General features: G+C 33.7%; 56 protein-coding genes and 1 riboswitch (2 of these 57 cut by a window edge). Of the genes, 44 read left to right on the top strand and 12 right to left on the bottom strand.

Translation table 11 applies throughout. The annotated features are described in order from the left end of the window. The 4 genes from pdxR to NCCP28_RS19020 form a co-directional block, all read left to right on the top strand. On the top strand, window positions 1–207 hold the final stretch of the coding sequence (gene pdxR / locus NCCP28_RS19035) for a MocR-like pyridoxine biosynthesis transcription factor PdxR (RefSeq protein ID WP_248562868.1). It extends 1,197 nt beyond the left edge of the window; the window shows 207 of its 1,404 coding nt (coding positions 1,198–1,404); its start codon lies beyond the left edge, outside the window; its stop codon occupies window positions 205–207. A 135-nt stretch (window positions 208–342) separates the two neighbouring features. After that, the gene (locus NCCP28_RS19030) at window positions 343–1,392 is read left to right on the top strand and encodes a SepM family pheromone-processing serine protease (RefSeq protein WP_248562802.1); all 1,050 of its coding nucleotides are present in this window, start codon (window positions 343–345) and stop codon (window positions 1,390–1,392) included. Between the two features lie 132 nt (window positions 1,393–1,524). Then, window positions 1,525–1,713, top strand: a complete 189-nt coding sequence (locus NCCP28_RS19025) for a hypothetical protein (protein WP_248562801.1) — start codon at window positions 1,525–1,527, stop codon at window positions 1,711–1,713. Window positions 1,714–2,117: 404 nt separating this feature from the next. After that, the gene (locus NCCP28_RS19020; RefSeq protein WP_248562800.1) at window positions 2,118–4,871 is read left to right on the top strand and encodes a tetratricopeptide repeat protein; all 2,754 of its coding nucleotides are present in this window, start codon (window positions 2,118–2,120) and stop codon (window positions 4,869–4,871) included. A 60-nt stretch (window positions 4,872–4,931) separates the two neighbouring features. Here the strand turns inward: NCCP28_RS19020 and NCCP28_RS19015 are convergent, their stop codons facing one another. After that, window positions 4,932–6,581: a glutamine--tRNA ligase/YqeY domain fusion protein gene (locus NCCP28_RS19015; RefSeq protein ID WP_248562799.1), complete on the bottom strand. Its 1,650-nt coding sequence runs from the start codon at window positions 6,579–6,581 to the stop codon at window positions 4,932–4,934. Between the two features lie 937 nt (window positions 6,582–7,518). Here NCCP28_RS19015 and NCCP28_RS19010 point away from each other — a divergent pair. From NCCP28_RS19010 to NCCP28_RS19000, 3 genes are read left to right on the top strand one after another with little or no spacing between them, the layout of a single operon-like run. After that, window positions 7,519–8,982: a circularly permuted type 2 ATP-grasp protein gene (locus NCCP28_RS19010; protein ID WP_248562798.1), complete on the top strand. Its 1,464-nt coding sequence runs from the start codon at window positions 7,519–7,521 to the stop codon at window positions 8,980–8,982. Further along, a complete protein-coding gene (locus tag NCCP28_RS19005; protein WP_248562797.1) occupies window positions 8,976–9,938 on the top strand; it encodes an alpha-E domain-containing protein in 963 nt (320 codons plus the stop codon). Before NCCP28_RS19010 ends, NCCP28_RS19005 begins: the two co-directional genes overlap by 7 nt. Beyond that, window positions 9,935–10,801: a transglutaminase family protein gene (locus NCCP28_RS19000; protein ID WP_248562796.1), complete on the top strand. Its 867-nt coding sequence runs from the start codon at window positions 9,935–9,937 to the stop codon at window positions 10,799–10,801. The genes NCCP28_RS19005 and NCCP28_RS19000 overlap by 4 nt, the downstream gene beginning before the upstream one ends. A gap of 163 nt (window positions 10,802–10,964) precedes the next feature. Here NCCP28_RS19000 and NCCP28_RS18995 read toward each other — a convergent pair whose 3' ends face one another. Both NCCP28_RS18995 and NCCP28_RS18990 read right to left on the bottom strand, forming a co-directional pair. Further along, window positions 10,965–11,288 carry an AzlD domain-containing protein gene (locus tag NCCP28_RS18995; RefSeq protein WP_248562795.1) on the bottom strand — a complete coding sequence of 108 codons (324 nt, stop codon included), beginning with the start codon at window positions 11,286–11,288 and terminating at the stop codon, window positions 10,965–10,967. Then, window positions 11,285–12,010 (bottom strand): AzlC family ABC transporter permease, encoded by a 726-nt coding sequence (locus NCCP28_RS18990; RefSeq protein ID WP_248562794.1) that lies wholly within the window; start codon window positions 12,008–12,010, stop codon window positions 11,285–11,287. The genes NCCP28_RS18995 and NCCP28_RS18990 overlap by 4 nt, the downstream gene beginning before the upstream one ends. Before the next feature lie 105 nt (window positions 12,011–12,115). Here NCCP28_RS18990 and NCCP28_RS18985 point away from each other — a divergent pair, with 105 nt between their 5' ends. From NCCP28_RS18985 to NCCP28_RS18870, 24 genes are all read left to right on the top strand, one after another. Then, entirely contained in the window at window positions 12,116–12,664 is a 549-nt protein-coding gene (locus NCCP28_RS18985; RefSeq protein WP_248562793.1) for a helix-turn-helix domain-containing protein, read from the top strand. A gap of 586 nt (window positions 12,665–13,250) precedes the next feature. Further along, complete coding sequence (locus NCCP28_RS18980; protein ID WP_248562867.1) at window positions 13,251–14,612, top strand: aspartate kinase; 1,362 nt, start codon at window positions 13,251–13,253, stop codon at window positions 14,610–14,612. Between the two features lie 17 nt (window positions 14,613–14,629). Beyond that, a complete protein-coding gene (locus NCCP28_RS18975) occupies window positions 14,630–15,487 on the top strand; it encodes an HAD family hydrolase (protein ID WP_248562792.1) in 858 nt (285 codons plus the stop codon). A 270-nt stretch (window positions 15,488–15,757) separates the two neighbouring features. After that, complete coding sequence (locus NCCP28_RS18970; RefSeq protein WP_248562791.1) at window positions 15,758–17,494, top strand: ABC transporter ATP-binding protein; 1,737 nt, start codon at window positions 15,758–15,760, stop codon at window positions 17,492–17,494. Next, complete coding sequence (locus NCCP28_RS18965; protein ID WP_248562790.1) at window positions 17,479–19,317, top strand: ABC transporter ATP-binding protein; 1,839 nt, start codon at window positions 17,479–17,481, stop codon at window positions 19,315–19,317. The genes NCCP28_RS18970 and NCCP28_RS18965 overlap by 16 nt, the downstream gene beginning before the upstream one ends. A 293-nt stretch (window positions 19,318–19,610) precedes the next feature. Beyond that, window positions 19,611–20,309 carry a GTP pyrophosphokinase gene (locus NCCP28_RS18960; RefSeq protein ID WP_375709428.1) on the top strand — a complete coding sequence of 233 codons (699 nt, stop codon included), beginning with the start codon at window positions 19,611–19,613 and terminating at the stop codon, window positions 20,307–20,309. A 333-nt stretch (window positions 20,310–20,642) separates the two neighbouring features. Continuing rightward, a complete protein-coding gene (locus tag NCCP28_RS18955; RefSeq protein WP_248562789.1) occupies window positions 20,643–21,803 on the top strand; it encodes a DEAD/DEAH box helicase in 1,161 nt (386 codons plus the stop codon). Window positions 21,804–21,957: 154 nt separating this feature from the next. Then, window positions 21,958–22,194 carry a hypothetical protein gene (locus NCCP28_RS18950; RefSeq protein WP_248562788.1) on the top strand — a complete coding sequence of 79 codons (237 nt, stop codon included), beginning with the start codon at window positions 21,958–21,960 and terminating at the stop codon, window positions 22,192–22,194. Window positions 22,195–22,404: 210 nt separating this feature from the next. Next, window positions 22,405–23,532 (top strand): GerAB/ArcD/ProY family transporter, encoded by a 1,128-nt coding sequence (locus tag NCCP28_RS18945; protein WP_248562865.1) that lies wholly within the window; start codon window positions 22,405–22,407, stop codon window positions 23,530–23,532. 42 nt (window positions 23,533–23,574) lie between these two features. Continuing rightward, window positions 23,575–24,693, top strand: coding sequence for a GerAB/ArcD/ProY family transporter (locus NCCP28_RS18940; protein WP_248562787.1), 1,119 nt, complete (start codon window positions 23,575–23,577; stop codon window positions 24,691–24,693). After that, window positions 24,690–26,276, top strand: coding sequence for a spore germination protein (locus tag NCCP28_RS18935; protein ID WP_248562786.1), 1,587 nt, complete (start codon window positions 24,690–24,692; stop codon window positions 26,274–26,276). Before NCCP28_RS18940 ends, NCCP28_RS18935 begins: the two co-directional genes overlap by 4 nt. 2 nt (window positions 26,277–26,278) lie before the next feature. Beyond that, window positions 26,279–27,478, top strand: a complete 1,200-nt coding sequence (locus NCCP28_RS18930) for a Ger(x)C family spore germination protein (protein WP_248562785.1) — start codon at window positions 26,279–26,281, stop codon at window positions 27,476–27,478. A 136-nt stretch (window positions 27,479–27,614) separates the two neighbouring features. Beyond that, window positions 27,615–27,724: riboswitch (TPP riboswitch) on the top strand. 206 nt (window positions 27,725–27,930) lie between these two features. Beyond that, window positions 27,931–28,536, top strand: a complete 606-nt coding sequence (locus tag NCCP28_RS18925; protein WP_248562784.1) for a thiamine phosphate synthase — start codon at window positions 27,931–27,933, stop codon at window positions 28,534–28,536. Then, entirely contained in the window at window positions 28,533–29,663 is a 1,131-nt protein-coding gene (thiO, locus tag NCCP28_RS18920; RefSeq protein ID WP_248562783.1) for a glycine oxidase ThiO, read from the top strand. The genes NCCP28_RS18925 and thiO overlap by 4 nt, the downstream gene beginning before the upstream one ends. Beyond that, window positions 29,660–29,863 carry a sulfur carrier protein ThiS gene (thiS, locus tag NCCP28_RS18915; RefSeq protein WP_248562782.1) on the top strand — a complete coding sequence of 68 codons (204 nt, stop codon included), beginning with the start codon at window positions 29,660–29,662 and terminating at the stop codon, window positions 29,861–29,863. The genes thiO and thiS overlap by 4 nt, the downstream gene beginning before the upstream one ends. Before the next feature lie 2 nt (window positions 29,864–29,865). Beyond that, window positions 29,866–30,639: a thiazole synthase gene (locus tag NCCP28_RS18910; protein ID WP_248562781.1), complete on the top strand. Its 774-nt coding sequence runs from the start codon at window positions 29,866–29,868 to the stop codon at window positions 30,637–30,639. Beyond that, window positions 30,636–31,643, top strand: coding sequence for a ThiF family adenylyltransferase (locus NCCP28_RS18905; RefSeq protein WP_248562780.1), 1,008 nt, complete (start codon window positions 30,636–30,638; stop codon window positions 31,641–31,643). The genes NCCP28_RS18910 and NCCP28_RS18905 overlap by 4 nt, the downstream gene beginning before the upstream one ends. 223 nt (window positions 31,644–31,866) lie before the next feature. Further along, window positions 31,867–32,211 carry a lmo0954 family membrane protein gene (locus tag NCCP28_RS18900; RefSeq protein WP_248562779.1) on the top strand — a complete coding sequence of 115 codons (345 nt, stop codon included), beginning with the start codon at window positions 31,867–31,869 and terminating at the stop codon, window positions 32,209–32,211. A 20-nt stretch (window positions 32,212–32,231) separates the two neighbouring features. Beyond that, complete coding sequence (locus NCCP28_RS18895; protein ID WP_248562778.1) at window positions 32,232–32,879, top strand: PspA/IM30 family protein; 648 nt, start codon at window positions 32,232–32,234, stop codon at window positions 32,877–32,879. 256 nt (window positions 32,880–33,135) lie between these two features. Continuing rightward, entirely contained in the window at window positions 33,136–33,870 is a 735-nt protein-coding gene (gene liaF / locus NCCP28_RS18890; RefSeq protein ID WP_248562777.1) for a cell wall-active antibiotics response protein LiaF, read from the top strand. After that, window positions 33,867–34,904 (top strand): sensor histidine kinase, encoded by a 1,038-nt coding sequence (locus NCCP28_RS18885; RefSeq protein WP_248562776.1) that lies wholly within the window; start codon window positions 33,867–33,869, stop codon window positions 34,902–34,904. Before liaF ends, NCCP28_RS18885 begins: the two co-directional genes overlap by 4 nt. A gap of 3 nt (window positions 34,905–34,907) precedes the next feature. Next, window positions 34,908–35,540, top strand: coding sequence for a response regulator transcription factor (locus NCCP28_RS18880; RefSeq protein ID WP_248562775.1), 633 nt, complete (start codon window positions 34,908–34,910; stop codon window positions 35,538–35,540). 215 nt (window positions 35,541–35,755) lie between these two features. Then, window positions 35,756–37,084, top strand: a complete 1,329-nt coding sequence (locus NCCP28_RS18875) for a polysaccharide biosynthesis protein (RefSeq protein ID WP_248562774.1) — start codon at window positions 35,756–35,758, stop codon at window positions 37,082–37,084. A gap of 242 nt (window positions 37,085–37,326) precedes the next feature. After that, the gene (locus tag NCCP28_RS18870; RefSeq protein ID WP_248562773.1) at window positions 37,327–37,884 is read left to right on the top strand and encodes an RNA polymerase sigma factor; all 558 of its coding nucleotides are present in this window, start codon (window positions 37,327–37,329) and stop codon (window positions 37,882–37,884) included. Window positions 37,885–37,989: 105 nt separating this feature from the next. On the opposite strand, the gene NCCP28_RS18865 is transcribed toward NCCP28_RS18870, so the two are convergent. After that, a complete protein-coding gene (locus NCCP28_RS18865) occupies window positions 37,990–38,238 on the bottom strand; it encodes a hypothetical protein (protein WP_248562772.1) in 249 nt (82 codons plus the stop codon). Window positions 38,239–38,614: 376 nt separating this feature from the next. Here NCCP28_RS18865 and NCCP28_RS18860 point away from each other — a divergent pair, with 376 nt between their 5' ends. Together NCCP28_RS18860 and NCCP28_RS18855 are read left to right on the top strand one after the other, a co-directional pair. Beyond that, entirely contained in the window at window positions 38,615–39,550 is a 936-nt protein-coding gene (locus NCCP28_RS18860) for a magnesium transporter CorA family protein (RefSeq protein ID WP_248562771.1), read from the top strand. 96 nt (window positions 39,551–39,646) lie between these two features. Next, window positions 39,647–40,156 carry an acyl-CoA thioesterase gene (locus NCCP28_RS18855; RefSeq protein ID WP_248562770.1) on the top strand — a complete coding sequence of 170 codons (510 nt, stop codon included), beginning with the start codon at window positions 39,647–39,649 and terminating at the stop codon, window positions 40,154–40,156. Between the two features lie 189 nt (window positions 40,157–40,345). Here NCCP28_RS18855 and NCCP28_RS18850 read toward each other — a convergent pair whose 3' ends face one another. Further along, window positions 40,346–41,269, bottom strand: a complete 924-nt coding sequence (locus NCCP28_RS18850; protein ID WP_248562769.1) for a DMT family transporter — start codon at window positions 41,267–41,269, stop codon at window positions 40,346–40,348. A 256-nt stretch (window positions 41,270–41,525) separates the two neighbouring features. Between NCCP28_RS18850 and NCCP28_RS18845 the strand changes: the two genes are divergently transcribed. Beyond that, on the top strand, window positions 41,526–42,932 hold the full coding sequence (locus NCCP28_RS18845; protein WP_248562768.1) for an aminotransferase-like domain-containing protein: 1,407 nt from the start codon (window positions 41,526–41,528) through the stop codon (window positions 42,930–42,932). A gap of 17 nt (window positions 42,933–42,949) precedes the next feature. After that, window positions 42,950–43,228 (top strand): hypothetical protein, encoded by a 279-nt coding sequence (locus NCCP28_RS18840; protein ID WP_248562767.1) that lies wholly within the window; start codon window positions 42,950–42,952, stop codon window positions 43,226–43,228. A gap of 34 nt (window positions 43,229–43,262) precedes the next feature. On the opposite strand, the gene NCCP28_RS18835 is transcribed toward NCCP28_RS18840, so the two are convergent. The 3 genes from NCCP28_RS18835 to NCCP28_RS18825 form a co-directional block, all read right to left on the bottom strand. Next, window positions 43,263–43,901, bottom strand: coding sequence for a Bax inhibitor-1/YccA family protein (locus NCCP28_RS18835; protein WP_248562766.1), 639 nt, complete (start codon window positions 43,899–43,901; stop codon window positions 43,263–43,265). Between the two features lie 76 nt (window positions 43,902–43,977). Beyond that, window positions 43,978–44,364, bottom strand: coding sequence for a large conductance mechanosensitive channel protein MscL (gene mscL, locus NCCP28_RS18830; protein WP_248562765.1), 387 nt, complete (start codon window positions 44,362–44,364; stop codon window positions 43,978–43,980). A gap of 105 nt (window positions 44,365–44,469) precedes the next feature. Further along, window positions 44,470–44,736, bottom strand: a complete 267-nt coding sequence (locus tag NCCP28_RS18825; protein WP_248562764.1) for an acylphosphatase — start codon at window positions 44,734–44,736, stop codon at window positions 44,470–44,472. Window positions 44,737–45,054: 318 nt separating this feature from the next. Here NCCP28_RS18825 and NCCP28_RS18820 point away from each other — a divergent pair, with 318 nt between their 5' ends. Then, on the top strand, window positions 45,055–46,155 hold the full coding sequence (locus NCCP28_RS18820) for a YjgB family protein (RefSeq protein WP_248562763.1): 1,101 nt from the start codon (window positions 45,055–45,057) through the stop codon (window positions 46,153–46,155). Window positions 46,156–46,355: 200 nt separating this feature from the next. On the opposite strand, the gene NCCP28_RS18815 is transcribed toward NCCP28_RS18820, so the two are convergent. Beyond that, window positions 46,356–47,588, bottom strand: a complete 1,233-nt coding sequence (locus tag NCCP28_RS18815) for an aminopeptidase (RefSeq protein WP_248562762.1) — start codon at window positions 47,586–47,588, stop codon at window positions 46,356–46,358. A 182-nt stretch (window positions 47,589–47,770) separates the two neighbouring features. Between NCCP28_RS18815 and pgmB the strand changes: the two genes are divergently transcribed. Then, complete coding sequence (gene pgmB / locus NCCP28_RS18810) at window positions 47,771–48,442, top strand: beta-phosphoglucomutase (RefSeq protein ID WP_248562761.1); 672 nt, start codon at window positions 47,771–47,773, stop codon at window positions 48,440–48,442. Window positions 48,443–48,561: 119 nt separating this feature from the next. Further along, entirely contained in the window at window positions 48,562–50,751 is a 2,190-nt protein-coding gene (locus NCCP28_RS18805; protein ID WP_248562760.1) for a DNA topoisomerase III, read from the top strand. Between the two features lie 165 nt (window positions 50,752–50,916). Here the strand turns inward: NCCP28_RS18805 and NCCP28_RS18800 are convergent, their stop codons facing one another. Continuing rightward, window positions 50,917–51,072, bottom strand: a complete 156-nt coding sequence (locus NCCP28_RS18800; protein WP_248562759.1) for a hypothetical protein — start codon at window positions 51,070–51,072, stop codon at window positions 50,917–50,919. A 116-nt stretch (window positions 51,073–51,188) separates the two neighbouring features. On the opposite strand from NCCP28_RS18800, the gene NCCP28_RS18795 reads away from it, so the two are divergent. The 3 genes from NCCP28_RS18795 (at window position 51,189) to motB (ending at window position 53,339) form a co-directional block, all read left to right on the top strand. Next, window positions 51,189–51,476 (top strand): DnaJ family domain-containing protein, encoded by a 288-nt coding sequence (locus NCCP28_RS18795; protein WP_309296642.1) that lies wholly within the window; start codon window positions 51,189–51,191, stop codon window positions 51,474–51,476. Between the two features lie 272 nt (window positions 51,477–51,748). Then, complete coding sequence (gene motA / locus NCCP28_RS18790; RefSeq protein ID WP_101177796.1) at window positions 51,749–52,549, top strand: flagellar motor stator protein MotA; 801 nt, start codon at window positions 51,749–51,751, stop codon at window positions 52,547–52,549. After that, window positions 52,542–53,339: a flagellar motor protein MotB gene (gene motB / locus NCCP28_RS18785; protein WP_248562758.1), complete on the top strand. Its 798-nt coding sequence runs from the start codon at window positions 52,542–52,544 to the stop codon at window positions 53,337–53,339. The genes motA and motB overlap by 8 nt, the downstream gene beginning before the upstream one ends. A gap of 244 nt (window positions 53,340–53,583) precedes the next feature. On the opposite strand, the gene NCCP28_RS18780 is transcribed toward motB, so the two are convergent. Next, window positions 53,584–53,919 (bottom strand): helix-turn-helix domain-containing protein, encoded by a 336-nt coding sequence (locus NCCP28_RS18780; RefSeq protein WP_248562757.1) that lies wholly within the window; start codon window positions 53,917–53,919, stop codon window positions 53,584–53,586. A 1,033-nt stretch (window positions 53,920–54,952) separates the two neighbouring features. On the opposite strand from NCCP28_RS18780, the gene NCCP28_RS18775 reads away from it, so the two are divergent. After that, on the top strand, window positions 54,953–55,102 hold the full coding sequence (locus NCCP28_RS18775) for an anti-repressor SinI family protein (protein WP_309296641.1): 150 nt from the start codon (window positions 54,953–54,955) through the stop codon (window positions 55,100–55,102). Window positions 55,103–55,340: 238 nt separating this feature from the next. Here the strand turns inward: NCCP28_RS18775 and NCCP28_RS18770 are convergent, their stop codons facing one another. Next, window positions 55,341–55,679 (bottom strand): helix-turn-helix domain-containing protein, encoded by a 339-nt coding sequence (locus NCCP28_RS18770; protein WP_248562756.1) that lies wholly within the window; start codon window positions 55,677–55,679, stop codon window positions 55,341–55,343. Window positions 55,680–56,233: 554 nt separating this feature from the next. On the opposite strand from NCCP28_RS18770, the gene NCCP28_RS18765 reads away from it, so the two are divergent. Both NCCP28_RS18765 and map read left to right on the top strand, forming a co-directional pair. Beyond that, on the top strand, window positions 56,234–56,749 hold the full coding sequence (locus tag NCCP28_RS18765) for a type 1 glutamine amidotransferase domain-containing protein (RefSeq protein ID WP_248562755.1): 516 nt from the start codon (window positions 56,234–56,236) through the stop codon (window positions 56,747–56,749). Window positions 56,750–57,104: 355 nt separating this feature from the next. Continuing rightward, window positions 57,105–57,671: the 5' portion of a type I methionyl aminopeptidase gene (gene map / locus NCCP28_RS18760; protein WP_248562754.1), read on the top strand. Its footprint extends 189 nt past the window's final position; only the first 567 of its 756 coding nucleotides appear in the window; its start codon is at window positions 57,105–57,107; its stop codon lies beyond the right edge, outside the window.

The raw sequence follows: 57,671 nt of genomic DNA, 5'->3' as shown, positions 1-57,671 counted from the left end.
GTCGAAATGGCAGGCATTGATTTTAAAAAAGAACTAGTACAAAAAATAAAAGAAAAGGGGGTATGTATATACCCTGTTGAGGAATATAGTATAAAAAAAGGAGAACATACACAAAAAATTATTATGGGATACGGAGGATTAACACCAGAACAAATTAAAAAAGGAGTTCTTTTATTACGAGATGCTTTAAAGGAATATAAAGGGTAGGATCTGCTTGAATGTTTTAATTGCACTCGTAAAGAGGAGAGTAAAAGTTGCATTAAAAACATGTTTTTAAGCTTATAAAAGAAAGTTATGATATAAATGTAGGCAGCAGAAATTGATTAAGGAGCAGGATTTAATATGAAAAATATGAGAAGTATGAGAAATAGTAGGAATGTGAAAAAAGTATATATAAGCATTATTGGGATATTGTTAATATTACTATTTATACCGACTCCTTATTATTTAAACCAGCCAGGTTCCATAGAGCCACTTGCTTCTAAAGTAACGGTAGAAGATGGACATAAAACAGAAAAAGGCAGTTTAAATTTGACGACAGTATATTCTATTAAGGCAAGCAATCCATACATATGGTTATACGGTTTAGTAGCTCCACATACAGAAATTAAAAAGGAAGAAGAAGTAAGAGGAACCCTATCAGATGAAGAATATAATAGTTTGCTTCTGCATATGATGGATTCCTCCAAACAAAGTGCGATTATTGCAAGTTTTCATGAAGCGAATAAAGAGGTCAAATTTCAATATAATGGAGTGTTTGTAGCCAATGTGCTTTCTATTTCAAAAGCAAAATCTGCTATTAAAGTTGGTGATATCATTCATAAAGTTGATGGGAAAACAGTCAATCAAGCAGAACAGATGATTTCCTACTTAAAAGAAAAAAAAGCTGGAGACAAAGTAGAATTGCAGTATACACATAATAAAAAAACAAAAACGGCAATAGTAGAAGTCATTATGCTCAATAAAAAAACAGGCCAAGTTGGCATTGGAATAAGTCCAGAAAATAATATGAGTATTAATCCTTCTTTGGAAGTAGATATCAATAGTGAAAATATTGGAGGGCCCTCTGCTGGATTAATGTTTTCTTTAGAGATTTATAATCAGATGGAAAAGGGAGATTTAACAAAGGGATATAAAGTGGCAGGTACAGGCACAATGGATGCAAAAGGAAATGTCGGACAAATTGGCGGCATTCGCCATAAAATTGTGGCTGCACATAAAGCGGGAGTAGATATTTTTTTCTATCCTGAAGATGTAACTAGCCAAGATACAAATGAAAAAGAAATCAAAGATGAAGTGAAAAAAGAAGGATATGAGATTAAGATAGTGCCTGTTCGAACTTTGCATGAAGCAATTGAATATTTAGAGAAACTTCCTGAAAAAAAATCGTAGAAAATTACGATTTTTTTTAATTAATGCTTCCAGATAAATCTGTTTTATTTTTAAGCAAATAGGGAATGGTATAACTATCAGCTAAAAGTACGAAGCGTTTTAATTTGTTGGTGTTGCGGAGGAGGTTTTATAATGTCGGATTTTTTAAATAGTATTTTCGGTGTGCTTTATGGTTTATTTGGTATTCCCCTTTTTTTAATATTTGTTATTATTGTCATTTTTGCTGTTATGAGAAGTAGAAAAAAAAGAAAAATGAAAAGAGAAGATTGGTATGGGCATTCACCGGTAGAAAAAATTGAAAAAAGCAAAAAAGATAAATAAAAGACTTTTAAAAAGAATTAATGTATATTCATTAGTTCTTTTTTTTTGTGTCTTGATACAATATGTTAAAATGAAAGATAAAAATAGAAGCTAGCATAGTAAAAAGGTAAAATGGCCCTAGAGGAAGGTCTGTTTTTTCAGTAATCTAATAATGAAGAAGAAAATATAGCAGATATTCTTTTTTTGATGAAAATACAGAGAATTCTGTATCCTTATTCTGGCAGTAAACGAACTGTAATAAAAATGAACTATAATCGCAATAAAGAAAGAATTGAGTTTTGCTACAATGAATACAGCTTAATTTCAAAGTGATATTAAAAGGTTATTTTCCTTATAAAATGCGCATACAATATTTTATTCATAAGATTTAACGGTTAATTTACCAAATAAGGCAGGGGGAAGTTATGACTCTAGAAAGAAAATTAATAGAAAAAAAATACTTTGAAGGCTATATAAAAGACAGAAATGAGATTCCTATTGAAGTATTGGGAAAATTATATATAGGGGAACAAAGCAAAAATGTACCGGATTTAACATCTATTCGGTTTGCGCAGGGAGAATTGTACTTCCACTATCAGGATTATGAAACGGCTATTTTTAAATGGGAAAATATCGGCAATGAGCTAGAACCATGGGCAAAGAAAAATTTGGCTGATGCATATATGCAATTAGGAGAATTATCTACTGCAGAAGGCATCTACAAATCGGTCCTATCAGAATCAGAACTATTGAATGTGGAAATCTCTCTACAACTATTTGCTCTCTATATTGAAAAAGCAAATTTTGAGATGGCCCATGCTACAATAAAAAATTTAATTGTCAGCCATCCTGATTATAATAATATGACAACACTTGCACGCTCTTATTTTGAGGAGCAAAAAAATTGGGATGATGCCATTGAACTAGCAGTGAGCGAAGGGATGCGAACGGAATCACTAACATGGTATAAAGCGCTTATAGAGTATGCTGATTTAGGATTAACTTGCAAATATGAACCATTATATTTTTTAACTAGTTTAAAAAATGTTCAACAGCTTGATCATTTATTATTTGAACAATTTGCTTTAGCTTTATGGAAAAGTTACCGAAAAACAGCCTATTATTTAGACTGGCTAAAAGAATTTAATCTTTTATTGCATGAAGTAATAAAAGAAGAACCGGCATCCTGGACAGATATGCCATCTGTATTGGGAGAAACTTATATGCATTTAATTGCAGGAGCATATTCAATCAAAGAAATTGAAGGCATCATTCCAAGTATTTTAAGCAATTTCTTATCTGCTTCCGATGAGCAGTTATCTATTGTTGCAGCAGCAAGCATATTGGCATGGAATGATATGTTTCCATCTACAATAGAGTCTCATTATATAGATGCTTCCGAAAGCTTAGTAAATGAAATTTCTGAATCAGAAGTTGATTTAGAAGATATTTTGCGACTGTTTGAAAGAGTTTTAGAATGGGCCGATCAGCATGATATTAAAATCGATAAAATGTTTGCCAAAAAAGTATTGGCATGTATTCCTTCAACAGCACATCATCTATTTATAGTTGGGGCACCAGGCAGCGGAGTGAATGAATATATTAATGAGTTAATCGGACAAACCATTTTAGCTGAAGAGATAAGAAGTCTCCTTTCCATCAAAGATGATGATTATCTGGAAATTAAGGAAATAACGGTTGAAGATGAGGATATAATTGAAAATTTATCTGATTTTTATAATGAACAGTTAAGCAGTAATAGGGAGAATGATCAAGTAAGAGCATATGAATTAAGCGTGCCATCTAAATATTTGCATGAAAATAATTGGATTGTTACAACAGCTCCATTTAATAATAGTGACCAATATTTAGAATATGGATTGCTAGCAGATAGTTTAATCTATGTAATAAATGAAAAATCATTATTCTCTAATAATGAATATGAAAAACTAATAGAAATCCAGGAAAAAGTGCCGCAGCTCACTATTCAGTTTTTAGTTTATATAGATGAGGTCGATAATGAAAAAGTAGCTGCCAAAAGGCTGCAAAAAGTTACGACTACCATTCAGCATTATTTTCCTGCAAGTGAAATTACAATGTATGCAAAGCATGGGGAGAAAAGTGTTCAACTAAATAAGATAAGCAGATTCTATCAGGAGCATTTTGCTGCAAGAAATATACAAGAAGAGCGTATGGCAAAGAGCATTATGGTTACACAGGATATTATAACCAACTTATTGGATAAGCGAATTGATATGGAAGAAAGTTTAAAAATAACATTGGGTATGCATGAGGAAATGGTCAGTAAGTTAAAAGGAGCCAAAAATCAACTCAATGATGTAGTGGCAGAAAAGTCGCAAATAATTACGGAAGGTTTTGAATCCCTTAAGGAAAATGCAGTAGAGGAGATTAAGGAAGAAATTCCGAAACTTTTAAGGTCATGCAAAGATATTATTAAGGAAGAATGCGACTTTGGAAAAATTCATATTCTTCTTAATGATGAGATGAATATAAGAATTAATTCTTATGTGAATCAAACGTTGCTCCCTAATTTATACAATAAAATCTCTGAGTGGATTGAACGCTCTAAAGAAGAGTTCATGAAAAGTCAGCAGGATCTTGATGAATTGTGTGATGGGTTTAATAGCCTTTATGAAAAGAATCATTTGCAATTAACAGGCGAGTATTCTCTTTTAGAGGATTGGCAAAGGGATGCACATCGCATGACTAGCGGAGTTAGAATGGATAAAATGAATATATTGCTGAGATTTAAGCCTTCTCAAGTTTTATTAAAAAGTGCAGGGAAGATATTTGGAAATATCCCCCAAAATAAAAAGTTGCTGCACTCAAAATACCATAAATATTTGGAAACGGAAGATTTTTCCGAGGCAGTTGCAAATATTGTAGAAACATTAATTGCCCCATTTGATTTCTTTGAAAAAGGAATCGACCGGGATGTTAGAATGTTCTTTTATCCACCGCAAAATGTTCTGGAAAAAACAATAGAAGAAAATTCAAAGGAAATACAAGAATATAAAGAGGTATTAGAGAAACTGAAGAATAATCCGGAGATGTTCCATGATCCTTTACGATTATTTGAATTGCGTTTGCTTCAATATGATTGGCTTGCAAATACGCAAAAACCTGCTATAGCTGGAAGTTTCCAAGAAAAACACTAAACAGTAAAAGGGGCGGTTCTTTGCGAACCGTCCCTTTTACTGTAAAAACATGCAGATTATTTAAAGTTTAAAGGAGCTTTTTAATGAAACGATACGATTAAACACAGGTTTTTCTTCTGTTGTATACTTTGCATCTACACTAAAGTATCCATGTCTGAAAAATTGAAACTTATCGTATGGTTGAACATCCTTCATATTTGGCTCAATAAATCCTTGCACAATTTCAAGGGAATTATTGTTTACATAATCCAAAAATGTTTTTCCTTCTTCCATTTCAGCGTCCTCATCTAAAATAAGAGGTTCATATAGACGGAATTCTGCAGGAATAGCATGTGTTGCATCAACCCAGTGCAATGTTCCTTTTACTTTTCTGCCTGTAAAACCAGATCCGCTTTTTGTCTCTACATCGTATGTACAATGCAGTTCTACTACATTTCCATTTTCATCTTTAATAACATCTTCACATTTAATGAAATAAGCGTGTTTTAAGCGAACTTCATTTCCAGGGAATAAGCGGAAATATTTTTTCGGCGGGTTTTCCATAAAATCTTCTTGCTCAATATAAATTTCCCGAGAAAAAGGTATTTGTCTTGTGCCCATCTCAGGATTTTCTGGATTAATTTCAGCATCAAGCATTTCTACTTGTCCTTCAGGATAATTGGTAATAATAACTTTTAAAGGATTAAGGACGCCCATGGTTCTAGGTGCTTTTAATTTTAAATCTTCCCGTACAAAATGATCCAGCATAGCAGAATCAACTGCTCCAGACCCTTTAGAGATGCCTAGCTCTTTACAGAAAGCTTGAATAGCTTCAGGCGTTACTCCTTTTCTTCTTAATCCAGAGATGGTAGGCATGCGTGGATCATCCCAGCCATCCACATACTTTTCATCGACCAACTGCTTTAGCTTGCGTTTACTCATAACAGTATTGGTAATATTTAAACGGCCAAATTCAATTTGTTGTGGAGTGCTTTCCATTTCACATTCTCTAATAACCCAATCATATAAAGGGCGTTGGTCTTCGAATTCTGTTGTGCAAAGAGAGTGTGTTACTCCTTCGATTGCATCCTCTAAAGGATGTGCAAAAGCATACATCGGATAAATGCACCATTTATCTCCTGTATTATGATGTGATGCATGAGAAATGCGGTAAATAACAGGATCGCGCAGATTGATATTAGGTGAAGCCATATCTATTTTTGCACGAAGAACCTTTTCTCCATTTCCGAATTCTCCATTGCGCATTGCTTTAAAAAGCTGCAGATTTTCATCAATGGATCTAGTTCGGAAAGGACTTTCTTTACCTGGTTCTGTAAGTGTGCCTCGATATTCACGAATCTCATCTGCGGATAGATCATCCACATATGCCAGGCCTTTTTCGATTAGCAGGATAGCTCGATTGTACATTTCTTCAAAGTAGTCAGAAGCGAACAATAAGTTTTCCCATTTGTAGCCAAGCCATTCGACATCTTTTTTAATTGCATTAACATATTCGACATCCTCCTTTAAAGGGTTGGTGTCATCAAAACGGAGATTTGTTTTGCCATTAAATTCATCTGCTAAGCCAAAATTAATAAAAATTGATTTTGCATGTCCGATATGTAAGTATCCATTTGGTTCTGGTGGGAACCTAGTGATGACAGAATCATGCTTCCCTGTTTCCAAATCTTCTTTGATAATATTCTTAATAAAATTAGAACTGTTATCCACAATATATCCGCCCTTCTTCTTTTTCGTTTTAGAAAGTAATCAAAAGCAATCTCCTTTATGATTAATCTTTTATTGGAGGGTTCTTTGATTATATAAACAAAAAATTAGTTCTTAATATGATTATATCAATAATATAACCAAAATTTTATTATAAACTTCATAGAAAAGAAACGAAAGTACAATAATATGCAGTTTTTTAATTATTAAAGTTCTATAAAGCTAATCAAAAAAGGAAATATTAAATCTCTTCTATTTATCACGCATTAAGGGACTGTTACTCTTCACTTAAGGAGTGTGATAAGAAAAAACGAGAAATCTAGGGGGAAAAAATGCTCCCAAAATCTTAATTGAAGTTTCATTGTATTTGCTTGTAAAAGTAGTAGTAGTTCTTTTAAATGAACAGAAAATAATATTCTTTTACTATAGTTATTCTTTAGAGCCTTATTTATCGATTAAGTATTTTGTTTATTAATAGAAAAAGGAGCAAACGTTTAATTGCTGTATTGAAAAGGTTTTATTTAATTAAAGTAATTTAATGAGTTTTTAGATTCAGGAAAAAAGGAAGGTTTTTTAAGAAAATGTGTGGAAAAAACTTCCGATAAATATTGTTAGATTTTCTGACAATATAGTAGCGTTTGACAATTTTCGCTGTTAATCTAACAATTGTAAGAAAAAGTTACATAATAAATGGTAAATAGGAAAAAGTAATTGGAATTTTTTATCTGAATATAGAATTGGCCTTATTGATTTTGAATTAATTGTATAGGAATTTATAGTTAATCCAAAATTTATCCGGCATTGGGCAGTAAAACCCCACTGATTGAAGTTTTACTTTATTAACACTCACTAATTTTATTTTTTGAAAATTAAGAAAAATAAAGAAATCTTCTATTTATGTATCAAATAATTCTTAATTTTAAGGTAGGTGTTTAGGAGAATGATAAAAAAATACGAGACAGCAGATCACTTTTTTGATGAAATGTTTATGGTTGATGACAAACCACATAAGCATTACCAATCGTTAATGAATAATATGTCCGCATTAGATGAAGATACAATAAAAAATAGACATTTATTGGCAGAGCAGGATTTTATGCGTCAAGGCATTACATTTACTGTTTATCATAATGATGAAGGAACAGAAAGAACGATGCCTTTTGATCCGTTGCCTCGAATTATTCCAGCTGATGAATGGGAAATTGTTGAAAAAGGGCTCCATCAAAGAGTCAGGGCATTGAATTGTTTTCTTGATGATATTTATACAGATCAAAATATTTTAAAAGATCAAGTGGTGCCAAGAGATTTAATTGTGAATTCTCCTCATTTTTATCACCAGGTATACGGGGTAAAGGTGCCAAAAAAGAATCATATTTTTATAGCTGGCATTGATTTGATTCGAGATGAGAATGGAAATTATTTAGTTCTTGAAGATAATATTCGCAATCCATCTGGACTGTCTTATGTTTTTCAGAATCGCTATATTATGCGGAAACTTTTTCCTGAACTATTTAAAGAATATACATTGCAATCATTAGATAATTATTTATATGAGATGCATGAAGCGTTAAAATATATTGCTCCAGACGAAAAGAAGAAACCAGTAATTGTTTTGCTGACTCCGGGAATGTACAATTCCGCTTATTATGATCATAGCTTTTTGGCAAAGCAAATGGGGATTGAGCTCGTCGAAAGCAGAGATCTTCTTGTGAAAGACAGAATTGTTTATATGAAAACAACAAGAGGACTGCAGCAAGTAGATGTCATTTATCGAAGAATAGATGATGACTATTTAGATCCAATTGAATTTAAAGAAGATTCTTTAATAGGAGTACCAGGGTTATTAGATGCATATAGGGCAGGAAATGTTTCGATTGCAAATGCAATTGGAAATGGAGTTGCTGATGATAAAGCAACATATGCATATGTTCCTGATATGATTCGTTATTATTTGCAGGAAGAACCGATTCTATCTAATGTAAAAACATATATTTTATCCAAAAAAGAGGATTATCATTATGCTTTAAACAATTTAGATGAACTTGTGTTTAAAGAAAGAAACTCCTCTGGAGGGTACAATATGTTGATTGGCCCTCATGCAACTGTGGAAGAAAAAGAGCTATTTCGAGCAAAAATTATCAAAAATCCTGAAAACTTTATTGCACAGCCTACTATATCATTATCTACGCTGCCAACCTATACAAAAGAAGGCATTCAAAGAAGACATATTGACCTTCGTGCATTTGTACTTTTAAATGAAGTGCCTCATATTGTTCCTGGTGGTCTGACGAGGGTCGCTTTAAAAAAGGGTTCTCTTGTCGTCAATTCCTCACAAGGCGGAGGAAGCAAAGATACTTGGATATTGGGAAACACCATCAATGATAGGAGGCAAGAAGGATGTTAAGCCGTGTTGCTGACTCGCTTTATTGGATTGCTCAGAATATGGAAAGAGCAGATAGTATGGCAAAACTGCTCTCTGTAAGATTGGTTAGTATTTTAGAAAATCAGGATCCGCTATTAGGCACAGAAAATGATTGGAAAGAAGTTATTGAAATCACAAGCAATAAAGGCGATTATCAAGCTCTTTATACGCAATACGATCGCGATTCTGTTATACACTATGTCGGATTTGCAAAAGAAAATAGCAATTCTATTTATTCGTGCATTACAATCGCTAGAGAAAATGCAAAAATGATCCGTGAGATGATTCCAATTGAATTATGGGAAGTAATAAATGAATTATACTTGCAAATACAAAAGTTCTCTTTTTCTATAGGCAAAACAGAAGAGCTGAATAATTATCTTAAAAGTATAAATGAAAAGTATTTTTTATTTCAAGGAATCATAGCAGGTTTAATGTCTCGAGAAGAAGGCTATTTATTTATAGTATTTGGCAAATACTTAGAGGTTATCAGAAAACTGGCGTGCACCCTTGATGTATATTACAATCAAAAGCGGACAGAAAGATTTGATAAAGAGGGAATACATTATCATTATTGGAGTTCGGTATTGAGCAGTTTAAGCGGATATGATTCTTATATTCAGAAATATCAGGCTTCGATGGATCCCGTGAAAATTGTAAACTATTTATTGTTTGATGATTCATTGCCTCGTTCTGTGAGTTACAGTGTACAGCAGCTAGTAAATGCTTTTCAGGCATTAGAGCACAGGCAAGTAAATGGATATTCTGAAAAATTATATGAAGTACTAGAAGAATTAAATAAAGAAGTTCGCTGCAAGTCAGTAGATCAACTTCCAGATTCTCTGCATAAGTACTGTCAAAGATTACAGTCTCTATGTGATTCAATTGGCATTGCCATCATGGAGACTTACTATTTAGGAGAGATAAGTTCAAGATGAAATATGAAGTGCTCCAACGCTCCCATTATAAGTATAGCTTGCCAGTAAGCAAAAGTATTAATCATTGTCTCTTTAAGCCGTTATCGAACAATAACCAGAAGTTATTGGAATATGATTTAACGATATTTCCAGAAGCAAATTCTTATAGTCATATGGACTACTGGGGAAATGAAGTGACAACTTTTTATATTTGGGAGCCCCATAATGAATTGCTTGTGGAAACAAAGTCGATTTTACATGTTCAATATGAAAAGCGAAACATCCTTTTAGATGAACAGATACTGCATAAAATGAAGCTGGAATCGTTTCGGCAACAGTTTGCAGAGTTTTTAAAACCAACCGATTATACGACTTTAAGTGAAGAAATGCTGCAGTCTGTCACAAGTGCACTTGGGGAAGAAGTTAATCCATATATCTTTTTACAAAAGTTAAATGAATATATATTTACTCATTTTTCCTATGTGCCTGGAGCAACCCATGTTAAAACAATTGCAAGTGAGGCATTTGAGAAAAAATCAGGAGTTTGCCAAGATTTTTCCCATGTGATGTTGGCAATATGCAGATATGCAGGCATTCCTGCTCGCTACGTAAGCGGCTATATTTATGGAGGCGAGGACGCAGCAATGAGGGGAGATTCTCAAACGCATGCATGGGTAGAAGTATATATTCCTGAATATGGATGGATTGGATTTGATCCAACTAACAATATGATGGCAATGAGTCAGCATATCCGTGTTGCTACAGGACGAGATTATGGAGACATTACACCATTAAAAGGCGTATATATGGGCAATGGAACACAGGAATTAGCGGTTTCAATTAGTGTAAGCAGATTAAAGGATAATGATAAAATCTGCTGTTAAAAAGGGACTTCCTATCAGATGGTTATTACCATATATAGGAAGTCCTCTTTTTGACTATGTTACAGCTAACTTTGTGCTATTGATTGGAGTAGAAGGCATAAGTGAGGCTCCTTCGGAAAGCAAGCGTTTGTAGCGGAAATCAATAGCTAATTTTAACAGAACCTTAAAAAAAGAAACGAATAAATGCCATGGAAAATACTCCAGCTAAAACGGTTGGCAGCAAGCTTTTTGTAAAAATGGCAATAAGGCATGTTGGGATGGCTGCAGCTAACACCGTCCAGTTTATTGCAAGTCCGCTATTTGTTTTGGCAAGCAGATTTTCCACGATTAATCCTGTGAAAATGCAAATGGGAATATAGGAGAGCCATTTTTCAACCGGTTTAGAAATAGTAAAATTTCTAACAAAGATAAAAGGAAGTATCCTTGGCAGCAGTGTTACAATTGTGCAGCCAGCTAAAAGCAAAAGAAACTCAAGCGAGGTAGTCATTTATCTGTCACCACCCCAACTGTTGCTACAATGATAGTAGAAATAATAACTGCAAGGCTGCTGCTGATGAAAGAAGAGAAGATAAGCATGCAAATAACCATTAATGACATGAGTAATAGATAATGCTTTAATTTAGTGTGTTCAATGGATTGTAATTGAAGAATAAGCAATGCAATAAACATGGCTGTTAAAGCATAATCGAATCCTAAAATTTCTGGATTTGGAAACCATCCTCCTAAACAAGCCCCTAGTGTACAAGAAAAAATCCATACTACATAAGCAGTTACATTTAAACCATTCATCCATTTGTCATTAATGGGATATTTTTTAGCTGCTTTTACAATAGCAACACCAAATGATTCATCTGTAAGCAAACTTCCAAAAGTGATATTTTTTCGTATAGAATAGGAAGTAAACATTGGCGCAATTGCTGAACTAAGCAATAAATGACGCAAATTCACAATAAATGTTGTTAAAATTATGGCACTTATAGGGCTAGAAGCAGCAATCATGGCACAGATAATAAATTGTGCAGCCCCTGCATAAACAAAAATAGATAAAAGCAATATTTCTAAGATAGATAAACCAGATGAAACACCAACGATACCCATTGCAATCCCAATACTAATATAACCCAATAATGTTGGAAGGCAATCCTTTATTCCGTCGAGAAAGGTTGGAGAGGACGGAGCTGCTTTTGTAACAGAATTTAACGTTTCCACAAGATTTCCCCTTTTGTACTATATATTATCTATATGTATAATATAATGAACAGTATATAAGGAATTAATCATTAATGCAACTATTCATTTTGAAGGAGAAAAGACATGCAGCCTTTAGCAAATATAATTGGACAAAATTTAGAGAAATTACGGAAAAAAAGGGGATTTAGCTTAGATAAGACTGCTGAATTGACAGGAGTGAGCAAAGGAATGCTTGCATCCATTGAAAAAGGGAAAACAAATCCAACAGTATCAACACTTTGGAAAATCGCGATGGGGCTGCAAGTATCATTTTCTTATTTTATGGCAGAAACTAAAACAGAAGTAAAACAAGTTAAATTAAAAGAGCTGAAGGAGTTTACTGATGACAGTGATCACTACCACTTGTTTTCCCTTTTTCCATTTCACCCAGGCAAGAAGTTTGAAATCTATACAATACAATTAGATGCATATGCTAGCCATATTTCTGAGCAGCATGCGGGAGAAGAATATATTTTAGTAGGGGATGGAGAGCTATTAATAGAAATTGGAGAGAATCAGTATAAATTGGAGGCAGGTGATGGCCTGCAATTTTCCCCGAATCAGCAACATATTTATACCAATCCATTAAATAAAACAGTCACTATTTTTAATGTTATTTATTATCCAGAATAAGGAGAAATATAAAAAACCATCCTCTTTTAAGAATGGTTTTTTTGATATTTTTTGAACTGTTTATTAATAATTCGTTTTTTCGTAAGAGGATTAATAATGGTCCTCAGCTGCCTCTTCTAATCGCTGTATCATAGCCATTTTCTCTAAGGAGCTTATCTCTTTTTGTTTATAAGTTTAAATAGAATAAATTGTAGGCATGATTCTATTATAATTATTTAAAAATAAATTTTTTTATTAAATGCCTCTTTTTGCAAACTTTGCTGTTGTAGAGCAAATCAACGAGAAAGATAAATGAAATTCTATATAAAAAATAACAGCCAATACAAAAATTTCTTATTAAAAATAGGATGTAGAATAAAAAAGGGATATTACTTTTTTAAAATAATAATGAAAAATAATGAAAAATACATTATATTTTGAAAATAGATATTTTTTATTTATGATGTTTTCGAAGGAGAAACAAATGTTTATACAGAGTGGATGTTTTTTTGCTTCTTCAAAAGGAAAACGTAATAATAAAGAAAATAGATTAATGTTAGCAATTAAAAAAGAATGCAATACTAATTTAATAATGGGAGATGTAGAAATGAAGGTTGTTAAGTTTGGCGGAAGTTCATTAGCAACGGGAAGCCAATTGGAAAAAGTGCTGGAAATTGTTAAAGAAGATGCAAAACGAAAAATCATTGTAGTTTCAGCTCCAGGCAAACGCTATGAAGATGATTTAAAAGTAACAGATCTTTTAATCGCTTGTGGGGAAAAAAAACTAGCAGGAGAAGAAATAGGAGATCTTATTGATACTATTTTAGAAAGATATGTAAATATTGCAAAAGAATTGGATCTTTCAAATGAAATTATCACCAAAATTGAAGAAGATTTATTAGCAGTGCTTAATGGCGATAATACAAATAAAAATGCATATCTAGAAGCAGTAAAAGCATGCGGGGAAGATAATAATGCAAAATTAGTTGCTTACTTTTTTAATGCAAAAGGCGTAAAAGCTGTATATGTTAATCCTAAAGATGCTGGTTTAATTGTTAGTGATGATCCAGGAAATGCTCAAGTGCTTCCACATTCATATGATCGTCTATATTCTTTAAGAGACTATGAACCTATTGTCGTATTCCCAGGTTTTTTTGGATATAGTGAAAAAGGCGATGTCATCACTTTTTCAAGAAGTGGGTCCGATATTACTGGAGCTATCTTAGCCAATGGGGTAAAAGCAGAACTTTATGAGAACTTCACAGATGTCGATGCTGTGTATTCGGTGAATCCATCAATCGTTTCTTCCCCAAAGGAAATAAAAGAACTGACATATAGAGAGATGCGGGAACTCTCTTATGCAGGTTTTTCTGTATTCCATGCAGAGGCTTTAATACCGGCATATCGTGCGGGAATACCTGTTAACGTAAAAAATACGAATAATCCAGGAGTGCCTGGAACAAGAATTGTTGCTTCTCGAAATAATACAAATGGACCAGTAATCGGCATAGCAAATGATAAAGGATTTTGTTCTATTTACATAAGCAAATATTTGATGAATAGAGAAGTTGGTTTTGCAAGAAGAATCTTATCTATTTTAGAAGAATTCCAAATTTCTTATGAACATATGCCTTCAGGAATAGATGACCTGACTATTATTTTAAGAGAAGAACAATTGGCTGGAAAAAGTGAGCAAGAAATTACAGGGAGAATTAAAGAGGAGCTGCAAACTGAGGAAATAGTGGTGGAACATAACTTGGCACTTATAATGGTTGTTGGTGAGGGAATGCGCCATAATGTTGGTACAACGGCAAGAGCAACAAAAGCTCTGGCTGATGCAGGTGTTAATATCGAAATGATCAATCAAGGTTCTTCAGAAGTAAGCATGATGTTTGGCGTGAAAGAGCCGATGGCAAAAAAAGCAGTAAAAGCATTGTATGCAGAGTTTTTTAGTCAAAAATCGCTGTGAAAATTAAGGAGCGGATTATGGATATTAAAGCAATTATTTTAGATATGGATGGTACGATGCTGAATGAAGAAAGCAAAGTAAGCGAGGAATTGCATCGATATTTAAGACGCTTGCGACAAGATGGACTAAAGGTATTTATTGCGACAGGAAGAACATTGCTGGAAATAGAAAATGTTATTCCAGAAGGATTTGAAGTGGATGGATTCGTCACTTCTAATGGAATGGCGGCTTTTATAGAAGAAGAACAATTATTTCAGCATTCCTTGGATCCTAGTTTAGTTGAGGGGATAATTGAGGAAGCTCAAAAAAGAAATCTTTATTATGAAGTACACCCAGCAGTCGGAAATCGTTATGCGTTGAAGGAAGATAAAGGAATGATTTTGCACATGATAAAGGGGGAACGTCCATTATCAGTGGAAGAAAACGAGTGGATTTCTAGAAAATCGGCAGTAGAAGAACATATTAACTGGAAAAGTGAACTTCATCCAAATAATATCAGCAAAATCTACTTCTTTCACACAGACAAAGGAATAATAAAGAGTTGGATATCGTTTTTGGAAAAATTAAAGCTGCAGCATGGTTTCTCATCTTCCTCTTCTACAGAAAATAATGTAGAGGTAATGTCGGAAAATATCAATAAAGCAACAGGGGTAGAGTATCTGTTAAAAAGATACAATCTTTCGTTTGAAGAAGTGCTTGCAGTTGGAGATGGAGAAAATGATTTGCCTCTTTTAAAGCGGACAGGTCATGCTGTGGCGATGAAAAATGCCCCAGAATCAGTAAAATTATGTGTGGATGAGCAAACGGAATTTTCATATAAAGAAAATGGTCTTTATTATTACTTATCCAATAAGTTTAAGCTGAATGAACAATGAATATTACTTAATCCTCAAGAAGAAAGAACGAAAAATTAAGTAAAGTGCTGTAAAATATTTTGCGAAAAAAAGCATTAAAGCAATATATCCGCTTTAATGCTTTTTTATTTGATAAAAAGATTTCTTACAAAACAAAAATGATTATTTTGTTGCATAAAATAATCTGCTGATTTAGTTGATTATCTATGTAAAAGAAAGGTATTATTAACATAATATTTAGTATTGCTAAATAATTCAAATGATTATGAATGGATTTTTTAGGAGGAGAATATGGCAAGGATCTTTGGAAGACTTTCTGCATATTGGGTTGCTATGGCAATCGCGCTTTTTCTTATGTTTACCGAATTGGCAGTGGAGCTAGTTCAACCGCTTATTATGGCGAAGATTATCGATGAAGGTTTGCTGAAAGAAGACGCGCATACTGTTGGTATTTGGGGAAGCATTTTGGTGGGGATGTCTTTGTTTGCATTTGCAGCAGGAGTGATTAATACTTTTTATTCTGCACATGTTAGTCAAAGCTTTGGCTATAGCTTACGCAAAGATTTATATCAAACGATACAATATTTCACAAATTCCACAAGCAGTATGTTTGCGACTTCCTCTCTCATCACAAGACTAACTAATGATATTATTCAAGTGCAAAACACTATTTTTATGGGGTTAAGATTTTTGCTGCGAGCGCCGCTGTTAATCATTGGCGGCATTTTAATGTCATTGATTGTGGATGTGAAACTTGGACTTATACTTGCCATCACGATTCCAGTCATTATTTTTATGTTTTTTTATGTTATTAATAAAGGCAGTAAATTATTTAAGCTTGTTCAAGAAAAATTAGACCGTGTTAATAATGTCATGCTGGAAAACTTAACAGCTATGCGATTAATTCGAGCGTATGTACGGCATCAATATGAAAAAAGCCGTTTTTTGCAGGCAAGCAATAACTTAAAGGAAAATACGGAAACCGCATTAAGGCTGATGGAGATAACAGTGCCTTTTGTTTTGTTTCTAATGAATATGTCCATTCTTTGTATACTTTGGTTTGGTTCTGTACAAATAAATAATGGAACAATACAAATTGGAAAAGTAGTAGCTATCATAAACTACTCATTAAGAATTACTTCTTCCTTATCTGTTATTACGATGCTAATTATGGTTATCTCTCGTTTAAGAGCATCGACAGTACGCTTAAGTGAGGTATTTGAGCAGGAAAGCAAAGATAATGAGAAAAGCGCTAATGGAAAAAAGCAATTGCTGAATGGAAAAATTTCTTTTGAAAATGTAACATTTCGCTATCCGAATTCTCAATCTAATGCCCTAAACCATTTAACCTTTGCCATTCAAGAAAAAGAACTAGTCGCAGTATTAGGTGCAACTGGATCTGGCAAGAGTTCACTCTTTCAATTAATCCCACGCCTTTTCGAACCAACAGAAGGACATATATATATAGATAACGAGGAAATTGATTGTTATTCATTAGAAAGTCTGAGAAAACAAATAGGGTATGTTCCACAACAATCTTTGCTGTTTACAGGGACCGTAAAAGAAAATATTTTGTGGGGCAATCCAAAAGGTTCCTTTGAAGATGTAGTAAAAGCGGCAAAAGATGCACAAATTCATGACACTATTATGCTTCTGCCAGATAAGTATGAAACGAAAATTGGCCAAAAGGGCGCTAATCTTTCCGGTGGACAAAAACAAAGAATTGCGATTGCGAGAGCACTTATAAGAAAGCCAAAAATGCTTCTATTGGATGATAGTACCAGCGCCTTAGATATACAAACAGAAAGGCAGCTTCTTCAAGCCTTAACTGCATATAATTGCACTATTTTTCTTATTACCCAAAAAATATCCACAGCACAAAAAGCTGATAAGATAATGCTGATGGATGACGGAAAGCTTCTTGCTTTTGATACACCTGAAAATATTCAAAAAACAAATGATCTTTATCAAAAAATAGTGCTGTCGCAAAGGGAGAAAGGGGAAGAGCAAATATGTTCAAAGCCCTAAAAGATCCATTTCATTATCCTAACATAAAAGTAATGCCGATTAAAAAAAATGAGGACATTGGAAAAAAACCAAAAACTATGGCTCCTATCCTTTATAGAGTCTGGACATATATGGGGGACGGAAAAAGAATGCTGTTGGGTGTACTGATCCTCGTCGCCGTCAGTTGTGCTTTAGGACTGCTAGGTCCCTTTTTATTGGGAAAAGCAATTGATGCTTATATTGTAAACCAGCAAGTAGATAAGTTAGGATGGATGATTTTGATTTTAGGAATCATCTATTTATTCTATTCAGTCTCTTTATTTCTACAAAATTATTGGATAATTGGCATCTCTCAAAAAACGGTATATAAGCTAAGAGCAGATTTATTTGAACAGTTGCACAAACTTCCGATAAGCTTCTTCGATAAACGCCAACAAGGAGAATTGATGAGCAGAATTACAAATGATATGGAAAATATTAGTTCAACACTAAATACCTCTATTATTCAAATCTGTTCTAGTATCTTAACTTTAATAGGCACTGTATCTATTATGCTATGGCTGAGTCCACTTTTAACCTTATTAACTTTTACGATTATCCCTATTATGTTTTTATGCATGAAATGGATTACTAAAAGAACTGGGCCCTTATTTAAACAGCAGCAAAAATATTTAGGAGGACTAAATGGGTTTATTGAAGAATCGATTTCTGGCCAATCTATTGTTAAAACTTTTTCTTTAGAAGAGAAGATGATAGAAGAACTGAATGAAAAAAATATAGCTTACAGAAATGCAGGATATTGGGCTCAAGTTTACTCTGGATATATACCAAAAGTAATGAATATGCTAAATAATATAAGCTTTGCTTTAATAGTGGGCATCGGTGGATTGATTATTTTAAAATCGAGCGCTATAACAATTGGTGTTATTATTATTTTTGTTGAATATTCCAGGCAGTTTACTAGACCTTTAAATGATTTGTCCAATCAATTTAATACACTGTTATCTGCTATTGCTGGTGCAGAACGTGTTTTTGAAATTTTGGATGAACACCAAGAAGCAACGGATGAAAAAGCTGCAAGGAACATTCCGGCAATTAAAGGAGAAATTAAGTTTAAAAATGTATCTTTTGCTTATAGGGATGGGGCATTAATATTAGATAATATCTCCTTTACAGTAAATCCAGGTGAAACTCTAGCACTTGTGGGACCGACAGGGGCAGGAAAAACTACAATTATTCAATTGATTACAAGATTTTATGATATAACGGAAGGGTTAATTGAAATAGATGGAAAGGATATTTCAACGATCAAGCGTGATAGTTTGCGTTCCCATATAGGGTTTGTTCTCCAAGATACTTATTTGTTTGAAGGAACAGTGCGGGATAATATTCGATATGGACGGCTTTCAGCAAATGATGAAGACATAGTAGCAGCAGCAAAAATGGCAAATGCACATCATTTTATTTTAAAGCTGGAAAATGGCTATGATACTATTCTTAAAACGGGCGGAAATGGCATTAGTCAAGGTCAAAAGCAGCTTCTCTCCATTGCTAGGGCAATGCTAGCTGATCCGGCCATTCTTGTATTAGATGAAGCAACCAGCAGTATTGATACAGTTACAGAATTGAAAATTCAGGAGGCACTAGATCTTCTAATGGATGGAAGAACTTGTTTTGTTGTTGCCCACCGTTTAAATACAATTAGAAATGCGGATAAAATCTTAGTTATGAAAAATGGAAATATTATTGAAACTGGTTCACATAAGCAGCTATTAAAACAAAAAGGTTTCTATTATGATTTGAATTTATATCAAACAGAAGGAAAAAAGGGAAGCGGCTTGTAGCGGCTAAATAAGAGGAAAATAGATAAGAGTTATCAAAAACTTTAAGCGGAATTTTGATGACCGATAGGATCTAAGGAGAAACAGTATTTGACTGATCGGTCATTTTTCGTTAATATAGATATATAGTTTTTCCAGATAAATTTGTTTTTTAGTCAGTAGCATAAAGTATAGGGTTTTCCTAACTAGAGGTGATTAAACAGTGAAAACAATCGATCAAATAATAGAATTTCTAAAAAAAATGGGAGTGAATGCGGAGAAAGTCTGCAGAAGCCCAAAGGAGACTTACTAAAGAAATGGAAAGCCTTAATCAAATTAAATCATATGCAGCGGAGAATAACTTTGACTTGGATGAACTCTCCAATGAATTAATTGGTTGGAAAAATGGTTTAATTATCTATCGATTTGCCTTAGAAGAAATTAATACGAAGCTGAAAATTTTAAATGAAGAATTTCAATTTATTCATAATCATAATCCAATAGAACATATCAAATCCAGAATTAAAGACCCAAAAGGCATTATGCTGAAGTTGCAGAGAAAAGGGCTGGATATAAATATTGATAATGCGAAAAAGCATATTCATGATATAGCAGGTGTAAGAATTACTTGCTCTTTTATATCCAATATTTATGATATTTATCATATGCTAAAAGGGCAAAGCGATATTAAAATTATTAAAGTAAAGGACTATATCAAAAATCCAAAACCAAATGGATATAAAAGCCTCCACTTAATTATTAAAATTCCTGTTTTTTTAAGCAATGGGATGGAGGAAGTTTCAGTAGAAGTGCAAATTCGAACAATTGCAATGGATTTTTGGGCAAGTCTGGAACATAAGATTTATTATAAGTTTGATGACGGTGTACCAGAACATTTGCTAGCGGAATTAAAAGAAGCCGCAGATGCAGCACATGAATTGGATCTTAAAATGAAAAGAATTAAAGACAGGGTAGATATTTACCAAACTGTCGGCAAGGATAATCCATTGATTTAATAGAGTGGATAAAAAAGGTTTTTTGCGAAATTTATTATTTTTCAATTAACGAAACAGTTTTAAAAAAGAAACCATAAAAATTAATGCGAAAGCCGCCACAATGAAAGGTAAAAAGAGTCTTCTTTTTTAGCTTTCATTTTTTTTTATTATTTATGTAGTTGTAGATCTTAAGATAATAGATTATATTTCAATTTTTAGGATAATAATTTATAATAAGATAATATATTTTTATCCCTATTTAGCGGGCAGTAAGTCCTAATGAGGGGATTTTTACTTTATGCTTTACAAAGAAGTGATGGTTATAATTTAAACATCACATATAAGGAGATACAAATGAAGGATCAACAATTTTGGAATAATCTACAACCATTTATTCAAGAGAATTGGCAGAAAGCAAAGTTTGAAAGAGGCACATCCATTCAAGAACAGACAATTCCGTATCTTTTAGAAGGAAAGGATGTAATTGCGGAATCGCCAACTGGAACAGGAAAAACATTAGCGTATTTATTGCCGCTGTTAAATAAAATAAATGTGGAAGAAAAAAGTATGCAAGCAATTATACTAGCATCTTCTCAAGAACTTGTTATGCAAATTTTGGGGGAAATCCAAAAATGGGGAGAAGGCAGTGGAATCAGGTCAGCTTCTTTTATTGGGGGAGCCAATGTTAAAAGACAATTAGAGAAGCTGAAAAAGCATCCTCATATAGCAATATGCACGCCAGGAAGAGCGCTTGAACTAATCAAGCAGAAAAAGTTGAAAATGCATGCTGTTAAAATGGTCGTATTGGATGAAGCAGATCAGCTTTTAGTTGCGGAGCATATTGGAACAGTAAAACAAATTGTTAAAGCAACATTATTAGATCGTCAGGTAGTATTATTTTCCGCTACTTTAACCAAAGAAACAGAAAATCTTGCAAATGAGTTAACGAATAATCCAGAAATTATTCGGGTGAAAAAAGATGAAACAATTAAAGCCGCAATAGTTGATCATATTTATTTTGAGGCGGAATATCGGGATAAAATAAAAGTAATGGAAAAAATTTCGAGATTGGAAAATAGTAAAATTCTTGTATTTGTAAAAGATATAGGAAATTTAACTGTTATTTATGAAAAATTAGCCTATAAAAATATTCAAACAAGTATGCTTCATAGTGATTTAAACAAAATGGAACGCTCAAAATCCGTTAATGGTTTTCGTAAAGGAAAAACTAATGTATTATTAGCAACAGATGTAGCAGCGAGAGGACTTGATATTCAAAATATTACACATGTTGTACATTATGATTTGGCAAATGATACAACTCAATATATTCACCGTTCAGGAAGAACTGGCAGATTTGGCGCACAGGGGACAGTTATAAATATAGTGACAGAGCGTGAAGAAAGAGAATTGAAGCAATTTGCAAAAGAGCTGGATATCCCTCTAGCTAAAAAAGCATTTTATGATGGGAAAATAGTAGATTTTTCATCTCAAAAGATAGCAAAAAGAAAATAAAGTGAAGTTGTTGCATCCCCTTTAGAATAATTTTCTAAAGGGGATTTTTTTATTGAAATAAAGAGAAAAATCTTCTTTTAAAAGAAAATTAGTATAAATTTGGAGGAATTTCACAAGATATAGAAAGAAAATAAATGGTTTTAGGAGAATAAAGATGGTTACTTTTGCTTATATGCTGGTAATAGGAATGTTGGGTGTACTTACAATTTCTTTAGATATGTTTGTATATCATAAAGGCTTTATGTATTGTTTTAAAAATATTTACAGTGCAGAAGTCGGAGCAGGAGCAATTACCATTGTCGTTACAGCAATTTTGGGTTTTCTTTGGTCAGTTGTAGTGGATATTCGTTTGCGAAAAAGCAAAAAGCAGCCAAAGCAAACTGGAAATTAAACAGAGTAGCCCTATTTATAGGATAAGTTGTTCAATTTCAGGCTGCAGTAGCATTATTTTATATTTTATTCCCTCCTAGCGGGTAGCAAGACCCTTTTCTTAAGGAAATGAGAGGACAGGATAAATTTAGATGGATAAAAACTTCTCGTAAAAGCCTGATTGTTAGTTGAATCCTATAACTGTCTTATGAAGAAAGGTAACGTGAAAAGTATGTCAAAAGAAAATATTTCTTTAAGTCAGTTAGCCGCCCTTTTATTTAATTTTCAAATAGGAAGCTCTGTTGTTATTGGATTAGGATTAAATGCAAAAGAAGATGCCTGGATTGTTATAGTAATTTCAATGATGATCGGCGTATTCATAGCAGCTTTTTACTATTATATTGCTATATCCCTTCCTGGGAAAAATTTATATGAGATATTCGAGTACTGCTTTAATCGCAAAATTGCAATCATATTAACCCTTTTGTATGCTTGTTATTTTATTTATTATGCTTGTCGCATTATACGGGATTTTGGTGAATTGATTGCAACCGCAGTATTGCCATTTACTCCAATTGAAGTCACTATACTTTTATTAGTTCTTTTGATGGGTTACATCTTATATTTAGGAATTGAAGTATTGGCAAGGACATCGGAGATATTTACTCCATATGGGGTGATATTGACACTGTTGCTTTTTATATTCTTATATGTGAATAAAAATATTGATATTTCTAATATTAAACCAATTTTGGGAGAAGGGATGAAGCCAGTATGGAAGACTATTTTTCCATACGAGCTAGTACGGCCATATGGGCAAATATTAGTATTTTTATGTGTTTTTTGTAATGTAAGCAATATTCAAATAGGCAGAAGGGTTGTTATATTCAGCATTTTCATGGGCAGTATGTTATTGCTTATGTCTTCTCTTTTAATTATTTTATCGTTAGGCGAGGATATCGCATTGCGTTCTAACTTTCCTCTGCTAAGTGCTGCAAGGCTTGTTTCCATCGGAGAATTTATACAGAGGATAGATGCCATCGCTATCTTCTCCATGATGCTGGGAAGTTTAGTAAAAAGCTGTGTTTATATATATGCTGGCATAAAAGGATTAGAGTATGTATTTAAATTGCCATTTCGTTATTTTTCGATCCCGATTTCATGCATTGTAGCTATGTTTTCTATATTTATTGGCCGCAATTATACAGGGCACTTACAAGAAGGCTTATTGAGCAATCCATTTTTATTACATGTACCACTTCAATTTATCTTTCCTGTTTTATTAGTCTGTGTGATGTTATTAAAAATGTGGAAAAGCAAAAAAAAATATAGTTCTCCACTTACAAAAAAAAATATGTAATAAAAATTGTTTATATTATTTTGATACAAGGTGTTGAGAGCCGTGCTAACAGAAAAATTATCATTAATTCAGTTACTGACGCTAATTATTAATTTTCTCCTTGGTAGTGCTATTGTAATTGGTGTTGGTTTAGAAGCAAAACGTGATGCATGGATTGTTGTTTTGATTGGAATGGTTATTGGCTTACTAGTTATGTTGTTTTATTTTCAAATAAATTATTTGCTGCCAGATAAAAATTTATTTGAAATATTTGAATACTGCTTTAAAAGGCCTATTGCCATCTGTTTTTCTGCTCTTTATGTTACCTATTTTATCTATGTTTCTTGTAGGGTTATCCGGGATTTTGGAGAATTGATTTCCTCTGCCATATTGCCGTTAACGCCGACAGAAATAGTTATATTAACATTAATGGCTGTAATCGGCTATATCCTTTATATGGGCATAGAGGTGCTGGGAAGAACATCAGAAATATTTACGCCGTATACTTTTGCCTTTATGGGCATTTTATTTATCTTTTTATATGCGGGTGGAAATATTCAACTATTTAATATAGAACCTATATTAGCAAGCAAACCGAGTGTTATTGCACATGCAGTTATTCCATCTGTAGCAGTATTTCCGTACGGAGAACTAGTTGCATTTACCGTGATTTTTTCTAATATAACGGATTTTAAATACAGCAAACTAGTTTGTTTAATGGGAGTTGTTATTGCTAGCATAATTTTAGCAACCTCTGTTTTTTTGATTATTGTAACTCTAGGAGAAAATACAGCTTTGAGATCAAATTTTCCTTTATTAAGTGCTGCAAGGCTTGTTAGTATAGGTGAATTTATTGAGAGAATTGATGCAATTGTTGTATTTATGATGATGCTGGGAATTTTGATTAAAAGTTCAGTATTTATGTATGGGGGACTAAAGGGATTGGAGTATATTTTTAAAGTTCCATTTCGTTATTTTTCGATTCCAGTAACATGCATTATAAGTATGTTTTCCATTTTTATTTCTACCGATTTTTCTGATCATATTAGTGAAGGAATACTTGTTAGCAAATATTTGATTCATTTGCCGATGGAATATGGAATACCTGTATTCATTTTGGGAATATTACTACTTAAAAAATGGAAAAAGGAACGAAGCTCCCGTAAGGAGATGAATGCATGAACTATTTAAAAAAGCTGCTTGCTATCAATAGCAAAAAAGAGATTCCGACTAGTACGTCACCTGATAAGGCAGAAAAGATAGACTTAGCAAAACTTTCTATTCTTGAGCTGAAGTCAGAATTATTGCATAGCTTTGGGCACACTGCAGATTTGCAAGTAGATGAAGCAAAAGTCGGCAAAAGTAATGTAATGATTGTTTATTTAGAATCTGTTGTGAATACTGATTTTTTAAAGGAAATGCTAGGGAAAACTCTTGAAAGTCCAGTAGAAAATGATATAAAAATTACTACAATGGATGATCTTAAAGAGCTAAGCAAAAGAAGCTTTGGAGTATCAGGGTATGAGATCATTAAAACAATGGATGATATTGTTGCAGGTATATTGGATGGCAGAATCATTCTTGTTTTTGAAGGGATTCCTGCGGCATTAAGCTTAAGCTATATCAACAGTGAAGGGCGTACAGTTGCAGAACCAACAACACAAACAGTTGTAAGGGGACCAAAGGATGCTTTTGTTGAAGATGCATCGGTTAATCTTAATTTAATTAGAAAAAGAATAAAAAATCATAATCTGCACTTTGAAAAGTTTATGATTGGAAATGAGTCAAGAACAACTGTTTATATGGGATATATGAATGCAATTGTTAATGACAAAATTTTGACCGAGGTGAGAAAGCGTTTAAAAAGCATTAATATTGCTGCTATTTTTGAATCCTCTAATATTGAAGAAATGATTGTCGATAAAACGGCTACAGTTTTTCCCTTGGCGATGAATACAGAACGCCCTGATTCAGTTGCTTCCAATTTAATGGATGGAAAAATTGTCATTATTACAGATGGAACACCTTTTGCTCTACTAGTCCCTGTTGTGTTAACCGATTTTTTTACTTCTGCGGAAGATTATTATCAAAATTATGTGATGAGCAGTTTTGTACGATTAATTAGATATATTTCCTTTATGATTGGATTATTAATGCCATCCGCTTATGTTGGAATTTTAACTTTTCATCCAGAACTTTTGCCGACAACTTTATTGTTAAGCATTATTGCACAGCGGGAAGGAGTTCCATTTCCAGCAGTTGTAGAGGTTTTTATCATGGAGATTACTTTTGAAATTTTGCGGGAAGCTGGAGTGAGGATGCCTCGGGCAGTTGGTCAGACAGTTTCTATTGTGGGAGCATTAGTTATTGGACAGGCAGCAGCAGAAGCGGGGATTATCTCTAATATTATGGTCATTATTGTCGCAATAACAGCGATTGCAAACTTTGTTTTTCCAAATTATAGCTTTGCAAATGCTTCTCGCTTGATTCGATTCATTCTTATTATTGTAGCTTCTATTTTAGGTCTCTACGGTGTTCTGCTTGTGTTAATTTTTATGGTGGCACATTTAAGCTCCCTGCGTTCTTTCGGTGTGCCATATTTGGCACCAGTTGCACCATTCGTTGTAGAAGATCAAAAGGATGTCTTTATCCGTTTTCCATTATGGTCTATTAGCAAACGCCCATCTTACTTAAGCACTAATGAAACAAAAAAACAGAAAAAAGCAGATTCTCCTTCACCTCCACAACCGGAAGGCGGGAAGTAAAGTTGAGAAGAAAATTTTTGCTTCTTTTGATTATCTCAAGCTGTCTGGCATTATGCGGGTGCTGGGATCGCAAGGAATTGTCAGAGATTCAACTTGTATCAGGCATGGCGGTAGATTTAGGGGAGAATGCGAAATATAAAGTAACGGTAGAAGGATTAAATGCTATTGAGCTAAATAGTCAAACAGCGAGTGGGAATGCTCCCTCTACTGTGGAGAGTATTGAAGGAGATTCTCTTGCAGAAATTACTCATCAATTTAATCAATATTTAGCACAAAGTCTTATTTATTCCCATATGAAACTTCTTGTCATAAGCGAAGAAGCAGCAAAATTAGGGGTGATTGATTTTCTAGATTATGTGGAAAGAAATAGGGAATTGCGAGATGATTTTAAAATTCTGATTGCAAAAGGAAAAGCGGAGGATGTATTAAAAATAACTTATCCATTTAAAAAGGCCTCTTCTTTAAAGATTTCTCCTCAAGTCGATAATCTTTTAGGCGATTGGGGCGGGGATCCGGGCGTACGGATAAATGATTTTATTTCTGATTTAACTTTAGAGGGAAAAGCCCCTGTATTAGCAGCAGTGAAAGTGCAAGGAGATCCCGAAAAAGGTGGAACCATGGAAAATATAAGAAAAGTAGTGCCAGATGCTATAGTAGAAATAGAGTCATTAGGTGTATTTAAAGAAGGAAAGTTAAAAGGATTTATGGAACTAGAAGATACAAGAAGCTATTTATGGATTACCAATCAGCTGAAAAAAACGGCACTTTCTATAAACTGTGAAGGCGGTCAATATGGTGCCGTTCGGATTGGGCAGTCCAATACACATGTAGATGTTAAGTGGAAAAATGGAAAACCTGATATTAATGTACGGATAAAATCAGAAGGATTTTTAGAGGGGACACAATGCTATAAAACAGTGGATAGTGTCAAAACTTATAAAAAGTATGAGAAATTGACAAATAAAACAGCAGCACAAGAAATAAAAAATACGATACAAAAAGCTCAAAAAGAATTTGGATCAGATATCTTTGGTTTTGGGGAAATATTTAGAAGGCAGCATAATAGTCAATTTATGAAGGTAAAAGATAATTGGAATAACCATTTTGCGGAAGCGAAAGTTGATGTGAGCTATGATATTACAATTAGAAGATCAGGAATACGAACAGAAAGCTTTTTGACAAGAGTGAAAAGAGAAGATTAATTTTTTTTCTAAGAAATGAACGTACTGAAAAAGATATTCTGCAAAAACATTTGAAAAATTTATATAAAAAAAAAGTCCTGCTTTTATTGAAAAAATATTTGTATATGTTAAGATATGGGTAAATTCATTATATATTAAGCATCACTAGGGGATCCCTTGATAAGGGCTGAGAAAAAAGTAGCTACTTTTAAACCCTCAAAACCTGAACAGGTTCGTACCTGCGTAGGAAAGTGGAATATATTTTATTTATCTGTGCATTAATGTAATGTTCATAATGTATATATAAATGTTTATGTATTGTAATTTACAGCCACTTTCCTTTGAATAGGAAAGTGGCTTTTTTATGAGGAAATTTATCACTATTTAATGGGCCTTTGGCCTCTACCGATTGAATTCTCATTTTATTTTATTATCTTAATGGTTCAGAAATTTACTTTTATGAAGAGGAGGAGATGAAGATAAAATTAATGGCTGTTACCAATAATCAGCATGGCATAGAGAAATTGATGTCAATTATTTTAAAAATACATGAATATGTAGACTATATACAAATTAGAGAAAAAAGCAGAACAGCAAATGAAGTATATACACTATGTAAGCGATTAATAGATGAGGGAGTAGCAAAGGAAAAATTAATTATAAATGATCGGGTAGATGTTGCTGCTCTTTTAAATATTAAGAGCGTTCATCTGCCTGGAAATGGACTGCCTGTGGAGCAAGTAAAACATCTAAATCCTCAGTATTTTGCAGGTGTGTCTGTACATAGTCAGGAAGAGGCGCAAATAGCACAAAAAAATAAAGCGGATTATGTTTTATACGGACATTGTTTTCAGACAAACAGCAAAAAAGGGAAACCGCCTATTGAACTGCAGTCCATTAAGAAAATAAAAAAGCAGCTATCTATTCCTCTTTTTGTCATTGGTGGAATTACAGAAGGCCGTGTGGAGCAATTAGCAGATTTAGGAGCAGATGGAGTTGCGGTTATGTCAGCAATATTTTCTTCATCCAATCCTTTAGAATCTGTAAAAAAACTAAATGAAAGGTGTTGGAGGTTGTGAAACAGCACTTTGATATGGTTGTAGTAGGAGGCGGAATAATAGGGTGTGCCATTGCCTATTATCTTGCGAAAGAAAATGCGAATGTTGCAGTATTAGAGAGTCAGAGTATTGGCGGCAAATCTACCAGTGCTGCAGCAGGAATGCTAGGGGCTCACTCAGAGTATAAGGAGTTTAAGCAGTTATACCCTTTTGCAAGAAGCAGTCAACTTTTATATCAAGAGCTATATGGAGAAATAAAGGAGTTGGCTGGAGTCGACTTTGAAATGAAAAGAGGGGGACTTTTAAAGCTAGCTTTTTCTGCATCAGAAAAACAAGAGATGGCATCCATTTACGAGCTGCCAACGGTTGAATGGCTTAATAGGGAAGAAGCGAATGAAAAAGTGCCTGCTCTTACAAAAAGCATAATAGGTGCAGCATTTCTAAAAGAGGATGTACATATTACCCCAATTGCGGCATGTAATGGATTTAGTAAAGGTGCTCAAACGCTCGGAGCAGAAATCTTTGAATATACAAATGTATCAGAAATAACAAAGCAAGACAGCCAATATAAGATCAAAACTTCTAGAGGAGATTTTACGGCTGCTCAAGTAGTTATCGCTAGTGGGGTCTGGAGTAATTCTTTTTTTCAGCAGATGGGATTAACTAATCGGATTATTCCTGTAAAAGGAGAATGTATTGCTGCAATGAATGAGGAAATGCCATTAAAGCACTCGATTTTCCATGACCAGCATTACATTGTTCCAAGAAATAATGGTCAACTTATTATTGGTGCCACTAAAAAATGGAATGACTGGAACGAAAAGCCGACTCTTGAGGGTATAGAAAGTGTGATTAAAAAGGCAAAAGAAATGATTCCAGCCATAAAAGATATGAAAATGACTAATTGTTGGGCTGGACTTAGGCCACAGACTTTTGATGGAAATCCATTTATCGGGGAGCATCCCGAAATGAAAGGGTTATATTTTGCAGCTGGCCATCAAAGAAACGGAATTTTATTAGCACCAGCTACAGGAAAAATGGTGCGAGATTTATTGCTTGGAAATCCTGTTGATAAAAAATGGATAGAGGCTTTTAAAGTTGAACGAAGCATAAACAAAAGTACTGAACTAGAGGAGGTAAAACTTTGATTATTCAGTTAAATGGAAAATCGCAAGAGCTGACAGATCATATAGAAACAGTAGCAGATTTATTAGCATTTTTTGAGTTGCAGAATCGGATTGTTATTGTAGAAATAAATAAAGATATTATCGAAAAGGAACAGTATTCTATTCAAGATTTGAAAGATGGAGATGCTGTTGAACTTATTCATTTTGTAGGAGGAGGATGAAAATGAAAATGCTGAAAATTGCAAATCGTACATTTCAATCAAGATTACTTTTAGGAACAGGCAAATATCCATCATTTGAGGTCCAAAAAGAAGCAGTGGCAGTATCTGGTAGTGAAATATTGACTTTTGCTGTTCGCAGAATGAATATATTTGAACAGTCACAGCCTAACTTTTTAGAGCAATTAGATTTAAGCCGCTATACGCTTCTGCCAAATACAGCGGGTGCAAAAACAGCAGAAGAAGCGGTAAGAATCGCAAAATTAGCTAAAAGTTCTGGTTTATGCGATATGATTAAGGTAGAAGTAATTGGCTGTGATAAATCGCTGTTGCCTGATCCAGTGGAAACACTAAAAGCATCTGAAATGCTGTTAGAAGAGGGATTTATTGTGCTTCCATACACTTCAGATGATGTTGTATTGGCTAGACGATTAGAAGAACTAGGTGTGCATGGAATTATGCCGGGGGCTTCTCCGATTGGTTCAGGAAAAGGCATTATTAATCCACTAAATCTACAGTTTATCATCGACCAAAGTTCTGTTCCTGTTATTATTGATGCAGGCATTGGCTCACCGAAAGATGCTGCATATGCAATGGAGCTTGGAGCAGATGGTGTACTTTTAAATACCGCGGTATCCAATGCGAATGATCCAGTGAAAATGGCATTGGCAATGAAATTGGCCATTGAAGCAGGCAGATTTGGCTATGAAGCAGGCAGAATAAAGGAAAAAAGTTATGGAGTAGCGAGCAGTCCATTGACGGGGATGATTACATCTTGACACACCGTTATTTTAAACAAGAACTGTTTCTTGGGAGAGCTGGGCAAAATAAGTTAGAAAATAATCATGCTATCATTTTTGGTGCAGGGGCATTGGGCTCTTCCATCGCAGAAATGCTTGTTAGAGCAGGCATAGGAGCAATTACCATTGTTGATCGTGATTATGTGGAATCCAGCAATTTGCACAGACAACTATTATATACAGAAGAAGATGCAAAGCTTAAACTTCCTAAAGCAATTGCCGCTGAAAATAGGTTGAAAAAGATAAACAGCAGCATCACAATAAAAGGAATAATGGCTGATATCAGTTTCCAAAATATCGAGATGATGTTGGATAATATATCCATTATTATGGATGCTACCGATAATTTTGAAACAAGATTAGTAATCAATGATGCAGCTATTAAATATGATATACCATTTATTTTTGGAGCATGTGTATCAAGCTATGGGCTAACGTATCCTGTTATATCAAATCAAACACCTTGTCTGCACTGTTTGATAGATCATATCCCAATGAATAATATTACGTGTGATACAACTGGCATTATTAGTCCAATTGTTCAGTGGACAGCAGCCATGCAAGTATCACAAGCCATGCAAATTATGACAGGCCAATCAGTAAAGCCAGTGCTTCGTTCATTTGATATTTGGAAAATGGAGCATGCTGAGATTGATGTATTAAAATTGAAAAATAAGCAATGTCCAACATGTGGAGAAAAAGCAGAGTTTCCTTATTTGTCTATGGAAAGACAAACAAAAGCAGATATTTTATGCGGAAGGGATGCAGTCCATATTAGACCGCCGGCACCTAAAGCATTAGATTTAAAATATCTATCTAACCAATGGAAAAACCTTGTTTCCGAGATGATGGCGAATCCATATTTGCTTTCATTTCAATATGAAGAGTATCGGGTTATCCTTTTTAAAGATGGCCGTGCCATTATTCATGGAACAGCTGAGTCCAGCAGTGCAAAAAAAATATATAATAGATTATTAGGATAAAATATACAGTCATTTAATAGATGATTAAGATCAATCCCCTCGCTTTTTAGGCAAGGGGATTTTTATTTGTTACAGCAGGAAGGTTAGCCTGCTTCTCGCTGAGTAAAGTCTGCTGTGGTAGTAGTTATCCTCAGCCTTAAGTCTTAGAAAGAAATCAAGCGGAAGCACGTTATGAAAAATACTTAAGAAAGTTAACATAGTAGATAAGAAAGGAGCGATTGAGATGAAAAAATTTGGTTTATTAATCGTAGGAGGTATTGCTGCAATAGTTTTATTATCACAGCTTGGACCAATTATTGGTTTAGCGATAAGTGCAGCTGTTCTCTATCTTGTATTTAAGCAATTTGTAAAAAGTACAGTAACATGGGAAAAAGTAGTATGGGGAATTGCAGGGCTTATTATGCTAACTGTAACAGCCAGTAATCTTCCTGCTATCATTGGGGTAGCAGCAGCGTATGTTCTTTATCTTGTATATAAAAAATGGAACAACTCAACCAGTGTTAAAACAAAAGAAAATGATCCATTCACGAACTTTGAAAACCAATGGAATGAATTAAATAAACGATAAATAGAAAGAGGGAATAAACAATGAATAAATTTTTTAATCGAATTAAAAATACAGTATTAGCAGATATGAATGAAATTCTTGATAAAAAAGAAAATAAAAACCCGATTGGATTGCTTAATCAATATTTAAAAGACTGTGAAAAAGAAACAGAAAAAGTGAAACAATTAGTAGAGCGCCAGCTAAAATTAAAGGAAGAGTTTCAAAAAGAGTTAAAGCAGGCAGAAGAAATCGCTGAAAAGAGAAAACAACAAGCGGCAGTTGCAGAAAAAGCCGGGGAAGAAGAGTTAAAGCAATTTGCTTTAGTAGAGCATGCACATTACTCTAATAGAGTTGAGCGCTTAAGAGAATCGTTAGCTATTACAGAGAAGCAGCAAAATGAACTAGAAACAAAATATATGGAAATGACACATAAATTAAAAGATATGCATATCAGACGTTTAGAATTGATGGGAAAAGAAAATATTACTCGTGCCCACACAAGAATGGAAAAAGTATTAGATGAAAAAAATATGGAGGAATATACAAAATCTTCTTTTCATGATATTGAGAAGTTTATTGAAACAATCGAACAAAATATCAATACGTCGTATTACAAATATACAATCGATGAGAAAATTGCTGAACTAGAGAATAAGATGAAGAAGGAAGAAGATTCACTTTCTTCTTGAAAAAATGGTATGCTAAAAAAGGCGCTGTAATCATGCGCCAAGGGCTGATGAAAAAAGATGGTCCAATGTTTTCATCAGCCTAATTTTTTGTATGAACTTTTAGTCATTAGAGGCCTAAAAGTTATACGCTTTTTTGATTTTTTTCGCATTATCATTAATGAATAAAAGCAGATGTTTTCGATTACTCTGAATAGGATAAAAGTTATTTTTCCCTATTCAAAGCAACCGAAATAAATAAAGGAACGGAGGGACTCGATTGTTTCAAAGACTAAAAGATAATTATGCCAATTGGGTCATTTTAATCGGGGGAATTATCCTGTTGTTAGAAGTGTTTGTCTTTAATCCAGGCATTATATTTTCTTTTTTTATTGCAATTGGAATGATTTATTTTTCTAGACAAGGGCAAAAAGGGAAAATGGGGAAACTGCTTTTTTGGATTGGGTTATTTATCCTGTTTATAAGTATTTTTAATATGTTTACATTCAAATTTTTAGTGATAAGCATAGTGATTTATTATATTATTATCTATCTTAAAAAAAATAAGGCTTCTGAATCCATTATGCCGATAGTAAAAGAAAAAAAACAATCAACTGACACGTCTGAAATAGTAATCAAAAAACCTTTTTTCCAAAATCAATTATTTCAGCGCAATGAAACGCCAGATCATGTCTATGAGTGGAATGATATAAATATACAAGCTGGAATATCAGATACAGTAATTGATTTGAGCTATACCGTGCTTCCGGCAGGAGAAACAGTCATTTTCATCAAAAATATGGTTGGAAATGTAAAGATATATGTTCCTTATGATATAGAAGCAAGTGTTCATCATTCTGTCCTATTTGGATCTTATAATATATTTGGGGAGCAAGAAAGTCATGTAATAAATAGAAATATCCAAATAAGACCATCGACATTTGACTCAGCAGAAACCAGGGTGAAAATTTTCACCAGTTTTGCTACAGGCAATTTAGAGGTGAAAAGAATATGAGCATTGTCCAAAGGCAAATTGTTTGGGGAGTTAGCGCATCATTAGTTTTTCTTCTTTTTCTATCTGGAAGCTATATGTTCGTTTTTCCTCCAAAAGATTGGATCCAATTATGGGATAAAGAGTTAATGGGAATTCCATTTTTATTATTTGTTACTACGGCTGCAATCGCAATTGGAGTTCTTTTTGGAGTAGCAACAGGGTATTCCTGGAAAAAACAAATAGATGCTTTGGAAACATCTATTGATCATTTTGATGGAAATTCAAAAGAAATTCATACTGTTTCCCATTTTTTAGAAGAAATAAGTGGTTTGGTCAAAAAAATAAAACGTCTACAAACGCAATTAATGGAGCAAACAAAATTATCACAGCGGCTTGTTAATGAACAGGTGGAAAATCAAGAGGTAAGAGTACAAACCATTATTACTCAAGAACGCAATCGGCTGGCGAGAGAACTTCATGATTCTGTTAGTCAGCAATTGTTTGCAGCATCAATGCTCTTATCGGCTATAAATGAAACAAGGCCAAAATCCGATAATGTAGAAACAAAACAATTAAAGTTAGTAGAAGAGACTATTCATCAATCACAGACAGAGATGAGGGCATTATTGCTTCACTTGCGACCAGCGGCTCTGAATGGGAAAACATTAAAAGAAGGAATTATTGAGCTTTTATCAGAATTACTGCAAAAGGTTATATTAGACATATCATGGGAATTAGAGGAATTGCAGCTTGATAAAGGAATGGAGGATCATCTGTTCCGAATTCTCCAAGAATCCGTTTCCAATACATTACGCCATGCCAAAGCAAAAAAATTAGAAGTACGGCTAATGAAAAGAGAAGGATTTATAATTATGCGCATAGTAGATGATGGCATTGGCTTTGATGTAGAAAAGCGCAAAGCAGGATCATATGGGCTGCAAAATATGTATGAGAGGGCAGCAGAGATTGGCGGTAAATTAAAGATTATCAGTTTAGCGCAAAAGGGAACTCGCTTAGAAGCGAAAGTGCCGCTGCTAACAAATAAGGAGAGATAAGGATTGATTAAAGTTCTATTTGTTGATGATCATGAAATGGTGCGGATTGGCGTGTCATCTTACTTGTCTGCACAATCAGATATAGAGGTAGTAGGAGAAGCAGATAATGGTAGAAAGGCTGTGCAATTAGCTTTAAGCTTGCGTCCAGATATTATACTGATGGATTTAGTAATGCCTGAAATGGATGGTATAGAGGCAACAAGACAAATAATGGAAGATTGGCCGGAAGCAAAAATTATTATTGTCACAAGTTTTCTTGATGATGAAAAAGTATATCCTGCACTCGAAGCAGGTGCATCAAGCTATATGCTAAAAACCTCAAAAGCAAGTGAAATTGCAGATGCAGTGAGAGCTACTTTTCATGGACAAAGTGTATTGGAGCCGGAAGTAACAGGAAAAATGATGATAAAGATGAGGCAAAAAAAACAAGTTTTGCTTCATGAAGAATTAACAGCTAGAGAAATGGAAATTTTATTGCTAATGGCTGAAGGGAAAAGCAATCAGGAAATTGCTGATCAGCTATTTATTGCTATTAAAACAGTAAAAACACATGTCAGCAATATTTTGAGTAAACTCGAAGTGCAAGATAGGACACAAGCAGTAATCTATGCATTTAAGCATTCTCTGGTAGAATAATTGAAACTCGAACAAAAAAAGCCTAAACAATTGTTTAGGCTTTTTTTGTTTCTTTTTCTAATCAAACGTTTGATTAGAAAAGAATCTTCCTCGTCTATTTAAAAATATAAAAATATTTTAATAACTTGTCTCATATAAATGATAAAAAGCATTTGAGACTAAGAACATCTTTTTTGTGTTTATTCATGAAAAAAGTATTGTTAAGGGAGAATTCGATGAAGGCATTTTATAAAGGAACTGTTTTATTAATTGTAACGGCGTTTTTTGGTGAGTGCATGGAGTTTTTGATTAATATGGTAATGGCAAGAGAGTTGGGGGAAAAAGGATTAGGACTATTTATGACTGTTTTGCCGACAATCTTTTTAATCGTATTATTGGCCAGTTTTGAATTGCCTATTTCTATTTCGAAATTTATTGCAGAAAAAGATGCAAAATATCATCAAACAATGCTGCATCAAGTGATAAAATGGACGATTATTTTTACGATTTTTTTAACGATTTTAGCTGCTGTCATTATTCCTTTTGTTCCTATATTCCATTCCTATCATCCCATGCTTAAGTGGCTTGTGTTATTAATGCTCCCTATTATTTCATTTACAAGCATTGCACGAGGCTACTTTATGGGCAAACAGCAAATGGGGAAAATTGCAGCATCCAATTTTTTGCGGAAGATTGTTCAACTTGGAATGCTTGTGTTTTTATTCCAATGGTTTTCCTTTGATTTAGATACCTCTGTTTTAATTGCGTTTTGCACAATAGTTGGCAGTGATATTGTAGTTTTTCTCTATTTAATGCATATGTTTTTTCTTCAATATCAGCGCTTAAAAAAAGAAAAAAACAGTTCGCTGAGCGGGCGGGTTATCTGGAAGGATCTATTGTCTGTTTCAGTTCCGACGACTGGGCTTAGGATTTTTCACGCCTTAACACATGCTATCCAGCCTTTTTTAATTAAAGGAGCCCTTGTTGCATCAGGCATTACAGCCGCTAATGCAACAGAACTTTTTGGCATGTTAGCAGGGATTGCTTTAACAATTGGCTTTTTTCCTTCTTTTATAGCTCACTCGTTTATGACGATGTTGATTCCAACTGTTTCGAAAGAATATGCAAATAAAAACTACCGGAAATTGCAGAAGCTGCTCCAGCAAATAGTAGGGATTACCGCAGTATATGGAATTATTGCTGTAAGCATTTTTTATTTTTTTGCAGAGCCCATCACATCTAGATTTTTTCATTCATCTCAAGCAGCTGTTATTGTTCAGCTATTATGGCCATATTTTTTATTGCATTATTTTATTATTCCAATGCAGGCCTATTTAATTGGTTTTGGTCTGTTAAAAGATGCTGTTATCCATACGATTTGGTCTACTGCTTTCTCATATGCCGCCATCTATTATCTTGGGTCATTAAGTCAGCTGCAAATGGGGGGGATAGCGATCGGCATGAATTTAGGAGCAGTTATCCTAGCTCTTTTACATTATATGACTATATGCAAAAAAATGGGTTTTTCCATTTGGCTTACTCCTGTTAACAATAGGGTGCAATGACAGGCAATAAATAAATTAGGCTGTTTCTCAAAGTTTGCTGTTTTCAACAGAAAAATGGGGAAATAGACCCTGAGCTGTTCGCCCATGGAAAGCGGAAGGTATGCGGCTGATAATTTTAAAAGCTGCGATTTATACAAAAATAGCTATAAATTATAAAAAAATTTATAAAACTGTAGGGGATTCAATTCGGAAGTTCGTTTATTTAGTAAAGGCGTTATGAAGGGGAAGGAGGAAAAGGAAGAATGAACCCCTTGTGCGAAAATGAATTTAGTGATGAAAATAGGCCATTAAAATATGAATCAATTGTAAAGGAATATGGAAAGTCAATTTTCCACTATATTTTTTCTTTAGTAAAACACAAAGAATTGGCGGAAGATATTTATCAAGAAGTATTGATATCTGCATATATTGCTTATCCCAATTTTGAAGATAATAAAAAAATAAAAAGTTGGCTGTATACCATTGCTATTAATAAATGCAGAGATTATTGGAGAAAAGAAAAAAGAAAAAACAAGTTTTGGGAAGAATCCGTCTATACATATGTTCGTAATAGCGCTGATTCTATGCCGCCTCCTGAAGAAATAATAATAAATCAGTGCTCAAAAGAAGAGATGATAGATACGTTAGAAGAATTGCCGATCATGTATAAAGAACCTCTTATGCTATTTTACTATCATAATCAAACTTTAGTAGAAATTAGCGATAAAACAAAACTTCCCCTTTCTACTGTAAAAACAAGAATGAAGCGGGCGAAAGATAAATTAAAACCAAAAATGGCAAGCAAATTAGTTAATATATAAGATAACAGCAAAAAAACCTTGGCAGATTTATATTCAACAAATCTGCCAAGGTTTTAATCGTTTATATGCCTGCTTTTGAATAAGCATGACAGTTAGAGAGAATCTTTACTTGTCCATATTTTTATTATAGTAATTTACCGAGTACATGGCTCCTTCATTCACCATATTATTATCACCTATATCTTCTGGATCTGGATTTCCTGCTTTAACAAGCAAATTTTCTTGATTGGAAGATTGAAACATTGTTTTTATTCGATTTATGATGTCTTTGCCCATAGGAGAGAAAATAAATAAACTGCCAATGCCAGCCCCTACAATAGCTGCAGTGCGAACGGAACCTTTTTTCATTTCCATAACATAATTCCTCCTAATTATTATTTTAGACTGTTTCCGTAAATTTTGGTGCTTTTAAAGGAGTAGATTGATTTCCGTTTCAGGATACTCGCTTTCCGTGGGGCGGGAGGTGAGCATCCTCGGCGCATCGTCTGCAGGATCTAACCTGTCCCGCACCTTTTACTCCAATTAACCTGTTTTAACAATGGATTTACTCATTGGGATTATCCGAAAAAACAATCTTTTAGAAAACAGCCTTATTTTAAGATGATGATATTTTTATATACCCGTTTAGAAGAAAGGAGAAACCTATGTTTAAAATAGCTTATTGCAAGTTTGTTCTTTTTACAGAAAGGGAATACTAGAAAGAAAAATGGTTTGGGGGAGGTATCCCATAATGCAAAAATACCATATAAATGAGTGGGAATGGTATCAGCTGAAAGAGCGGGAAGAATTGCAGGAAATACATACAAGCTATGATAAGGATATAAAAAGGTGGTCGCAAACATTAAAAGATCAAAAGAGAAATTTTATGAAAATCAATACAGAAAATGAAGGGAAAGAAATTATAAGCGGCTCTCTTATTTATCACCGTGAAATAGATAACAAAGAGGATTATGAGCTTTTTCATTTTTTTTTAACAAGGGATTTTTTAATTACATTAGATTATAAAGATAATAGCCTCCATTTAAATAGCCATACCAATATTCATATGGAAATGAAAAGGAGCAAATCTTCTATTGAAGGATTTATGGTTATTTTAGGTTCGATTATGACGGAAATTTTATATCGTATTGATCAGTATGAAGAGCGGCTAGAAAAATTGATTTGGGACATTAAAGAGAAAAATAGCATAAAGACATTAGAAAAAGTTTATCAATCGCGACATGAAATTATTGTCTGGAAAAATGTTATGATTCCTTTTTTAGAACTGAGATATGCAATAGAAGAAACATTCGGGGAAGAAGCTTTAAATGGAAAAGAATATAAAAGAATCAGTACACGAATTGAAAGAGGGTTAACATTGGTAGACGAATATCAAAAAGAATTAAATAATTTGGTTCATTTTGAAGAAGTAGTATCCCAGCATCGAGGCAATGAAATTATGAAAACACTTACGGTATTAACCACATTATGTACCCCAATTATGGCATGGGGAGCATTATGGGGGATGAATTTTAAACTGATGCCCGAATTAGATTGGAACTTAGGCTATCCATTTTCTCTTTCCATTATTGCTGTTTCGACAATTGGAGTTTATTTTTATTTGAAGTCGAAAGGGTGGATGGGCGATCTTTTGAAAGCCAAAAAGCGAAACTCCTTCTTTCGTTAACTAATTTAAGAAAATATGCTAATATGGACGCTTCTTTTATTTTTCACATATAATAATGGAAGTAGTAAACTAAATTCTTTATTATCGGGAGGATATATGGAGCAGTCTAAATTTTGCAAAGAATCTTTGGTAATTAAAACAAGTATTGTTTTTCCGACAGATACAAATACATATGGTACCTTATTTGGCGGGAAATTAATGGCGTATATAGATGACACTGCGGCAATTGCTGCAATGAGACATGCAAGGAAAAATATTGTCACTGCCTCTACAGATTCTGTTGATTTCCTGCACCCAATTCATGAAGGGAACTCTGTATGTTTAGAGGCTTTTGTTACATATACAGGCTATTCTTCCATGGAAGTGTTTGTAAAGGTTATGGCAGAAGACTTATTGACAGGAGAGGTTAATTTATGTGCTCTTTCTTTTTTAACAATGGTCGCAATTGATGAAAAAGGAAAATCAACTAAAGTACCCGCTGTTATTCCAGAAACAGAAGAAGAGAAACAGCTATATGAATCAGGAAAAAAGCGTGCTGAAATGCGAAAACAAAGAAAAAAAGAAACAGAAGAACTAGCGTCAAAGTATAAATTGAATAAGAAATAAGTAATATAAAAAGTATTGTCGATATATAAAAAGGCAAATGCATTTTGTGATAGAAATAGAGAGAAATCTCCTGTCGAAAAATAAAATATATTCCAAGAAAACATAAGTTAAGAGAAAAATTTCCTGGAAAATAATCAAAAGGCTGTCGAAATTATTTCGACAGCCTTTTGATTATTTATTAGGATTTGATTATGAAATGTTGACAGATTTCGCTGCGGTTATTTTTTTGTTTTTTGCATGACTTTGGATTTTATGAAAATTAATTAGAAGTAAACTTGTTAGAATAAAAACAATGCCTACAAACATAATAGGATGGAAATATTCTTTATAAAAAAAAGAGCCAATTGCTAAAGCAATCAAGGGTGAGACATATAGCCAAGTAGATGGAAAAAAAGAATTTGTTTTTGCAACTAGATAATAATATATCGTATGTCCAAGCATAGAGCCTGCAATAATTAAGTAAGCGATAGAGAGTATTCCTTTTATCTCAAAAGAAGGGATGCTTTCTTTTGAGATAGCAGATATCATGATTAAAAAGAGACCGCCGTATATCATTTGGACAGCATTTAAAACAATGGGAGAATGTGATTTTAAAGCAGCTATAACTTTGCTTGAGTAGATTGTACCCCATGCATATCCAATTTCCCCAAGAAGTATGACACTGCATCCTATTAGCCATTTTGTATTAAGCTCTATCGTGAAGCCAGGAAGAAATAAAAACAATACTCCAATAAAGCCAACTACTACGCCAATCATACTAATCAGTGCTATACGGTTTTTAAACATAATGCGCTGCAGCATAATAATCAATATAGGTCCAGTTGCCGATAGAACAGCTGCAATTCCCGATGTAACATATTGCTCTGCCCAATATAAACAAGAAAATGTAATAAAGGTTAAAGAAAAACCGGTGAAAATTAATTCTTTGCGCAAAAGCAAAGCTTTAGTCGAACTATTCCGCCAAAAAAAGAATAAAAAGATAATAGCTCCCGCCAGAAAAAATCGGATGCCAGCAGAAAAAAATGGGGGAAGTCCTGCATCCACACCAATTTTTATCGCTAAAAAAGTGGTGCCAAAGATAAAACACATTAAACTGTATAAAAAAATTATCATCCTAATCCCTCCTGTTTCTAATAGTAAGGTAAAATGAACAGAACAGATGCTAATAAACAGACCAGATGGAAATAAAAAGATGCAATAATAAAGGGGAACTTCAATCAGTGTTTTTTCATCCCGACTGATTGTTAGTCCAAATAATCAGGCTTTTACGAGCAAGTTTCTGCCCATCTAGATTTTTCGTTTTCTTTTATTATTCTTTAGGCGGGAGCCAAAAGCCCGTTAATGCTTGATCAAAAGGAGGATTAAATAAATGGCTAGAATTCCTTTGTATCAGCAAGTATGTGATTATATGATTCAGCGAATACAGACAGGAGAGTGGGAAGAAGGCAGCAAGCTCCCATCTATTCGTACATTGGCAAGCCAGTTAGGTGTTCATCGGTTAACAGCGTTAAAGGCATTTCAAGTGTTAAAAGATAGCCAATATGTATACGTGAAGGATAAGTCTGGATATTATGTGCAAAAACATGCTGCCAATCAAAAAAAGCAGCAAAATATATTAAACGAACCCAAAATTTATTCTTATATAAAAAACAGCCATCTGTCAGATATCCATAATAAACCGGTCAACTATATGTTTTCTACGTCTTTAATTGATCCAAAGCTATTGCCCAACCGGTATTTATCAGAACATGTGAAAGAAGTATTTGATCAATATCCTCAGCTTTTAGGGACATATGCACCAGTAAAAGGGGATAAGGAGCTGCTAAAAGGATTTTCTGTTTATTTTCAAAAATACTATGATTTTTATATTCATGAAGAGTCCATTTTAATTACAACTGGAGCGCAGCAGGGAATAGATATTATTGCAAAGGTCTTTGTGCAGTCTCGAGATTATGTGCTAATTGATTCGCCAACCTATAGTGCGGCTGTGGATATTTTTCTTAATAGAGGCGCACAACTTTTGCCTATTGATTTGTCTATAAAAGGATTTTCATTGGAACAGGTAGAATGGTATATGAAAAAGTACAAGCCGAAACTATTTTATATGAATCCTACTTTTCATAATCCAACAGGATATACAGTGCCGACTGAACAACGAAAACAGTTGGTGGAACTTGCGGAAAGATATCAATGTATTCTTGTAGAGGATGATTCTTTTCATGAAATTTACTTTGCTAAAGATCCGCCTGCTCCTATTTTTACCTATGATCCATGCGGCTATGTGATCTATTTAAGAAGCTTCAGCAAATATATAGCTCCTGGATTGAGAATATGTGCACTTTTAGCCCATCCTATTTTAATAAAATGGCTTGTAAAAGGAAAAGCTTTAGCAGATAACGGAACACCTTTGTTAAATCAAAAGGCCTTCTTATATTACTTAACATCTGAAAGAGTGCAAAGGCATATGGAGAAGCTTAGGATTGCCATACAACTTAGAAAAGAAGTGATGGAGAAGGAGTTGTCTCTTAACCAATTTCAGTGGGACAGTCCAGCGGGAGGCTTAAATTTATGGGTGAAACTTCATGAGGATATTAATGTAGAAAAGTTTAAGATAAAAGCACTAGAGCAGCAAATTTCTATTGTTCCAGGCAATATTTGTGATCCATTGGCGCGGAATATACCTTATATTCGGCTAAGCTATTCGTTTTTAAATGAAAAAGAAATTAAAGAAGGAATCAAGATTTTGAATGAGGTGCACAAATTATTAAAAGTATAAGGGGGGTAGATAAAAAGATGGAGAAGATCTCCTTAATGTATTATGTTATAACAAGAAAGATTGAATTTACGGAACAACGCATTATAGAAGAAGAAAAAAAGATTGTCTTATATGCTGATAAAATAGTGGCAGATAATCGAATATTTTATTTAAACACAGTGTCTGATGTTTCCTTTAAAAAGACAATGAATGAGTATGATATGCTCTATTTGCATACACTTAGCGGCGTATTTTCTTTTTTGATTAAGGATAATCCAAAAAAGTTTATAAGAATGGTTAAGGAAAAAGAAAACTAACCTTTAAATTGAATAAGGTTAGTTTTTCGAAAAATTAATCTTTATTGGAAAGAATGCCGAAAATGCGGAGAATGTTAATAAATAAATTAATAAAATCTAGATATAGATTTAAAGCCATTAAGGGAACTTCTTCAGCTGAGATTCCGTAATGTTTCATTCTGTTGAAATCAAATAATACATATCCGCTGAATACTAAAACGCCAATAAAAGAATAAGCAAGCATGGCTGTAGAGTTAAGCGGCCAGAAAATATGGAAAATGGATATTGCAATTAAAGCGAGAAGTGCTGCCATTAGCATGCCGCCTAAAAAGGATAGATCTCTTTTCGTTGTAGTGGCATATAAAGCCAGACCTCCAAAAATAACGGTAGTAGTTCCAAATGCAGTAAGCACTAAATTAGCGCCGATGGTAGAGGTATAATGCGCTACAATCGGAAAAGTAGTTATTCCTGATATAAACGTAAATGTATACAAAAAGGAATAGGATAAAGATTTTCCTTTTCGCAAAAAGAATGCAATAATAAGCAAAACAATTTCTAAAATAGACAATGGCAAAAATAAAGATGGGGGAATATAATTGCCGACTAAAGTTCCAACAAATGCAATCAATAAGGATAAAGCAAATGTTTTTAATACAGCAGGCATATGCTCGTTTCTAGCGCTATGTACGTACATTTTTTTCACTCCATAATATTAATAAGTATTTAGATTATATACGCCAATAAATTAAAATAGTTTCATATTAAACATATTATTTTTCTCGAACAATATCACCTTTTAGCAAATCTCTAATTTCCATCAATAATTCTTCTGTTGCATCTGTTTTTTTCTCTTCTTCTTTGATCTCTTCTTTTTTCTTTAACTTATTAATTAATTTCACGAATAAAAAGATGGAAAAAGCAATAATAAAAAAATCTAAAATAGTCTGAATAAAGGTTCCATATTTAATAATTGCGGTACCATGGCGGAAAATTAAAGAGGTAAAATCAATTCCTCCTATTAACACCCCGATAATGGGCATAATTACATCATTTACTAATGAGCTGACAATTTTGCTGAATGCGGTACCGATAATAACCCCAACAGCCAAGTCTACTACATTGCCTTTTATCGCAAATTGTTTAAAGTCATTCCACATAAGTATTCCTCCTCTATAAATATCTAATTATTAACAGTATAGGTAAAAGGGTAGATAGATATTCGCTTGTATCCACACCTTGCCAAACCGCTGGCATTTCCTTTGCTAGCGAATTCTAAAAGAAGCAAATCTCGAAGGAATCTCTTCACGTATATCTAAATGCTCTACAGATATAAAGAGATTACCTTTTTTTATTTCCTTGATAAAACTTAATAAAGCTTCTTTGTCTGCAGATGCTACAATTTCAACAGAACCATTCTCTAAATTTTTTACCCATCCGGTAACATCATAATGCATAGCCTTCATTTGCACAAAATACCGAAAACCAACGCCTTGAACTTTGCCTGAAACAATAAGATGATATTGAATCATTATATCATTCTCCTTTCTTAAGACTAGTTTGCTATAGGCCTCTTTTTTATTTTTTATAATAGTAGTAAAAAAAGCCCATTTTCTTTTTTTTTGCGATTAATAAACTTGTTCTACTGTACAATAAATAAAGAAGTAAAGAGGATTTTCCAAAAAAAGCGTTTAACTCTATGAGAAAAGTTGGGGAATTATTTATTGCATTTTATTTATTTGGAAAAAGCTAGATTTGTAGAACAACTCTCATTTTGTTAATATATTAAGTACTTATAACAAAAACATGTTTTTATGTAAAGAAGCGTGTAGCGTTCAGGAGATAAATAGATGAAACTTTATATATATATTGGCATTATCATACTTTGTTTAATTGGAGTTACGATATTTGCCGTAAATTTTAATATAGGCCAAAAAGATTCAGCAACTAAAGTAGCAGAAGAAACGGCAGATAAGAAGGCGATTAGCTGGGTGCAAGAAAATGCTTTGTATGAGTTGAATATGAGAAATGGCAATAAAGAGTACGAGGCATATATAGTAAGCGAAAATCAAAAAAAGTATAATTTGCAGCAAGAAAATAAATATGGAAAAAAAGATGATCAGTTAGTGGAAGGAGATTATTCTTTTTATGTTGTGGATGATAAGTCAGAGCATGCTTTTAAACAAACAGAGAGTATGCGCCATATGACATTTAATACGTCCCAAAAAAATAAAAGCACTTTTTATGTAAATAAGCATACAGTTGCAGCAATTTATCAACAAAGATCAGAAGATGTTATTGATACACATATGTATGCTATAAGAAATGGGAAACTTGTTTTATTATCTGATGAGACTTTAAATCTTTATGTAAGAAAAATAAAAAATATCCAACAAAATTATTTGCAGACAATCTCGAAAGCAGATAAGGGAACATATGAAATAAAGACATGGATGTTAGATTCGGAAACAATGCAGCTTAAGGAACTAGACTCTACAGAGATTAAAGATAAAGATGTTGTCTCTGATTGGTTACAAGTGGAAGAATATTATTATCCTTATAAAAATGTACAAGATATTTCAAATATAATTAGCAAGGCAGAACAAGGAATGCTAATTGGAAGCCAATACCCAATTGGAACTAATATGGATGTAATTAAGAAATCAAATCCTAATTATATAAAGGAAGAAAAACAAAAAGATACGGTAACAGTAACATATCCAGAAGTTACCTATTATTATAATGAAAAAGAGAAACAAGTTAAAGCGATATCCATTCCGGGAATTCGTTTAAAAACGACTTTGCAGGATTTGGAAGTAAAGTTTGGACAACCGAAAAGCTATAGAAAAAATAAAGAGATAACAGCTGTTTATGAAGCGGGCAAATATGAACTTCATTTTGTTATTACAGATTCTCAAGAAATAGAATCCATTCAATTAATGAAAAGGTAATAGAGTAAAGGAAAAACCTTTCCCTCCGAGTGTCGAAAAGTTTTAAAGTAAAAAATTTAGGCTGGATGAAAAGGTTCGACTATCAAGAAGTCTCCCTTTTTGAGATAATGAGCACCTTCAAAAAAAGAGTGACAAAAAAAGCGAACGTTTTTCAGCAGCCCTGCGGGAAAGGAAAAACCTTTCCCTTAAAAGAGCCACACTTAAAATGCCCAATCTCCATTTCTAAAGATTGCTTCTATCTTTCCATCTGCCGTCACGCCATCAATATCCATTTTATCGGATCCAATCATAAAGTCTACATGTGTAATGCTTTCATTTAGCCCATTAGCTGCAAGCTCTTCACTTGTCATTTTTTTGCCGCCTTCTATACAAAAAGCATAGGCGCTGCCGATTGCTAGATGGTTGGATGCATTTTCATCAAATAATGTGTTGTAATAAAGAATATTTGACTCAGAAATAGGAGAGCGATGTGGTACAAGAGCCACTTCTCCTAAATAATGAGAGCCTTCATCTGTTTCTACTAATTGACGCAGGATGTCCTCTCCCTCTTTAGCCTTTACATCAACAATTCGTCCCTCTTTAAAGGTAATGGAAAATTGATCAATAATATTTCCTCCGTAGCTTAATGGCTTGGTGCTAGAGACTGTTCCATTTACTCCAGTTTTATGGGGCACGGTAAAAACCTCTTCTGTTGGCATATTAGCCATAAATTCATAGCCCTTTTCATTGATGCTGCCAGCACCGCACCATAAATGATTTTTAGGAAGCTCAATCGTCAAATCAGTGCCTGGAGCTTTATAGCGGAGCTCTTTATAGGCTTTATTGTTTAAATAATCGACTTTTTCATGGAGCGTTTTATCATGCTGTTTCCATGCTGCAATTGGATCAGCAACATCTACCCGCGCCGCTTTAAAGATAGCATCCCAAAGCAAGTCCACGCGTTTTTCATAAGGTTTATCTGGAAACACTTTATCTGCCCAGCTTTGCGAAGCAGTGCCGATTACTGTCCAGCTTACTTTATCTGATTGTATGTATCTGCGGAATGTAGCTAATGCTTTTCCAGAAGCTTTTTGAAAATTGCCGATTTTTTCAGAAGAAATGCCTTTTAACAAATCAGGGCTAGAAGACAGGATGGACATAAATGCTGCCCCATTTTCTGCTAGCTCTTCTGTTTCTTTTGCGCGCCATTTTGGATATTCTAAAAATGCCTCATTTGGCGCTAATTCATATTTGGTTCTTGAAACGATGTCATCTGTCCAATTAACGACAACATTGTTTGCGCCTAGCTCATATGCTTTTTTCACTACGATACGGACAAATTCTGCTGCATCAATTGTTGTGTTGATAACAAGTGTTTGGTCTTTTTGAATATTAACGCCAACTTTAACAGCAAGTTCTGCATACTTCTCTAAATTTTGTTGAAATGCGCTCATTATTTCACTCCTAATTAGTTTAATTTTTTTATGTAATGCAAAAAAATTCAAGATACAAGCACTTGGAGAGAGCAAGTATTATTGTTGTTTTTATTTTAGCTTTTTTATGTGTAGAAAGAAACTAAAAAGGCACTCCTATTTTTTGATATAATGCTAATAATGGAATGCATGAGGAGGAAAGAATGTCTAGATTATTAAAAGCAGTTATATTTGATTTTGATGGTGTTATTGCAGACACTGTTTCTTTATATTATGAAGCAACCAAAAGATTAGCAATCGAGATGCAAGTACCCTTTACAAAGGAAGATAATATTCGTTTTCAAGGAATTCCACGCAAGGTGTTGATTGATGAACTTGCATCTAGAGGGAATTTCTCATTAACAGAAGAAGAAAAAATCATGCTGGGAAATAAAAAAGGAGAGTATTATAAAGAACTAATTGCTGATTTTTCAGATAAGCAAATGCTTCCTGGAATAAAGGGGTTTCTGAGTGATTTGAAAAATGCTGGAATTAAAATGGCGATAGCTTCCTCCAGCTCTAATGCTCCTTTTTTATTAGAACGGTTTGGCATAAAGGAATGGTTTAATTGTATTGTTGATCCGCATTCTTTAGAAAAAGGAAAACCTGATCCAGAAATCTTCTTAACAGCTGCGGACTGCCTGCAAATAGACTACAAAAACTGTGCAGCTATTGAAGATGGGGAAGCTGGTTTAAAAGGGATTATGGAGACTCCGATGTTTTCTGTTGGAGTGGGAAAAGAGGAATACTTAAAACATGCAGATTGGCATGTAAAGGAAACGCAGAATTTAAATCTGGATAGTTTATTAAAAAAGTTTCAAATAAAGGATAAATAGTAATGTATGGTAGCATAAAAAGAAAATAGAATGACGGCAAATCCAAAAGAAGAATTTCTAAGTGCTAAATGATTATTTTTAGAAAAAGCATTTTGGAAAATAAAGGAGCATAAAACAAAATGGCAAAAAGCTTAGTATTAGCTGAAAAACCTTCTGTTGCAAGAGATATTGCAAGCGTATTGAAGTGTTCAAAAAAAGGAAATGGATTTTTAGAAGGTGATAAATATATTGTTACATGGGCATTAGGCCATCTTGTTACATTAGCGGATCCCGAAAGTTATGATGTGAAATATAAACAATGGAACCTAGAAGATCTGCCAATGCTGCCAGAAAGCTTAAAGCTAACGGTAATCAAGCAAACAAGCAAACAATTTTATGCTGTGAAAGCTCAATTAGCAAGAAAAGATGTAAATGAAATTATCATTGCAACAGATGCTGGACGCGAAGGAGAACTGGTTGCCCGCTGGATTATTGAAAAGGCAAAAATAAATAAGCCAATTAAGCGTTTATGGATTTCATCGGTAACAGACAAGGCCATTAAAGATGGATTCAAGCAGCTAAAGCCGGGAAAAGATTATGAAAACTTGTATCATTCAGCTGTAGCTCGATCTGAAGCAGATTGGTATATTGGATTAAATGCCAGCCGTGCGCTGTCGACGAAATTTAATGCACAGCTAAATTGCGGCCGGGTGCAAACTCCTGTTGTAGCAATTGTTTCGGCACGGGAAGAGGAAATAAAAAACTTTAAGCCACAGATGTTTTATGGAATTGAGGCACAAACAGCAGATAATCTAAAATTGACTTGGCAAGATAAGTCTGGCAATAGCCGAAGTTTTTCTAAAGAAACTGTGGACGGGGTTTTAATAAAACTTGCAAGCAAAGATGCTATTGTGACAGATGTGGAACGCAAACCTAAAAAGACGTATGCACCAGGTCTTTATGATTTGACAGAACTGCAGCGGGATGCGAATAAAATTTTTGGCTATTCTGCTAAAGAGACATTAAACATTATGCAAAAGTTGTATGAGCAGCATAAAGTATTGACATATCCTCGAACAGATTCCCGTTATTTATCGTCTGATATTGTCAGTACGCTAAAAGAGCGTTTAAAATCTTGCGGGTTTGGAGAATATCGTTCTTTAGCGCATAAAATTTTAAATAAGCCAATAAAAACGACGAAAGCATTTGTGGATGATAGTAGAGTAAGTGATCATCATGCCATCATTCCGACTGAAAGCTATGTGAACTTGTCTGCATTTACAGATAAAGAACGCAAAATCTATGATTTGGTTATTAAACGATTTCTAGCTGTTTTATCTCCTGCTTTTGAATATGAACAATTAACGCTGCATGCAACAATAGGCACTGAAAAGTTTATAGCACGCGGGAAAACTATTATCAGTACTGGCTGGAAAGAAGCGTATGAAAATCGCTATGAGGAGGAAGAATCTGCAGATGACTTAAAAGAGCAGATTTTGCCGCGTTTGGAAAAAAGGCAAGTGCTTAAGACAAAACTCATAGCCTTGACTTCTGGGCAAACAAAACCGCCAGCACGTTTTAATGAAGGAACGTTGCTGTCAGCAATGGAAAATCCTGTGAAATATATGGAAACAAAGGATAAAGAACTGGCAGCTACATTAAAGTCAACTGGCGGACTTGGAACTGTTGCAACACGTGCGGATATTATCGATAAATTGTTTAATTCATTTTTGATTGAAAAGCGCGGAGGCAAAGAAATTTATCTTACATCAAAAGGCCGTCAACTTTTAGAACTAGTCCCTGAAGATTTAAAGTCTCCTGCTTTAACAGCGGAATGGGAAAATAAGCTAGAACAAATTGCAAGGGGCAAAAGAAATAAAAAAGCATTTATCACAGAAATGAAAGGTTATACGAAAGAAATAGTTTCTGAAATAAAAGCAAGCAATAAAAAATATAAGCACGATAATATCTCTACGAAATCTTGTCCAGACTGTGGGAAGCCAATGCTTGAAGTCAATGGGAAAAAAGGCAAAATGCTTGTTTGCCAAGACCGTGAATGTGGGCATCGGAAGAATGTAGCAAAAACGACTAATGCTCGCTGTCCGCAGTGCAAAAAGAAAATGGAGCTTCGAGGAGAAGGGGAAGGACAAATCTTTGCATGCAAGTGTGGATACCGGGAAAAAATGGCTGCATTTCAGGCGCGAAGAAAAAAAGAATCAGGAGGAAAAGTGGATAAGCGCACTGTACAAAAGTATTTGAAGCAGCAAGAAAAAGAAGCAGAGCCTATTAATAATCCATTTGCAGAAGCCTTTAAAAATTTAAAGCTATAAAACGTTCTTGAAAATTTCGAATAGAAAAAGCACCTATTAGAAAAAAATTAAAATAGGTGCTTTTTTTAAAGTTAAAAGAACGAAAAATCAACAGCTTTTTTAGAAGAGTGCAGCATAAACAATGATAGATCTTGCAGCTGAATTCAAGCAGAGAAAAATTTTCATTTATTCCTCTTCTATACGATTTTTAAAAGCTTCCTGTGTCACAATAAATTCCTCATCTTCAGGTGCATCTTCTGCATGTGTATGCACCTGGTTATCTTTGGGCAGTGGACCAGGATGATGTTTCTTTTTATGTTCAAAATGTTTTCCGCGAGCCATATTTACACCCCTTTCTTTTGCTATTTATATTGTCCGAAAAAAAGGGGATTCCTATACCATTTATAATAAATCATTCTATTGGCTAATGAGCATAGAAAAAAGCAGGAGATGATAAAATGGATTTTTCCTCATTCATTTCGGAAGAAAAAATAAAAAAAGGTTATGAAGATGGAGAATTTGAAAACTTGCCTGGCTTTGGAAAACCTTTGCCGGAAGATAAGCTTGCTGCTGTTCCAGCAGAACTTCGTATGGCTTTTCGAGTCTTGGCTAATGCTGGGTACAATGTAGAAGAGGACCAGTTGAAACAAGAACTGCTATCCATTGAAGATCTATTGAGAGCATGTAGGGAAGATAAAGAAAGGAATAGGCTGCAAAAAAATATAGGGAAAAGTTGCTGCGCTTAAATAAATTAATGGAAGATAGAAGGAAAAAAAATACATCTTCTTTTATCAAACATCAACAGAAAATAGAAAGTAAATTCTGGGGGGAATAATGGCAATTTATTCGAGTTTTTGCCTGGCTAAAAGAGCATATTGTCAAAAAAAATTCATAGTTATTCTGTATTATTTAAAATATCCTCCAGTTCCCCTAAAATAATGACAAAAATAGTCGAAATATAAGATATATACAAAAAATAAAATTAGACAATATATTTTAAGTAAGATAGGTGAATAGAATGGATAAAACATCACTCATAGGAGTTGTTTTAGGATTTGTAGCAATAGGCGTAGGAATGGTTTTTAAAGGCGTTAACCCTTCTGTATTGGCAAACCCCGCTGCGATACTGATTATTTTATTGGGTACAGCAGCTGCTGTTGTCATTGCCTTCCCAACTAGTGAAGTAAAACGAGTTCCAAAATTATTTGGCGTTATATTTAAAGAACAGAAACTTCATAAGACAACTGATCTTATTCGAATGTTTTCTGAATGGGCGCAGCTTGCAAGAAAAGAAGGATTATTGGCACTAGAAGCAAAAACAAACGAAGTAGAAGATCCGTTTTTGCGAAATGGTCTATCATTATCTGTGGACGGCCAAAGTGCAGAGTATATTCGTGATGTTTTATCAGAGGAAATTGAAGCGATGGAAGAAAGGCACAGAGCAGGTGCCCTTATTTTTACACAAGCAGGAACTTATGCCCCAACATTGGGAGTGCTTGGTGCAGTTATCGGATTAATTGCGGCCCTTGGATTTATGGACGATGCAGAAGGATTGGGGCATGCGATCAGTGCAGCTTTTGTTGCGACTTTAATGGGAATATTTACTGGATATGTTTTATGGCATCCATTTGCAAATAAGTTGAAAAGAAAGTCTCAGCTAGAAGCAAGTCAAAAATATTTAATGATTGAAGGAATTCTTTCCATTCTGGAGGGAGAGGCTCCAAGGGTTATTGAGCAGAAATTATCTTCTTATTTACCAGTTTCTGAAAGGAAGAAATTCCTGGAGGAAATGGAAAGCAGTGTGAATAACAATGAGTAAAAAAAGAAAAAAGAAGGAACACCATGAAGAACATGTAGATGAATCGTGGCTCGTTCCTTATTCCGATTTGTTGACATTATTACTCGCATTATTTATTGTGCTGTATGCAATGAGTTCTGTTGATTCAAAAAAATTTGCAGCTCTGGCAGATGCTTTCAACAAAGAATTTCAAAGTGGAACGGGAATATTTGATTATCCCAGTCCAGCCCCAACTAAGATAGAAGAACAGGCCGATATAGATGATATGAATGAAAAATCAAAGTCAAAAGATAGGGCTACTGTGACGAAAGAAGAATTGGAAAAAATAAAAGAACAGCAAGATAAAGAAGAACTTGGAAAAATACAAGACAAGGTGAATTCCTATATAAATGGTAAACATCTAAATAAGCAATTGGACACATCCCTAACAGATGAAGGGCTGCTTGTGTCAATAAGAGATAATGTGTTATTTGCTTCTGGAAGTGCAGATATCCGAAGTTCTGATAAAAAAGTAGTAGAAGAAATATCAAAGCTGCTTGTCATGGATCCACCAAGGAGCATTATTATTAGCGGACATACAGATAATGTGCCAATCAACAATTCTGAATATGATTCGAACTGGGAGCTTAGTGTAACAAGAGCAATCAATTTTATGAAACTTTTGCTGAAAAATGATAAATTAAATCCAAGTTCTTTCAGCGCAAAGGGCTTCGGTGAATTTAAACCAGTGGCAAGCAATAAAACGGCAGAAGGAAGAACAAAAAATCGTCGAGTTGAGATTTTAATACAGCCTCGTACTGTTGAGAATTAAAAAATGGATTCAAAGGTCATTAAGTTTTGGACTTTTGAAATCCATTTTTTTTATGAGAAAATGGATTTCAATCTGTCTTTGCACTGGCATTTGTTTTTCTAAAAGTTTTTAAGTCTTAAATAGATAAGAATTGGGACTATTTACTGAAAGTGAAGGTTCAAGCCAAGCTTCACTTTTTTAGCTGAACACAGTTTTTAATAAATAGAGAATCCAAAAGAATAGTATATAAATGTTTCCCACCTTGCTATTTCAAATCATCTGTTATTCTTTTGAATTTTAGAAATTCTAAGCAATAGCGAAAATCTTCTTTTGTAACGCCCTCCTTTATAGCCGATCCCAGTAATTCCATCCATTCCTCATCTAAAGTATGAGAAGATGCAGCATCATTTTTATCTAGTAGTTGTTCTAGGTTAGTATCAAGGGTATGAGCCAGTTTTGAGAGTATTTGTAAGGAAGGATTTTTTTGGATTCCACGTTCGATATAACTTAAATAGGACTTGGAAACACCAGCGCGTTCTGATAGTTCATTAATTGAATATCCTTTCATTAATCGTAACTTCTTAATTTGAGTTCCAACCATTTAGAATTGTCTCCTTAAGTATATGTATAAACATATACTTTCATTATAACGAACGAAACGTTCAATAAAAAATACGAATTTGCTAGCAAAAACGAGATATTTCGAGAAAAAGAACGATATTTGTTCTTTAAAGAGAAAAAATCAAGGATTTTAGAATTTTTCAAATTGATTATTTTGAACTATAATAACCATAAATAATTGTTCTTTAAAAAGAACTTATTTATTAGTTAAAAAGAATTGATTTGTAGTATTTAGAGTTATATATGCTTAGATAGAAGGCATTATTTGTTAAGCGATAATTAATAAAATTGCTACAAAAAGAAGGTGGAAACTATCTATAGAAAAAACTGTGATAAATGTCATAGACCATCATATAGTAGTAGTGAGATAGGTGATTGGTATTGTCCAATATGCAATAATAACTTAACAGATTATCCATTTTTTGATGCAATTACATTTGAACAGATTCATATTAATTATTCCTTCAAAAAAGTATTAGAGAGTTACCAAAATAAAACAAAGGCTACAGGCAGTTTTAATAAAAAGTGTTGATACAATGGTAGAGATGATTGTGTAAGAGGATTTTCATAAAAATAAATTTTTATGAATAGAGAGGAAAACTAAAAAAATTCCTATAACAAATTTATCACGCATTAACGGACGGTAAAACCCTCACCTAAGGGATTGCAAGAGAAAATGAAAAATCTAGGTGGATAGAAACTTGCCCATAAAATCCTGATTGAAGTTTCACTTTATACAAAAATGAATGCAGCTAATTATTTAATCACTATAGAGAAAGACAAATATAGTTGCAATAATGAGGGGGTTTAATCTAATTCACTGAGTTTGAGAATTGATTGAATCGAATTTTTTTAATTCAATATTGATTAATTAATAGGGAGTACTATCTTTAGTCCCTTTATTGCTCTGTTACACTGTCCAGTAGCTCAAAGGTAAATCAATGAAAGATTAAGTATTAGAATGACAACCGATTGCAAAAATACAAAAGTGTTTTTGGGAGGGAAATAATTAGATGATGAATCAAAAATTATGGGCAGTAGAGCTGGACATTGAATGGCTTCAATTAATAAAAGAAGCAAAAAATTTAGGGTTAAATATAGAAGAAATCAGAAAGTTCATTTGCAATAATCAGAATGAGTTCCCAATTCTAAAAAATGGTTAATGACTGTCAGCAAAAAGTAAAAAAGACACAAAGCCATTTGTGTCTTTTTTACTTTAAAGATTAGTTTTTTGAATAATTTTTAGTAGGTCTCTAAAAATGCTTAGGCTAAGCTTAATAGCCGAGCCAAATAAATTATCATGCCATGGCATACATAATTTAGAAATATGCCAAGAATTTCTCTGAAAAGGGACATCGCTTATTAAAACGATATATGTTTATATGTTGAACAGATGGAGATTTAGTCTATAGAAGTTCTATTTTTTTGTTCAATTCGCCATTTATTAAACTCTAAAAATTCTCGGAATTCGCTTTTGGATACTCCGGAATCCATCGCTTCTTTAACTATTTTAAGCCATTCAGAATCTAAGTCCTCTTTATTTTGCTGTTCATTAATAAGATGATCAACAGGAACATTAAAAACCACTGCGATTTTTTCTAAAAATTGTATGGAAGGATTAGATTGTAAATTTCTTTCTAAAGAACTTAAATAGGATTTAGCAACGCCCGCTTGCTCAGCTAATTCTGATAAAGACATCCTTTTTTCTAAGCGGAGCTTTTTAACACGATCGCCAATCATACAGCCTCACTCACCTTATCACTATATGTATTAATATAATAACAAATATATATAAAAAGTTCCATATAAAGAACAATTTGTTCAATGATTTATTAGAGAAAATGCCACTAATTATTCACAATTTAAACTAATCATTTTCAAAAAGACCCTTTTTATAAATACCCGCTGAACAATGAAATAAACCTTTGTTATGTAAAAAATTACTGTTTTTAAAGTGGTTTAGATTAATTTTAAAAAAATATAATTAAAAGTGATATCAATCACACATATATACAATTGTTCAATAGTTATATATGTATCCAAATGAGTATATAATTATGAACAAATAAAAAATATTCATTTAAACAGACATATAGATGATAGAAAAATACTGATATTAAAAGCTGTAATTTTTTGTTTAACGATTTTTCCATTATTTAAATGGCTCTCAAATAGCAGATGATGTTGTAGAAGGGAAAGTTTAACGATAAAAGTGTACGATTTTACTAGCATGTTTTATCTTTAATATTTGGGGAAACTAATTTATGAAACGAACCAATAAGGAGATGAGAAACATGGGTAAAAAAATAGCAACAGTTCTTACAAATATGTTTGAGGATGTAGAATTTACGGAGCCCGCTAAAGCATTTAAGGAAGCTGGTCATGAAGTTATTACGATTGAATCAGAAGCTGGCAAGTCAGTAGAGGGAAAACAAAAGGAAGCAACAGTAAAAATTGATAAGGGAATTGATGAAGTAAATCCAGATGAATTTGATGCATTATTTATTCCAGGTGGCTTTTCTCCTGACCAGCTTCGTGCAGATGGTCGATTTGTTTCATTTACAAAAGCTTTTATGGAAGCTAAAAAACCAGTGTTTGCGATATGTCATGGGCCGCAGCTACTTATTACGGCAAAAACATTGGAAGGAAGAAATGCAACAGGATATCAATCAATTAAGGTAGATATGGAGTATGCTGGAGCCACCTATAAAGATCAAGAGGTAGTTGTTTGCAACAATCAATTAGTAACAAGCAGAACACCTGAAGATATTCCAGCCTTTATTAAGGAATCCTTAGGTCTATTGCAATAAAAGTAAAAGGTTGTCGACAAACACTCGCTTTCTTCGATGTGCACCTTATTCGGAGTTCCATTACCTACTTTGGTAACTTCGCTCCTCCCAAGGTTTCATGCTTTGAAAGTCAACCATTTTCGATTAGCCGGAAAGTTTTCATTTTGGATTTTATCTATATGCTGAAGGGAGAATTATCTCCCTTTTTTTGTGCATAAATGATAGAAATACATAAGGAATAAACAAGAACAAATAGCGTTTTTTTCTGTTTTGGTGTATATATATTAAGGAAATGAAACTTCTTTTTTGACTAGGCAAAGAAATAACTTATTTTCAGGCATAATGTTTTGGGGCATCACTAGGGAGGAAGATGGAAATGATTGTATTAAAATCAAAAAGAGAAATTGAAAAAATGAAAATGGCAGGAAAAATATTAGCGAATTGTCATAAAGAAATTGCTAAAAGAATTAAACCGGGAATTACTACAATGGAAATCGACTTATTTGTAGAAAGTTATTTAAAAGCAAATGGGGCAACACCAGAACAAAAAGGATATAGAGATTACCCATATGCCACTTGTGCAAGCATTAATGACGAAATATGTCACGGGTTTCCAAGAGAAACGGTGCTTCAGACAGGAGATATTGTCACAATTGATATGGTAGTAAATTATAATGGAGCACTGGCTGACTCTGCCTGGACATATGCAATTGGACAGATTTCTGAGGAGAAAGAACGATTATTGCAAGCAACCAAAGAGGCATTATATATTGGCATTAATGAATCAAAAATTGGAAATCGCATTGGTGATATCGGTTATGCAATTCAGCGATATGTGGAAAGTCAAGGGTTCTCTGTTGTAAGGGAATTTGTAGGTCATGGAATAGGAACGGCTATCCATGAAAAGCCTAATGTTCCTCATTATGGGCTGCCAGGTAAAGGG

Origin of the sequence: Niallia sp. NCCP-28, assembly GCF_023168165.1 — a bacterium.
Taxonomy (GTDB): domain Bacteria; phylum Bacillota; class Bacilli; order Bacillales; family Cytobacillaceae; genus Niallia.
This window is presented reverse-complemented; position numbering and strand designations above follow the sequence as displayed.

Coding starts and splice junctions, on each gene's coding strand:
- NCCP28_RS19030 (WP_248562802.1), top strand. CDS start 343: ATGAAAAATATGAGAAGTATGAGAAATAGTAGGAATGTGAAAAAAGTA.
- NCCP28_RS19025 (WP_248562801.1), top strand. CDS start 1,525: ATGTCGGATTTTTTAAATAGTATTTTCGGTGTGCTTTATGGTTTATTT.
- NCCP28_RS19020 (WP_248562800.1), top strand. CDS start 2,118: ATGACTCTAGAAAGAAAATTAATAGAAAAAAAATACTTTGAAGGCTAT.
- NCCP28_RS19010 (WP_248562798.1), top strand. CDS start 7,519: ATGATAAAAAAATACGAGACAGCAGATCACTTTTTTGATGAAATGTTT.
- NCCP28_RS19005 (WP_248562797.1), top strand. CDS start 8,976: ATGTTAAGCCGTGTTGCTGACTCGCTTTATTGGATTGCTCAGAATATG.
- NCCP28_RS19000 (WP_248562796.1), top strand. CDS start 9,935: ATGAAATATGAAGTGCTCCAACGCTCCCATTATAAGTATAGCTTGCCA.
- NCCP28_RS18995 (WP_248562795.1), bottom strand. CDS start 11,288: ATGACTACCTCGCTTGAGTTTCTTTTGCTTTTAGCTGGCTGCACAATT.
- NCCP28_RS18985 (WP_248562793.1), top strand. CDS start 12,116: ATGCAGCCTTTAGCAAATATAATTGGACAAAATTTAGAGAAATTACGG.
- NCCP28_RS18980 (WP_248562867.1), top strand. CDS start 13,251: ATGAAGGTTGTTAAGTTTGGCGGAAGTTCATTAGCAACGGGAAGCCAA.
- NCCP28_RS18975 (WP_248562792.1), top strand. CDS start 14,630: ATGGATATTAAAGCAATTATTTTAGATATGGATGGTACGATGCTGAAT.
- NCCP28_RS18970 (WP_248562791.1), top strand. CDS start 15,758: ATGGCAAGGATCTTTGGAAGACTTTCTGCATATTGGGTTGCTATGGCA.
- NCCP28_RS18965 (WP_248562790.1), top strand. CDS start 17,479: ATGTTCAAAGCCCTAAAAGATCCATTTCATTATCCTAACATAAAAGTA.
- NCCP28_RS18960 (WP_375709428.1), top strand. CDS start 19,611: ATGGAAAGCCTTAATCAAATTAAATCATATGCAGCGGAGAATAACTTT.
- NCCP28_RS18955 (WP_248562789.1), top strand. CDS start 20,643: ATGAAGGATCAACAATTTTGGAATAATCTACAACCATTTATTCAAGAG.
- NCCP28_RS18950 (WP_248562788.1), top strand. CDS start 21,958: ATGGTTACTTTTGCTTATATGCTGGTAATAGGAATGTTGGGTGTACTT.
- NCCP28_RS18945 (WP_248562865.1), top strand. CDS start 22,405: ATGTCAAAAGAAAATATTTCTTTAAGTCAGTTAGCCGCCCTTTTATTT.
- NCCP28_RS18935 (WP_248562786.1), top strand. CDS start 24,690: ATGAACTATTTAAAAAAGCTGCTTGCTATCAATAGCAAAAAAGAGATT.
- NCCP28_RS18925 (WP_248562784.1), top strand. CDS start 27,931: ATGAAGATAAAATTAATGGCTGTTACCAATAATCAGCATGGCATAGAG.
- NCCP28_RS18910 (WP_248562781.1), top strand. CDS start 29,866: ATGAAAATGCTGAAAATTGCAAATCGTACATTTCAATCAAGATTACTT.
- NCCP28_RS18900 (WP_248562779.1), top strand. CDS start 31,867: ATGAAAAAATTTGGTTTATTAATCGTAGGAGGTATTGCTGCAATAGTT.
- NCCP28_RS18895 (WP_248562778.1), top strand. CDS start 32,232: ATGAATAAATTTTTTAATCGAATTAAAAATACAGTATTAGCAGATATG.
- NCCP28_RS18885 (WP_248562776.1), top strand. CDS start 33,867: ATGAGCATTGTCCAAAGGCAAATTGTTTGGGGAGTTAGCGCATCATTA.
- NCCP28_RS18875 (WP_248562774.1), top strand. CDS start 35,756: ATGAAGGCATTTTATAAAGGAACTGTTTTATTAATTGTAACGGCGTTT.
- NCCP28_RS18870 (WP_248562773.1), top strand. CDS start 37,327: ATGAACCCCTTGTGCGAAAATGAATTTAGTGATGAAAATAGGCCATTA.
- NCCP28_RS18865 (WP_248562772.1), bottom strand. CDS start 38,238: ATGGAAATGAAAAAAGGTTCCGTTCGCACTGCAGCTATTGTAGGGGCT.
- NCCP28_RS18860 (WP_248562771.1), top strand. CDS start 38,615: ATGCAAAAATACCATATAAATGAGTGGGAATGGTATCAGCTGAAAGAG.
- NCCP28_RS18855 (WP_248562770.1), top strand. CDS start 39,647: ATGGAGCAGTCTAAATTTTGCAAAGAATCTTTGGTAATTAAAACAAGT.
- NCCP28_RS18850 (WP_248562769.1), bottom strand. CDS start 41,269: ATGATAATTTTTTTATACAGTTTAATGTGTTTTATCTTTGGCACCACT.
- NCCP28_RS18845 (WP_248562768.1), top strand. CDS start 41,526: ATGGCTAGAATTCCTTTGTATCAGCAAGTATGTGATTATATGATTCAG.
- NCCP28_RS18840 (WP_248562767.1), top strand. CDS start 42,950: ATGGAGAAGATCTCCTTAATGTATTATGTTATAACAAGAAAGATTGAA.
- NCCP28_RS18835 (WP_248562766.1), bottom strand. CDS start 43,901: ATGTACGTACATAGCGCTAGAAACGAGCATATGCCTGCTGTATTAAAA.
- mscL (WP_248562765.1), bottom strand. CDS start 44,364: ATGTGGAATGACTTTAAACAATTTGCGATAAAAGGCAATGTAGTAGAC.
- NCCP28_RS18825 (WP_248562764.1), bottom strand. CDS start 44,736: ATGATTCAATATCATCTTATTGTTTCAGGCAAAGTTCAAGGCGTTGGT.
- NCCP28_RS18820 (WP_248562763.1), top strand. CDS start 45,055: ATGAAACTTTATATATATATTGGCATTATCATACTTTGTTTAATTGGA.
- NCCP28_RS18815 (WP_248562762.1), bottom strand. CDS start 47,588: ATGAGCGCATTTCAACAAAATTTAGAGAAGTATGCAGAACTTGCTGTT.
- pgmB (WP_248562761.1), top strand. CDS start 47,771: ATGTCTAGATTATTAAAAGCAGTTATATTTGATTTTGATGGTGTTATT.
- NCCP28_RS18805 (WP_248562760.1), top strand. CDS start 48,562: ATGGCAAAAAGCTTAGTATTAGCTGAAAAACCTTCTGTTGCAAGAGAT.
- NCCP28_RS18800 (WP_248562759.1), bottom strand. CDS start 51,072: ATGGCTCGCGGAAAACATTTTGAACATAAAAAGAAACATCATCCTGGT.
- NCCP28_RS18795 (WP_309296642.1), top strand. CDS start 51,189: ATGGATTTTTCCTCATTCATTTCGGAAGAAAAAATAAAAAAAGGTTAT.
- motA (WP_101177796.1), top strand. CDS start 51,749: ATGGATAAAACATCACTCATAGGAGTTGTTTTAGGATTTGTAGCAATA.
- motB (WP_248562758.1), top strand. CDS start 52,542: ATGAGTAAAAAAAGAAAAAAGAAGGAACACCATGAAGAACATGTAGAT.
- NCCP28_RS18780 (WP_248562757.1), bottom strand. CDS start 53,919: ATGGTTGGAACTCAAATTAAGAAGTTACGATTAATGAAAGGATATTCA.
- NCCP28_RS18775 (WP_309296641.1), top strand. CDS start 54,953: ATGATGAATCAAAAATTATGGGCAGTAGAGCTGGACATTGAATGGCTT.
- NCCP28_RS18770 (WP_248562756.1), bottom strand. CDS start 55,679: ATGATTGGCGATCGTGTTAAAAAGCTCCGCTTAGAAAAAAGGATGTCT.
- NCCP28_RS18765 (WP_248562755.1), top strand. CDS start 56,234: ATGGGTAAAAAAATAGCAACAGTTCTTACAAATATGTTTGAGGATGTA.